Genomic DNA, 54333 nt, shown 5'->3' with positions numbered 1-54333 from the left:
AGCGCTGAGCTTGGCGACTAGCCCCGGCAACTCGGCAAGGCTGTGCACGCGGAAGGTCGGCATCTCGACCGCGTGCGGATCATCCCATTGGATGGTGGCCCACGGCCCGCGCCGGATCAGCGCCGTCTTCATGCCCACCTTGGCCGCCGGGCGGATGTCGTTGTCCATCCGGTCGCCCACGTAAAGGATCTCCTCGGCCTCGCAGGGGGCCGCGTCCGCCACATGGGAGAAGAACGCCGGGTCGGGCTTGGACACGCCCCAGTCGTCGGACGTGCAGATGAAGTCCGCCGGAAGGTCAAGGGAGCGCAGAATGCCCCCGGCCCGCACCGTCTGGTTGCCCGCGATGCCCACCCACAGACCGGCATCCCGCAGCGCCGCCAACGTCGGACGGACATCCGAGTACAGATCGCTGTCATCAAAGTGCTCGGGCTGGCCGGCCTGGGCCCGCTTCTCCCGCTCCTCGGACAGATCGAACCCGGGGCGGAAGACCTGGAACGTTTCGCGGTAGTCCCGACCCTGAGCGATCACGGCGCCGAACGCCGCCGCGAACGTGTGTCGGGGCACGCCCAGCCAATCCGCCCACGTGCCATACTCGCGCGTCTCGTCGACCAGGCACTCACCGACATCGAACACCACAGCTCGGATCATGAAGTGCAGGGTAAGACAATCGGAGCGCGCTTTGCGGACGCTGTCCAGAGGCTCGCTCCGATCACTGTGGATGAGGGCCGTCAGGGACGTGCCAGTCGCCTGCCAGGGCAATGGCACGACAGCATTATCGGGCGTGCCTGGTGTGAGCCTTGCCTGCCTAGCTCCTGATCGCTGTGATGAGAGCCGCGAGGGACCCAAGCAGTGTTGCCGTTGGCAGAAGCCAGGCCAGCACACGTGAGCTCTGCGCCGCGCTCGGGGTGGCCTGACACCCGGTGACATGCGCACAGTTCTGGGGGTGATCATCATGTGCTTCTAACTGCCGTCGGTTCATACGGGCTCCGCTCATCGAGTGGTCATGGTCTGGATCAGTGAGGCGTCTCATGAGCGATGGGAGTCATGCGCGAGAGGCGGTCATTACTAGACCAGTGATAGCAGGCATCGACTTTTGGCCGCGCCCAGACGGATGGGGTTCGGACGCCCCCAATGACCCTCTGACCTGCGATTATTCACTGCACGCGCAATGAATTATGGGTGGTCTAGACCGGGGTGAGCTGCTCGAATGGCGCGCGAAGGAGCCCAGGAACTGGGAGAACACAGCCCGACGGGGTGAGTGTTCGAGTCTCTAGATTGGCTTAAATCAACCTGTCTGCCGAAGTGGCAGCCCACGGCTGGGCGGTTTCGCTCGGCGACCTACGGATGAGAAGTCTTCTGACGGCAACAACGACACATGGCTCCCACCAGTGGCCCGCAGTGAGTACCAGGCCGGGCAGCTGTCAGAGCCCGCACCAGGCCCCTGGCCGAACATACGGATCAAGAGGTCTGGAGTCGGGGCGATTGCCCGCTGAGCTGGTGGCCTGACGGCAGTCGTTGACGGCAACAGGAGTGCACATCGCCGTATCGCGAGACTCGTCCGCGCACCGCGCAGGCTGGGGCGAGGTGTCGACGCACTGATCACCGCGTCAGCGTGACGAACTCCTAAGGCCGAATCCAACCGATCGAGGCAAGAACGGATCGAAGATCCACTTCATCACCGACCGGAACGGGCTGCCGCTGGCCCTGGGCGTCTCGGGCGCCAACCTGCACGACAGTCAAGCCTTGAAACCGCTGGTACGCGCCACCCCTCGGCCATTGCCGTCTTGCAGCGCGCTGACGCAGGTCAGCGCGCGCCTAGTCCGCAGCGATTACGGCCTGGATCAGGCCCGGGAATCGGCGGTCCAGGTCCTCCTTCCGGAGACGCATGTACAGACCGTTCCCGGCGTCGCGCTGATACACCAAGCCTGCCTCGCGCAGTACTCGCCAGTGACGGGTGCGACTGGACTTGCCTACCGGCAGGTCGAAGGAAGCGCACAACCGCTCTTCATCTGGTCGTTCGGCCAGTTCGGCGATGACCCGACGCCGGTTCGCGTCAGCCAGTGCCAAAAGGATCGGCCCCACTTCCAGTTCCTCAGCGCGGGGGTGCACCAACTCGCCTGCCGTCATCACTTCACCCCTCGACAAGGTACGCCTAGGCGCGTACCTTGCAAGAGGTACGCCACTACGCGTACCTTACCGCTGCTGGGGGAGTCATGTCTGTACCTACATCGCCGCATCGCCGAGTTCTGTCGCGGATCCTCTTGTCACTGCGCAAGCTCCTGCTCATCGAACACTCGCCCTTCATGACCCTCTGACCCCGGGCAGGACCCTGTTTCTCGCCTGGGGAGACATGAAGACGGCGGACCAAATTCCCATACGAAACGTCGTCCAAGGTGGTGGTCAGCGAGTGCTGTACAGCAGGGAAGTACAGCAACCACCGCAACCACAGCCGACCGCCACCAGCCCCAGCCGACCGGCTGACCAGCCCAGCAGACCTCAGCGACCGCCCTGCCCGTAGTTCGCATCGAGGGGGTCAGGGGTTCAAATCCCTTCAGCTCCGCAGCAGTGCCAGCCGGCGGTGAGCTCCAGGGATGCGAGTTGGCGTCGTTCGCTGGGCGGATGATGCCAGGCGGGGACCGGGGTGGTGTCGACACCGATATCGCCTCGCCAGCCCTTGAACAGGCCACGGCGGTGGGCGAGACGCACGGTGACCAGCACCAGACGGTCGCTGATCTCCTGCAAAACTGTCCGGGGTACACGTTCGGCGTCCGCGTCCTCCCAGGCTGCCGCCACGTCTATGGCTTCGTCGGCGGGCAGCCGACGGCGCCGGTCACAGCGGTAGGGGTCGAGGGCGCTGGTGAGGCGGTCGAAGGCACGGTAGACGCGGCGGGCGAACGCGTGCCGGGCTCCACGGACGGTGCCGGACTGCTACCTCACTCCAATCGAGTTCGAACAGCAGCTGATCACATCAACTACGCTGTCACTCACCGCGTGAAACCCGGTGTCCACTCCCGGGGATCAACCTCATTGCGGCTCCTCGCCCGGCTGTCGCTTCACGGCCACGATCGATATTGCATTGCCGTCATGCCGACGTTTTTTGGGCGACAGCAGGTCGGTCGCGAGTGGTAGCGGAGCGTGGGCTGTCTCGGGGAACTCGCTGCGGACTTCGGTGAGCAGATCATGCCATCTCGTGCCATGGGCGCCGGCGGCGGCGTGAAGTGCGAGGAGCACGGCTTTGAGCGGGTCGGGGTCCGCCCCGATGACCAGGGCGACAAGCGCCACTTCCTGTTGGGAGGCGTTGGTGCCGTCCGGCAGTGTGATGACCGTGCTGGGAATCTGCGGGTCGGAGGAGAGGAACCTCCGCGCTGTCCTCGGGTCATCCAGCGGTGGGGAGAAGGGCAGGCCCCGGTCCAGTTCGGCCAGGCCGCGAGCGATCCAATCCACGCTGCTGAGACCGGCCACGTCGCAAGAACGGTGCGCGGCCCAACGAGTGATCGCGCGCTGGATCTTTGGCCCGGCCTCGTCGACCGCGTGCACGAGGGCGACATCGAGTCTCCGCATCTCTGCCGCAACCTTGCCAACGCTGCGCAGCCGGTCGCTGGGCAGCCGCCCGCCCCATTCCTTCTTCTCTGCGCGCTCCCGCCGCTCCCGCAGCTCTCGTTCTTCCTGCTCTGCCTTTTCGCGGGTGATGCGTTCGGCCTCGGCCCGTTCATCGGGGGTGGGCAGCGCAGGCAGTTCGCTCACGACCTGGTGCCAGTACGCGGCGGATTTGCTGGTCTGCTTGACGATGCGGTCGTGTTCATACGGGGCCGGCCAGAACTGGAGCAGATACTCATCCAGCACCGGCTCGTCCTCCCGCCGTGTGCCGACGGCCTTGTCCATGCCACGGCAGTGGTAGCGGGCGCGGTACGTGCCTGCGGGCAGACCGAGGTCCCGCTGTTCACCGCTCCATTCGATCAGTGCTGTGTCATTGGAGGCCGCCCGGAAAGGCGTCTCCACGATGTCCTCCCAGTCGTCGTAGTCCAAAGACGGCTCCTCCTCGTGCAGTTCGACGGTGAGGGGGACAGCGCCGCTGCTGATGCCGGTCAGCAGGAACAGGTGTCCAGGCACGGCCGCCCCGCACAGTCCCGCCCGCTGCCCCATGAAGCACTCGTCGAGGCCGTCCTCCGGGCCTTCGTGGATGTCGGCCTCGGTGCGGCCGTCGATGTACATTTGGCCGTAGTCCACGCTGAACTCGCCATTGAAGAGTGTCCGCATGGCCACGAGCTTGCCCCAGGGATCTGACAACACCTGCGACGCCGCCCCGTCCTCATCAACAAGCGGGTCGACCGGCTGACTACCGCCCAGCGCATCCCCTGAGCTGGGGTGTTGCGACGACCACTAGAACTCAAGAAATCCGGCGGGGGCTCTTTTGTGCCATTACAGCGATGCCGTACGTGGCGAAGTTCGTCCTCGAAGCCCACCTGGTGCCGCCGTCACGGGATGGCCCAAGCTGTCCCGCATGGATTGGTTGCCACTGCTCTCCACCCTGGCCGGGGCCGCGATCGGCATCGTCGCTACTCTCATCGCCGATCGGAATCGGTGGAAGCACGAGGATGTCAAAGAAGCTCTTCGGCTGCGGCTCGACATCTACACGCAGTACACCACCGCCGTGAAGGTCCTCGGCGAGAGGCTGCGGGCCTTGGCCGAGCGAGAGCACCCTTCCGACGACGAGCGGGCGCTTGCGCTGCGCGAAGCCTTTCGGGATTCAGGCATAGCCGTCGCATCAGAACGGATGTGGCTCATCGCGCCCCAACCCGTCGTCAAGGCCTCCAACAGCGTGTTCCACTGCCTGCGACGCATCTGCGACGGCTATATCGACGGCACTGCTGTCAGCAGTCCAGAGGACCGCGCCCGCTGGGAGGCACGCGGCAAAGCAGCCGCCAAGATGCGCAAGCTCATGCGTGAAGATCTCGGCGTTGGCCCACTCACCGAACGCCACAGCCCCCTTCTCGACGACTACAACAACCCCGCTGCGCAGTGATCGTGAATCTGGAGCATGCGCAGGTAGACGGCCTCCGACCAGAACGTTTGGTCGGAGGCCGTTGCACCTACGGTCGTGTGAACCCGTGGCTCCGCTCCACCTTCGCCACATGCAGCGTGTAGCTCTGGTACCACTCGGCTTGCCCGCGCTTCTGCGCCGCGCGGTGCTCGGCGTTGCTCCGCCACTCCGTGAGGGCGTCGGCGTCGCGGAAGTACCCGACGGTGATGGACAGCCCACCAGGAGTATGTGCTTGGTCCATCCCCAGGTACCCAGGGACGTCCTTCACCAGGTCTTCCATCCGTGCGGCGGTCTCGCTGTAGCCGCTCTGGTCCTCGGTTCGCACCGCAGTGAAGACAGCGACGTAGTAGGGCAGTTCAAAGGCCTCGACGGGCGCGACAGGTGCTTCGGAGTGATTGCTCATGGCGCCACTGTGAGGCGGGACGCGCTCAACGATCAAGCGTCTTTCCTGAACGGGATACATAAGGGATCCGGCTCTTGACCAAAGCTCTCTGAGCTGACGTTCTCCGGCCACGGGGGGTTGGTCAGCGGGCGCGTGGGTGTGGTGGGCGCTCGGCCCCGGCCAGCTGGTGAGCGGCGTGGGTAGGACGGGCCGAGGCGAACGCAGCGGCGAGCTGATCGTGAAGAGACCCTGCACAGGGGTGGGGGTCGCGGCGTGGTGTGACCGTGTAGATGCCCCGGGTCGGGGGATCGACGAGACCCACTGTGGTGACGTCGGTCCGCAGCGCGCACGTCAGCACCCCGGGCACCAACGCGATGGCATGACCGGTTGCGACCAGGGCCAGCTTGCCGTACAGATCGGCCGCGGTGAGGTCGATACGGGCGCTGACTCCGGCGCGGGCGGCGTGCTGGCGCAGGAGTGCCGCCGAGCCGTCATTGTCCTCGACCCAGGTCTGGTCGGCCAGCGTCCGTATGTGCACCGGGCCGGCCCCGGCCTGCGGATGGCCGACGGGCAGGACGACGACCATGTCGTCCAGGCCGAGGAACCGCCGATCGACCCGCGGGTCATGGGGCAGCCCCGGCGGTGCATCGGTGACGACGGCGATGTCGAGATCGCCGTCGATCACGCGCTGGTGCAGCTGCGCGCTCAGGCCGGGGACCAGGCTCCACCGAATGGATCCGGCCTGCTTCAGCAAGCCCCGGATGGCCTCGGGGACGACCCCGGAGGCCAGGGAGGGGGCGGCGCCGACAGCCAGCGGCCGACCGCACGACCCGTCGTGAACGTCTCGCGCGGCGCGTACGGCGCGGTCGGCCTCGTTGAGCGTGGCCAGGGCGTGGCGCCGGAACACCTCGCCCGCGGCAGTCGGACGCACACCGCGCGCATGGCGATCCACCAGCGGTACACCGATCTGCCGCTCCAGCCCGGCGATCTGCCGGGAGACGGCCGATTGCGTGTGGTTGAGCTCGGTAGCCGCCGCCGACAGCGACCCGAGGCGGCATACGGTCACGAAGGTCCGCCATACGGTCAGGTCCATGGGTGCCAGTATGCCGAGTTGGTATGCCTGTCTCGCAGGGCTGACTTGCTAAATCTGCGCTTGTCGCAGCCCTCGCGGTGCACCACTGTGGCGCGCATGACCGCACCACACACGCCACACACCCTCGCTGTCCTCGGCTTGGGGCGCATGGGCGCCGCGCTCGCGACACGACTCGCCGCCCAGGGCTGGGACGTCGTCGGCTGGACACGCTCCGGGCGCACATCAGGCATCGTCAAGGTGACCGGCGATCCGAGCGCCGCCGTGGCGAAGGCCGACCTCGTGCTCCTGTCACTGTTCGACGGACCTGCCTGCCAGCAGGTCCTCGACGACGTCCGCGATTCGCTGCGTACGGACGCGATCGTGCTGAACACGAGCACGATCGCCTCCGCCGAGGCGTCGAAACTGGCCCGACAACTCGGCCCGTCCTATGTCCACGCGCCCGTGCTCGGCTCCGTACCGGCCGCTGCTGCCGGCACCCTGCAGATCCTTGCCGCCGCCGACCAGGACACGCTCGGTCGAGCCCGACCGGTTCTGGAAACCCTGGGTACCGTCCGGCGCGTGGACGACGCCTCCACCGCCGCCGCGCTCAAACTGATCGCCAACAACAGCCTCGCCGGCGCCGTCCTCGCGCTGCGTGACTCACTGCGGCAGGCCGACGCCCTCGGCCTGCCCCGTACCCAGGTGCTGGATGTCCTCGAACTCGGCCAGCTCGGCGGGCTCGTGGGCCGCAAGCGACACTTCCTCCTCGGCGAGCCGTCCGCTGCGACGGCCGAGTTCACGATCGGTGCGCTGGTCAAGGACATGGCTCTGCTGGCCGCCGCGTCGGGCACCCCCTTGCGCAGTGCGGCCGGCCTGGCCGGTACGCCTGCTGACTCGGAGGCCGACATCGCCGTCGCCGCCACGGTCCCCGCCGTCGAGGACGCCGTGCGCGAACCGCTGCGCGCGTACATCCGCGGACACGCCACTGGCGACCCCGCCCACTTCCGTGACGCGTTCCTGCCCACCGCCCACATCGAGGGAATCCGGGACGGCGCATTCGTCTCGTGGCCCCTGGACGAGTACTGCGCTCTCTTCCAGGGACGGCCGGCCCCGGACGAACCGACCCGCTCCCGCCGCATCGACTCCACCGATGTCCACGGCACCGTCGCGACCGCCACGATGACGCTCTCGCATGGCGCGGACACGTTCACCGATGTCTTCCTGCTGGTCCGCGTCGGCGACAGCTGGCGCATCGCCAACAAGGCGTATCACCGGCACTCCTGAGGGAGTGGAGCCGTTAGCTGGCGGTTTCGTCTTCGTCGGGCGTGTCGGCAGGTGGCGGCTCCATAACGAACGAGCCCTTGCCGCGTACGGTGATGATCAGCCCTCGCTCGCGGAGTTCCTGCGCGGCGCGCCGTGCGGTGAGGCGTGCCACTCCGTACTCGTCGGCGAGGTGGTTCTCGGAGGGGATCGGCCTGTCCGGCGCCAGCTCCCCGGACTTGATCTTCCCGGCGATGATGTCGGCCAGCTGGACGTAGAGCGGCCTCGCGCTCATCGGGTCCAAGGGCGACTTCGTCTCCTCTGCATCGCTCATTTGTCCAACATAGGCATCCGTTGACCTACACAATCGAGTGGATCCCTCTGCACTTGTATGCAGAGGGCTATACCCCGATGTAGCCTCGGGCCGATAAAGACCCCGGCGAGGTGAGCTAGACCTCCCGGGGCATGGCCAACGCTTACAAGGAGCGTCGACATGCGGAACCTTATCCGCCACACCGCCCAGTGGTTGAACCTTCTGCTCACCCCCGGCACGGGAACCCATCGCGCAGGCACCCGTCCGACCCGCAGGTTGAAGGCGGCCGCCTGATGGAGCCGACGGAGTCGACAAAGTCGATGCAGCAGGCCGCCGCGCTCCGGCTGCTGCCCTGGCTGTCCCCGGAGGGGAGGCCGTGCTACCTCTCGGCAGGCAGTGAGGGCGGGCACCTCTCGCGCCTCGCCGACGTGACAGAGGCCCGGCTGCTGGCCACGGGTGCGGAGGTGCTCGGCTTCGCGCGCAAGGTGCTGGGTGATCCCATGTCGCCCTACACCGAGGTGCGGTACTCCGGAATCCGGCTCGCCGAGTGCCTCAGCGATGCCCTGCGCGTCGCCGAGTCGCGCGGGCTCCGCCTTCCCGTACCGGATACGGACGCCGGGGACGCCGGGGGCGACGGGATCGGCGACGAGTAACCTACCCGCCCCTTCGGGCTGGCTCCCGTCCGGCCGCGGCCGCGCCGACCGGCCGGACGGGAAGCGGGGTTCGGGTCGTACCAGTGGTGTTCAAGTGGTCGGCGGGTACTGGTCGTAGTCGTGCCAGCTCGGCTCTTGGGTCATCAGCTGTTGCCAGGTGGGCCAGGGTGCCGGTTTTCTGGCGGAGGAGTTCGCCGGGCATGGTGAACGGCGGGGCTTTGTGGGGTTTGGCGAGTGCCTGGTCGACGATCGTGTCGTAGAGCACTGCGGCGGCGTGCAGACGGGGGAGTACGGCGTGGACCTGGTCGGCGTAGCCGGGGGCAGTGGGTGTTCGGGGTCCGGGCCGAGATCGTAGCCGGCGCCCGCGGTGACCAGAGCGATCTCCGGGCGTTTGCGGGCGGCCAGGTCGGCGTGCAGATGGAGGGCGATGGCGTCCCAGACGACCTCGACGCGGTCGGCGGCCATGCCTTGGTCGGTGAGGAAGCGGGCGGCCAGGTCGGCGCCGTCGAGGTCGAAGGTCTGGTCGCCGTCGCCTTCGCGGCTCAGTCCGGCGTCGTGCAGCGCGCAGCCGACGAACAGTAACTCGTCGTCGTAGTCGTGGCCGGGCTGCAGTCCCTGACGCTCGCCGAGGGAACGCCCGTAGAGATAGGTGCGCAGGCTGTGGTTGAAGATCGCTGGGGATTCGAGGTCGCGGGCCCGGCGCAGGGCTTTTAAGGCCAGGTCGGTGCGGGGGAACGGCAGCCCGGCGTACGGGTCGGTCGTCTCATGCTCCTTGTCGGGCATCTCAGGCTCCTTGGGGCTGGATTCGGCGGAGGACGAGCAGGCCGCCGATGCCTGGGATGGCGGCGAGCCAGCGGACGGTGGAGGTGGCGGTGGGGGTGGGGGTAGGGGTCATCCAGGTGCAGACGATGACCGTGAGGTAGCACATACCGTGCACCGGGCCGCCGAGGGCGGTGATGGCCTTGGTGTGGACGGTGACCAGGTTGAGCAACAGGGCCGCGAGGGATATCGCCTCGACGGCGGCCGCGATCCGCAGGGTGCGCACGGCGGTCACGCTCCTGTGGTGGAGCCGGGGCGGACGATCATCAGGACGACCACGATCGCCCACAGCAGATTGAAGATCCCGGTGGTCATGGCCAGCCGGGTCACCGCCGCTGCCCGCGTGTTCCCGGCGGTCTCCGTGCCGTCCGGTGCGGCCAGCAGGCGTTGTTGGGCGGGGAGGATGGCCAGCGCCAGGAGGGCGGCGGCGATGGTGGTCAGCACGATCGAGGTGATGAGCCAGGCGTCGCCCAGGACGCCGAGTTGGGCGCCGGTGGCGAGGCCGAAGACCGGGACGGCCAGGCCGACGACGGTGTAGCCGCGACAGACGCGGTGCAGGAACGCGGCTATCGCGGGGCCGCGCCGGTCGTGGGGCTCGCGGTCGTCTGGCTCCCGGGCGTCGCCGGGGTCGCGGGCGAAGCGAGGGAAGACCGAGGCGGCCACGGCGATCGGCCCGATCGCCAGGATCGCGGCCAGGACGTGTACGGACAACAGCAGCTTGGTCACTGTGACTCCGTTTAAGTAAGTAGCCTACATGTTGGCTGCCAATATATAGCGGGTCTACAGGTGGATAGGTAGGCTGCCTACTGTGAAGGGAGATGCGGTACGCGGGCACCTGGACGCACTGCTGCTGTCCGTGCTGGAGCAGGGGCCGTTGCACGGCTACGCGATCATCACGGCGGTTCAGCAGCGCAGCGGCGGCGCCCTGGAACTGCGGACGGGCACGATGTATCCGGCGCTCAACCGGCTGGAGCGGCTCGGGCTGCTGCGCAGCGACTGGCAGTCGGTCGGCGAGCGCCGCCGCCGCTGTTACGAGCTGACCGACGCCGGGCGGCGCAGCCTGGCCGAGGAGCGTACGGCCTGGCGCGAGCTCACCGCCGCGATCGGTGCTGTTTTGGAACCCGCTCCGGCACCGAGGCCGGCCACGTGACGGCGCTCGACCGCGGCGCCGCGCCCGGCCTCGACCCGATTGACGAGCATGTCGCCGCGCTGGCGGGCGCCCTGCACGGGCCGGTGCGGGTCAAGGAGCGGATGCTGACCGAGGCGCGTGACGCGCTCAACGACGCCGCGGCGGACATCGCCGGAGGGGGAAGCGCCGACGGCCGCGCCGCGCGTCAGGCGGTCGACGGCTTCGGGAGCGTCAAGGACATCGCGCCCGCCTTTCAGCGGGAGCTCACCATCGCCCAGGCCCGCCACACCGCGCGCCGCGTCGCGCTCATCGTGCCGTTCCTGATCCTCTGCTGGTATGTGCTGGCGATCGTCGACCGCGGCCGGGGCATGCCGCACTCCGTTGAGGTCCTGGCCGTCCATGTGGGTGGCGTAGCGACCGCAGCCGCGCTGCTGGCGGCGGCGTCGCTGGCCGCCACCGGCGCGCTGGCCCGCTGGCTGCCCACCCCGCGGCGGCTTCCACTGATGGTCGCTTGGACCGGCACCGCCGCCTGTGTGGCCATGGCGATCAGCGCCGTGACGTTCACCACCGCATCGGCCCTGGCTGGGAACTGGCTGGTCAGCGTGGGCGTCGGCCTCGTCACCATCGCCTCGCACGTACGGATCGCGGCCTCCGCCCGCGCCTGCCGCGAATGCGCCCGACTGCCCGTCGTCGCCCCGTACGGGATCTCTCCCCAGCGCGGCTGAGGCAGGGGATCGGGGTATGGGCACCTCCGCGGCGCGTGTCGGCAGCGACCGCGCGGCCTTCGGAATCGCGGTGGCCGCGGCCCTCCTCGCCGCCGTGTGGTGGGGGATCGCCGCGGTCGGCACCGAGAACTTCGGCAGCGACTGCCTCTTCTACTTCGGCGAAGCCGGACCGCGTGCCGAGCACTGCTACCAGGTGAACGACCGGGCGGAGGCATGGCTTCCGCGGCTGGTGGCCCTCGCGTGGGTCGGCGCGGCGCTGAGTCTCGTCCTGCCGCGCCGGTTGCTTCCCGGGAAGGTGCCGCTGCGGCGGGCAGCCGCCGGGGTCGCCGTCGGCTGCCTCGTCGTCGCCGTGGTGCTCGGGGCCCATGCCATGGACGTCTCCGCGCCATGACGCGCCATGACGGGCCATAACGGGCCATGGCGGCCCATAATGGGCCTTGATCGGCGGGCGGTCAGCCCACGCGCTCGATGACGGCTCGGCGGATGAGGAACTTCCCGGGCTCGCGTACCTGCTCGAACGCGGCGTTGTTGAGCAGCGCGCAGCTGCCCGAGGTCGAGGTCACACTGACCGTGGTGGACTTGTTGTTGTCCAGATTGGTGACCTTGAGCCGGGTGCCGATCGGGAACTGGTTGCTGGAGGCGGCGGGCGCGCCCTCCTCGCCGGAGAGGGTGACCGTGGAGCCGGCGCAGACCACCTCGCCGGAGGCCCCGCCGGTGTCACCGCCTGCGTCGCCGCCCGGCTGCTGGCCGCCGCCGGTCGCTGGGGAGGTGGCCGGGGCGGTGGTCTCGGGGTCAGCCGCCGTCGGGGCGGAGGTCGGGGCGGTGGTGGGGGTGGAGGGCGTGACGGTCTCGGTGCAGCCTGCCACCTGGCGGCGCTGCTGGATCTGCTTCACCACCTCCTGGCGGTTGGCGATCCTCGCCTCCGACTGGGCGTCGGGGTTGGCCTGTTGGCCGGCGATGAAGTTCAGATTGTTCCGCAGCGCGGTGTCGAGCCCGGCGCAGTTCTCCGTGGGCGCCTTGGCCTGAGTGGTCTCCGATGCCTGGCTGACCCCGACGCCGACGGCGAGGCCGCCGCCCACGAGACCTACGGCGCCGATGGTCAGGGCGATCTTCTGGGGCCGGGTCACACGACGCTTCCGGGACATGCGGAACTCCTCGTTGGATCGGTCCGTGCTGTGCGGTGCCTTTCGCAGCCGAGATACGGCCGTGCGCGGCGAACCGTTCAACGAGGTCCAGACCTTTGTTATCAGACCTGGTCAGAGCCTTGGCACACATCCTCCATGACGAGGGCCGGGAGCACGGCCACGGCCACCTGCCGGGCAGCGGCGTGGGGCGAGGCGGTCCGCTCCGCGAGGGTGGGGCGCCAGGAGGCCAGGCGGTGCAGGGCGGTGCCGAGGCCCCTGTCGTCGTCGCCCAGGAGCGCGGCGATCAGGGCGACCGTGTCGGCGCGGGGTGAGCCGGCCGGGGCGGGGAGATCCTTCAGACGGGGGACGAGGCGGGTGCCGACGCCCTCCGGTGCCGCGGTGGCGGCCAGCGCGGCGAGTACGAACCGGGCCGCGTCGGTCTCCTCGCCCCAGCGGTCCAGGAGGCCCGGCAGCGCGCGGCCGATCGCCCGCCGCGTCATCTGTATGCCGGCCGGCTCCTGCCATACGTCGCCGAGCGCGGCGACGCGGTCGGCCGTGAAGACGGCGAGCGAGGCGCCGGCGGACGCGAGTTGGAGCAGGTCGCCGAGCACGCTCACCCGGACCGCGGGCGGAATCGCGCCGTCGCGCGCCAACTCGGCCAGGAAGGGGACGGCATCGACGGTTTCGTCGGTGCAGTCGCCCTGGTGGGCCACGGCATCGGCCAGGTCGCCCAGGAACGCGCCCGTGGTCTCGTACGGCTCCCCGAAGGCGAAGTCCTCCGCCAACAGCCACGCGACGGCTCCGGGCGCCCCGTCCGCGCTGCCGTACATCCGCTCCGCCACCGCCACCACAGCCCGGACGACATCCTCCGGCCGGTGCGGTTCGGCGGATGCCGGACCGGTCCACCGCGGCCCCGGGGCGGGCGGGGCCGGATCGGTGGGCAGCGGGACGGGCGGGGCGACCTCGGCCGTGGTGCGCTCGTGCACCAGGCCGTCCCGGGTGAAGACCTGCTGCAGGGTGGCCGCGTGCCCCTCGGCGCAGCCCTGATGGAACCCGCCGCGGGACCGGGCGACCCCGGCGATCCGTATGTGCTCATGGCGGAGGAACGGCCCCAGCGCCCGGCGGTCGTGGCCGGAGTGGACCGCGAGCGAGAACACCTGCCACCAGCCGGCCAGTTCGGGGTCGAGCGACGGCTTGCCGTACCAGAAGCTCGACGGATCCGACCGGAAGTGGTCATGGGCCCGTATCGCGACCAGCCGATGCCCGCCCGCGGCCAGCTCCGCGGCGGCCTGCCGCGCCGCGTCCTCGGTGGGCAGACACAGGGTGTGCTGGACGCCCCACGCGGGTGGGGCGGTGGCGGTCGGGTCGGTACGTGCCATGTCGCCCATGGTGCATCCGGCCACTGACAGCGCCGGCCACTGACAGCGTCGGCCACTGACAGCGCCGGCCACTGACAGTGCCGATGGCCGAGGGTGCCGATGGCCGACAGCGCCCCCGCGGAAATCCTGTTGAGGCACTGGGCGCGGGGCCACAGACTGCGGGCATGGCCGGTCAGCGTTTTGTCTTCCTCGACCCCGACGGGGCGTCGGAGGAATGGATCTATGTGGTGGTCGAGGCGGCCACCGGGGTGTCCTACCAGCAGCAGTACGGCGGAACGGCCTGCCGGCAGGGGCGGGTCGAGGGATATTTGGTGCCGGTGTACGCGCCCGATGAGCTCGACGGGCTGTGCGAGATGTTCGAGGGGCATTTCCGAGGGGCCGGGACCTGGAATCACCAGTGGACGGCCGACGAGTTGGCCAAGCTGCGGGAGATCGTCGCGGGTGTGACCTTCTGGGTCTGCGACGGTACGAACGAGGAGCCGCGTTCGCTGCGGCTCGACGAGGGCCGGCTCGCCGAGGCCGACGAGGCGTGGGTCCCCGTCACGACGCCGGACGGGCCGGGCGTGCTGCTGTGGTGCAACTCCGACTGAGCCGCCTCACCTGATCCCGTCGTGATCCTCGCCGGGGCGATCAGCGCGCCGCTGCGCGGGTGATGGCCTCGGCGGTCTGCCAGAGGCGGGGGAGGAAACGGGTGACCTCCTCGGCGCGGTGGAGGAGGTCGGGCGTCGAGGCGATGCCGAGGTCGGCGAGGGCGGCGCGGAAGGGCGGGGTGAGCGCCTGGTGGGTGTCGGGGGCGTCGGCGGCCAGGATGGTGTGGCAGCGGGCGAAGGTCGCGATGATCCAGAAGACCGCCTCGTGGTGGCGGCCGCGGTCGATGAGGGCCTGGCTGCCGTCGATCGCGATGGGCCGCGCCGCCGGGGTGATGTCGCTGCTGAAGAAGAACGGCGTTTTCGCGAGGGCGGCCGTGGCGTCGAACGTCTCGGCCAGCTCCCGCAGATGGCGCCGGACGCGCTCGGCGGGCAGCTGGGCGCAGCCGAGGAGGTCGAGGAGTTCGGGGTAGAAGTCGAGCCGGCCGTGGTCGGCGAGGGCTTCGCGTGCGGCCAGGTAGCGCAGCCGTACGGTGGGGTTGCGCAGGGCGGCGACGAGCAGCACATGGGTGGTCACACCGGTGGGGAACAGCCAGGACGTCACCTGTTCGTGGAACGGCGCCGACGCGTCGATCGCCGCCAGCCCGCGCTCGATCCGGCGGCGGGCGTCCTCGCATCTGCGGCGCACCCAGGGCGTGGCGGCGAAGTCGCGCGAGACGTGGGCGTGCAGGGCGCGCAGCCGGCCGGTGGGGTCGTCGATGACCGTGTCGGTGCGGAAGCTGCCGGCCAGGTGGTACGAGGCGAGCACGGCGTCGGGCGGGGCGAGCTGTGCCCAGGGCAGATAGCTGATCTCCAGCAGGGTGCCGTCGTGGCGGAGTTTGCCTGGTTTGGCCGGGGGATCGTCCTCGGCGGTGACGACCACGACGTCGACGTCGGAGGTCGGCGGCAGCTCGGCGGCGTCCGGCAGGCCGACCGTCGAGCCGCTGAAGTACGCCCCGCGGAAACCGGGTTCGGGGCGGGCGTACCGGTCCACCCACCGGGCCGCGGTGGCACGTGCCGAGCCGATCTTCACCGTGCGTCTCCTCCCTGCGTTGTCAGACCCCCGTGGCACAGTCGACCACATGGACACGGATCGCTTCTGGACCGTCATCGAACCCGCGCGGGCGGCCGGCCCGGACGGGAAGCCTGGCGACAAGCCTTTCGACGAGGTGCTGGTCGACCTGCTCGCCGCGCTTTCGAAGGAAGAAATCATCGAATTCCAGACGCGGTTCGACGAGATACACGGCGCCGTCTATCGGTGGGACGTCTGGGCCGCCGCCTATCTCATCGGCGGCGGCTGCTCCGACGACAGCTTCATCGACTTCCGCGCCGGGCTGATCGCGCTGGGCCGCGAGTGGTACGAGCGCGCGGCCGCCGACCCGGACAGCCTCGCGCAGCACCCGGCCGTGATCGAGGCCGTGGCTGGCGGCGTCGATGAGGCCCTGTTCTACGAGGAAGTCAACTATGCGGCGAGCAGGGCGTTCGAGCGGGTCGCTGGGGACGCGGAGGACTTCTACGAGGAGCGGAAGCGTCACCGGTCCCTGCGGGGTGTGAGCGGCGGTTCCGAGGCGGACATGGGTGAGGACTTCGACTTCGACGACGACGAGGAGATGAGTCGCCGTCTGCCGCGCCTCGCGGCGCTGTATCTGGATGAGGTCGTGGCCTGAGACGACGCTGCCGTATGGCGGGCCTCGTGCCCGTCAGCCTGTCAAACCGTCACGCCGGGGACATCACCTCGTACAGGTTTCCCGTCTCGTCCTGGAAGAACAGGCCCCGGGGGCACAGGGGATGGTCGATCCGGCTGTTGTCGGGCTGGGTGGGGTCGTTGCCGTACGGGATGCCTGCCGTGCGGATCCGGGACAGGATCGCGTCGAAGGTGGCCGGGTCCACGTCGAAGGCCAGGTGGTGCCCTTCGGGGGCGGTCACGGTCATGAAGTCCAGGGTGAGCGTGTTGTTCACCCGTACGGGGGCGAAGTGGCCGTTGCGGCCCGCGGGGGGCAGTTCCTCCAGGCCCATGACGGAGGCGAAGAAGCGGGCCGCCTCGCGGTGGTCGGCGGCGGGGACGATGGTGTGGTTCAGCGTGACGGTCATGTGCCGCTCCCGGGTCGGTTGAGGGTGCCGTGCAGGAGGACGTCGACGAACTCCACCGGATCGACGTCGGCGCCCTCGGCGCCGAAGTGCAGCTGGGTGAAGAGCATGCCGAGGAAGATCGAAGCGATTCGTTCGGGGGGCAGGCGCAGGGTCGCCCGGTCGGGCTCGACGAGTTCGGTCAGGGCGTCGCGGGTCGCCCGCATCGATGTCTCCCGGCTGTCCGCCGGCCGGTCGGGGCCGTCGTGCGGGTTGTCGGAGGTCGAGGTCCGGCCGCTGGTTGGTCGGGCGCCGGTCGGTGGGGCGGCGGTTGGCCGGGCGGCGGTCGGTCGGTCGCCGGTTGGCCGGGCGGCGGGGGTGCGTTCGCGGCGGTGGCCCGAGGCGTGCAGGGCCCCGGCCACCGCGCCCATCCGCGTCAGATGGGCCCGCATCGCCTCGGCCGCCTCGGTCAGCCGGTCGGCGAGCGGCTGGTCGAGGGAGATGGAGGCCAGCTCGCGCAGCACATGGCTGGGGTTCATCGCCTCGGCCGTGCAGGCGGCCAGCACCTCCTCCTTGTCCTTGAAGGCGCGGAAGATCGTCGCCTCGCCGATACCGGCGGCGCGGGCGATCTGCGCCGTGGTCACCGCGGCGCCGTACTCGGCGACCAGCGGGAGCGCGGCCGCGACGATCATCGCCCGGCGCTGCTCGGTGCTCATGCCCGGTGCGCGCCGCCGGGCCGGTGGTTCTGCCATGCCGTCCACGGTACGGAGTGAGTACTCACTCCGTCAATGCGCATCGAAGCGATGTCATGGAATCGTGCCGACCCGGTTTGTGTTGTGTGCGGGCTGTGAACCAGGTGACGGCTGTGGCCTGAGGTGCGGGCATAGTGGGGGGTCTGTCCCAGAAGGGGCAGTTGGAAGACGGCTTCACGCGCAACCAACATGCGCGGCACAGCAGCACACAGGGGGACGACGCTCCAATGCCATCCATACGCCGCTCCGCCGCGGCCGTCGCGGCCATGGCCGCGCTGCTCGCGGTCACCGCCACGGCCTGTGGGCCGAGCGACGACAACGCCGGGTCCGAGCCGAGCGCTTCGGCCACCACCGGGGACAAGGGCAAGGAGAAGGAAGGCCTGAAGATTCCGGACGGGGTGCCGACCAGTCTGGACGACCTGAAGAAGTGGAAGGACGGCGGCTGGAAGAACTGGGACGACTGGGCCCGCAAGGCTTCCGATTTCGCCAACCCCGTCATCAAGAACTTCTGGCAGCCGTCCCGGATGGCCAAGGCCAAGGACTCGCCGAGCACCGTCGCCACGCAGAGCGCCGGTGCGGGCCAGGCGGCCACCGACCCCGAGCCGTCCGCTATTCAGGCCAAGCAGGTCTCGCGGCCGTACCACCAGAACATGGCGCCGGTCGGCAGGGTCTTCTTCGACAGCCCCGACGGGCCGATGGTCTGCTCGGGAACGGTCGTCGAGGACCCGGCCCACCCGGGCAAGTCCAACCTGGTGTGGACGGCGGGCCACTGTGTGCACTCCGGCAAGCAGGGCGGCTGGATGCGGAACATCGTCTTCGTGCCGTCGTACAACGACAACGGGCTGCCCGCCAACCGGACCGAGACCGCCGCGAGCCAGGAGGTCGCCCCGTACGGCGTGTGGTGGGCGGACTGGTCGCAGACCTCCTCGCAGTGGATCGACGGGGGCGCCCACACCGGCAACGTCGCCTCGTCGTACGACTTCGCGGTGCTCCATCTGAAGCCGGAGAACGGCGGCGGCAAGTCGCTGCAGGAGACGGTCGGGGCCGCGGTCCCGGTGTGGTTCGACGCGCCGTCGGCGAACCAGGTCAGCTCGATCGGCGCGTACGGCTACCCGGCCGCGCCGCCGTACGACGGCGCGCTGATGTTCAACTGCCTGGACCGGCCCAACCGGCTGTCGTTCTCGCCGAGCGCGCCGACGATGTACCGGATCGGCTGCACGATGACCGGCGGCTCGTCCGGTGGCGGATGGCTGGTGAACCGCGGTGGCAAGACGACGCTGGTGTCCAACACCTCCATCAGCTCCAATGCGCACACCTGGCTCGCCGGGCCGCATCTGGGCAGTGAGGCCAAGGGCGTGTTCGACGCGATCAGCCAGAAGTTCGCGGCCAACGGCTGACCGGCAGCGCCCCCGCGTACGGCTGATCGGCGTCCCCTGCGCACCTCGTGTGCCCTGCTTATGCGGTGGTCACGAGGTGCGTGAGGGCCGGTCTGCGGCAAGAGTGGGGGTATGGCCGAGAACATCTTGTTTATGGATCTTCCGGGGCCGGAAGCGGCCCCTCGGGCGCTCGACGCACTGCTCCGCGCGGATGACGAGGGCACGCTGGTGCTGTGCGAGGGCGCGGTGATCGCGCGGGCCGTGGACGGGACGCTTGATCTGCCGGACTGCGTGAACAGCGCCGGCGCCCGCTGCTTCACCATGGACGACCTGATGGGCGGGCTCGTGGGCCTTCTGGGCGGGCCGCTCGGCATCATGATCGGCTTCGGGGAGGGTGGGTTCGTCGGCGCGGCGCGGGACACGCGCGAGGGTATGGGCGCGGGGCGGGGCGGCGGTGAGGGTGCGGATGCGGGCGTGAGCGCCGCCCTGGAGATGCTGGCCGCCGAGGTCCCGCCGGGCACCACCGTGCTGGTCGCCGACGTACGCGAGCCGTCTCCTGACGCGGCCGACCGGGCCTTGGCGCCGTACGGTCATCCGGTCGCCCGGTATCCGGCCGGCCGGGTGCGCAGGGAGATCGAGTCGGCCAAGGCCGAACGCTCCTAGGCGCCTGCCGAGCACCCGGCCGCGAGCCCGCTGCCGCGGCCTACACCAGCGGCTTGCCGTAGCAGCGGCTCAACTCGTCGAAGCGGTACAGCCCGAACTTGGTGATCGGCACATAGCCGGACGAGGTGTAGAGCGCCATGGCCTCCGGCTGCTCGGTCCCCGTCTCCAGCACCATCCGCTGCCGCCCCGCCTCCCGGGCGCTGTCCTCCAGCGCCGCCAGGATCCGGCGGGCCAGCCCCTGCCCCCGCGCCTCCCGGATCACGAACATCCGCTTGATCTCGGCGTCGCCGTCCACGTGGCCCTCCTCGCTGTGCTCCTGGCTGCGCCAGCCGCCGCTGGCCACCGGGCGGCCCTGTGCGTCGTAGGCGAGCAGGTAGCGCCCCCGGGGCGGTTCGAAGTGCGCCGGGTCCATGACGGTCAGGTCGGGGTCGCCGTAGCGCTCGACGTATTCGGCCTGCACCTCGTCGTTGAGCTTGACGGCGTCGGGGTGGTCGTAGGGGACGGACTGAATATTCATGCGAGGGATCGTACTTCCATGCGAATCGGCGGTGCGCTCGGTTTTTTCTGGCGTATCGTGCCGGAATGCTCACCGTGACCACCGTGAATGTAAACGGGCTGCGCGCCGCAGCCAAGAAGGGCTTCCTGCCATGGCTCGCGGGCACCGCCGCGGACGTGGTGTGCCTGCAAGAGGTGCGCGCCGAGCCCGGTGAGCTGACCGCGCCGGTCCGCGAGCCCGACGGCTGGCACACCGTGCACGCCCCGGCAGACACCAAGGGCCGGGCCGGGGTCGCCGTCTACACGCGGCGCGAGCCGGAGGGCGTACGGGTCGGCTTCGGGTCCGCGGAGTTCGACGGCAGCGGCCGCTATCTGGAAGTGGATCTGCCCGGGGTGACGGTCGCCAGCCTGTATCTGCCGTCGGGGGAGGTCGGTACGGAGCGGCAGGAGGAGAAGGAACGCTTCATGGGCGAGTTCCTGCCGTATCTGAAGGAGCTGCGGGAGCGCGCCGCGGCCGGCGGGCGCGAGGTGCTGGTGTGCGGCGACTGGAACATCGCGCACCAGGAGCCGGACCTCAAGAACTGGAAGGCCAACCGGAAGAAGTCCGGGTTCCTCCCGGAGGAGCGCGCATGGCTGAGCCGGGTGTACGACGAGGCGGCGTACGTGGACGTGGTGCGCAAGCTGCACCCGGACGTCGAGGGGCCGTACTCGTGGTGGTCGTACCGCGGGAGGGCCTTCGACAACGACGCCGGGTGGCGCATCGACCTGCTCGTCGGCACGCCGGGGCTGGCCGAGCGGGCCGTGAAGGCACAGGTGGAGCGGGCGGCGAGCTACGACAAGCGGTGGAGCGACCACGCTCCGGTGACGGCGGTCTTCGGCGGCTGACACGGGTGGCCCCGGGCGGTGACCTTGGGCGCGGCCCGGGGTGAGATGCTGCGCCGGTGAACACTGCGGCATCGGATTGGGAACGGCGGGTCGCGGACCTGTGGACCGCCTTCGACGACCACGGCCCCGCCGACTTCCTGGCGGCCATGACGGCACTGGCGGCCGAACTCCCCGCCGGCGACCCCGTCGCGTCCTTCGAGCTGGCCTCGGCGTACGACGCCACCGACCGCGAGGCGGAGGCCGCCCCGCGCTACCGCGAGGCCCTGGCCGCCGGACTCGGCGGGTCGCGGCGCCGCCAGGCGGTGATCCAGCTGGCCAGCACGGTGCGCAACCTCGGCCGGCCGGAGGAGGGCGTCGCGCTGCTCACCGCGGAACGGGAAGCGGAATCCGACGAACTCGACGACGCCGTCGCCGCGTTCCTCGCGCTGGCGCTCGTCGACGCCGGGCGGGAACGGGAGGCGGTGGGCCTCGCCCTGTCGGCTCTGTCCCGTCATCTGCCCATGTACAACCGCTCGCTGGCGCGCTACGCCGACGAACTGGCGGGCGGAGCGGACGGAGCGGACGGAGCGGGCGGAGCAGGACGCTGAGCGCCGCGCCGAGCGGCGCGCGTGTGCACCGTTCACTCAGGGCCTGTGGGATCCGCCGCCCCCGCGGGCCCGCCCCTTCTGGCAGCGGTGGTACGACGGTCCGCCGACGGCCCCGAACCAGTGGGCCGGGTACGGGACCCGCGACCGTGAGCTCTGGCTCGACTGCGTGCGCGAGCGAGGGTGTGCCCCGTCCGTTCCGGCCGCGCCGCCCGGGCGCGTGTACGAGCTGGACGGGCGGCACATCACGGATGTGCCCGGCCTCTATCTCGCGCTCGGCGAGGCCATGCGCGGCCCCGGCGGCTACTACGGCTGCAACGCCGACGCCCTGGACGACTGCCTCGGCGGAGGCTTCGGGGTCACCACGCCGTTCACGCTGGTCTGGCACGACGCGCGGATCGCGCGGCGGAGCCTGGGGCGGGTCCTCGACTCGCAGGGGGATCCGTACAGCTACTTCGACGTGGTGCTCGAGGTCCTGAAGGACGGCCGGGTCGAGGTGCGGCTGAGGGACTGAGCCTGAGGGGCTGAGCCTGAGGGGCTGAGCGACTGAGCCTGAGCTGCCTCACGTGCAGTCGTTGGTGGCGTCCCAGCAGGTCTCCTCCGGGAAGGGGTCGCCACCGTCGGACGTCGGCGAGGTGTCCGTCGTGGGCGGCGGGTCGTCGGGGAGCGAGGGCGGGTCGTACGGGGTCCACTGCGACGTCGGCGAACTCCGCGAGGGCTTCGGCTTCTTGGGGGCCGTCGTCTTCGTGGGTGTGGGCGTGGGCGCCGACGAGGCCTCCCGCGGTTCGGTGGCCGACGGTTCGTCCTTGGCGGGTTTGGCGTCGGCGGCGTTTGAAGTGGCACCGTCCGAGGGGCGGCTCGGTGTGCCCGAGGGGGTCGCGGCCGCCGGCGCTTCCGTACGGCTGCCCTCGCGCGGCTCGTCGGGGCGGTCGCCGGGGCGCAGAATCGCCGTGGCCGCGGCGGTCAGGAGCACGATCGCGACCGTGGCGGCGATGATCACGCCCGGTCGCCGGAGGCGGCGCCCGGCCGCCTTCAGCCCCTTCGGCCGCTTTGGTCCCTCTGACCCCGCTGGCCCCTCTGGCGTCTCGGGGTGCGGTGTGCGGGGGGAGCTTTGCGGCTCCCGGTCCGGCTCCGGCTCCCGGTCCGGTGCTGTGTCCGGTACGGGCTCCGGGTTCTCGGCCACGGGTTCGGGATCCTCGGCCAGCGGCTCGGGATCTTGGGGTACGGGCTCGTGATGCTCGGCCACCGGCTCGGGATGCTCGGCCACCGACTCCGCCTCCACCGTCGGTGACGGCTCCTCGGCGTCGGTGGGCTCCTGCTCGACCTCGACGGCCAGGCGCTTGCGGACCCCCACCCACGCCTCGACTGTGGCCTCGTCACCGCCGCAGGCCCGGACGAAGGCCGCCACCAACTCCTCGCGGGGCAGCTCCTGTCTGTTCAGCGCCCCGGCGAGGGTGGCGCGCGGCAGCACGTCCCCCGCCGCCCCGGCCCGGCGTTCCAAGTCGCGATAGCTCAGATCCGCCCACTGGCGCAGCTGGCGCATCACCGCCACGAACTCCGTGGAGTCCTTGACGTCGTGTGGCAGTGGAATCCTTCCGTCCACCTCGGCCCCCCGTGTGTTCTGTTGTGTTGGAGCTCGGTCCTCCCCGGGAGCTTAAAGGGCTCGCCATGAAAACTCGTCAAGAATCAGGGGCACTTGCCCCGCATATGCCGTTCGACGACCTCGCGCACCCGAGGCCGCAGCCACCCGTCTTCGCCGCCCGGGTCCAGCCCTTCCGCCTTGAAGACGGCGTCGGTGAACTTGTCCACGTCCGCGGGCGGCGCTTCGCGCAGCCGCCGTATGTCGTGCGGTGGAAGGCAGAAACCGAGGTCGACGCACAGCTCGTAGAGGAGCGCGTGGACCTCCTCCGATGACAGTCGTTTTGTCATGCCCCGGTACGGTACCGGCGACGCCCGGCCCGGGCACGTGAGTTATGCGTGCCGCCGCGCCTCGAACCGGTCCTGTGCGGTCAGCACATCGTCCGCATGACGCTTCGCCCACGCGCCCATCGCCCGCATGGGGACGAGCAGGGCGGTTCCGGCCCCGGTCAGCGCGTAGTCGACGCGCGGCGGCGCCTCCGCGTACGTACGGCGCTCGATCAGGCCGTTGTACTCCAGGCGCCGCAGCGCGTCGTTGAGGACCTTGGGGCTGATGCCGCCGATCCGGGCGACCAGTGCCCGGGGCCGCATCGGGCCGCATGCGCCGAGCGTGTAGACCACGACGCTGTCCCAGCGGTTCGCGAGCACCTCGAACGCGATGCGCGCATGGCAGTCCGCGGTGTAGGCCCCACCCTCCCCGGCGTCGGCGGGGTGTTCGGCGTCCCGCGGGCAGCTCGGCTTCTCCATACGCGCATCCTGCCCGATCCGATGCACACCGCGCGGTGTGCATCGGCCGCTGCGTCAGGCCGAGGCAGTGACCACCTCCAGCCCCTCCGGCGCCGTCACGCTCACCGCACCGTCCGCCGCCAGCGTGACGTCCAGCCGCCCGCCGCCGACCTGGAGCCCGGTCACCGTCAGCGGGCCGTACGCCCGGGCGAAGGTGGGGGCCACCGTGACCGTGCCGCCCGGGACGTCCGCGTCCAGGCCGAGGGCCGAGGCGAGGACCTGGACCGAGGCGGCGGCCGCCCATGCCTGGGGGCGGCAGGACGCCGGGTAGGGGGCGGGGCGCGGGCCGGCGTCGGCGCCGTGGCCGGCGAAGAGCTCCGGCAGCCGGGCGTCGAAGGCCGCCGAGGCCGTCAGCAGACCCGCCGCCAGCGACGCCGCGGCGTCCGGGAAACCGGCCCTGACCAGGCCGTGCACGGCGATCGCGGTGTCGTGCGGCCAGATCGAACCGATGTGGTAGCCGTACGGGTTGAAGCCCACCGAGTCGCTGCTCAGCGTGCGCAGGCCGTGGCCCGAGTCGAGGTCAGGGCCCGCCAGCCGGGCGGCCAGCGCCGCGCTCTCCTCCTGGTTCAGCAGGCCGGTGCCGAGGAGGTGGCCGAAGCCCGAGGTGACCGAGTCCACCGGCCGGCCGTCGCGGTCCAGCGCGACCGCCGGGTACGGGCCCCGCGCGTCCTCCACCCAGAAGCGCTTACGGAACCGGTCGGCGAGCCCTTCCGCCCACTCCTCCCAGGCGTCCGCGCCCGGCCGCCCGAACGCGCGCAGCAGCGCCGCCCCGCCCCGCGCGGCCTCGTACGCGTACGCCTGCACCTCGCACAGCGCGATCGGCGGCTCGGCGAGCCGGCCGTCGCGGTGGCGGATGGCGTCGCCGGAGTCCTTCCAGCCCTGGTTGGCCAGGCCACGGCCGGTCAGGTCGACGTACTTGAGGAAGCCGTCGCCGCCCGCCTCCGCCTGGTCGCGCAGCCAGCCGAGCGCCGACTCGGCGTGCGGCAGCAGCTGTTCCACCTCGGCCGGGGCCAGGCCCCAGCGCCAGGCGTCGTGGAGCAGGGTGATCCACAGGGGGGTCGCGTCCACCGTGCCGTAGTACACCGGCGGGAGCGAGAAGGTGTCCGTGAAGTCCTGGCCGGCGCGCCGCACCTCGTGCAGGATCTTGCCCGGCTGTTCCTCCGTCGCCGGGTCGACGGCCGCGCCCTGGCGGCGGGCGAGGGTGCGCAGCGTGCCGGCCGCGAGGTCGGTGCCGAGCGGCAGCAGCATCCGGGCGGCCCACAGCGAGTCGCGGCCGAAGAGGGTCAGGAACCACGGGGCGCCGGCGGCCAGGAACTGATCCACACCGTCCGTACGCTCCTTCTCGGACCGCGGGTCCATCAGGCGCAGCCGGTCCGCGTCGGCGACCGACTGGTCCAGCCACTGGTCGAAGCGGTGGTCCGCGCTGCGCAGGGCCGGGGTGCGCCACGGCACGGCGTCCGCCGGGGGCGCCGGGAACTGGTCGCCGTCCGCGTACGCCGCCGTGCAGCGCAGCGTCGCGGTCCACGAGGTGCCGGGGGCCAGCTCGATGTCGTACGCGAACCGGCCCTCCGCCGTTTCTGAGACCTCCAGCGCGTCCGGCGCCGGCTCGCTGGTCAGGCGTACGGAGAACCCGTCGCGGGACCATGCCAGACCGTGACTGTCCCGCTCGGCCCGTACCGGCTCCAGGACGTGGCCCGACTTGACCCGTTCCATCAGGGCGAGGTCCGTGGCCGCCGTGACCGTCAGCCGGAAGCGGACCCGCTGGGTGCCCGCGTTGGTGACCTCGAAGTTCTCCTCCAACCGCCCGGAAGCGACGGTCCGGCTCCGGAGGAGGGTGACCGCCGGGTCGGGCGTCACCTCGCCGAGCCCCCGCAGGATCGACCGGAAGTCCGCCCGGTCGGCCCCCCTGAGCCCGCCGCCGACCGGGGCCAGGGCGATGGACCCGGCCGTGACGGTCAGCTGGGACAGCGCCCTGCTGTCCCCGTGGTAGAAGCCGTCCGCATCCCCGCCGAGCTGCCCGTCCGCGCGCGAGATCACAAAGCTCGGCGCGTACAGCGTGACGACCGCGTCGTGCAGGAACGGCTGCAGGTCGGCGGCCACCGAAGTGGTTGCCGTGACCGAGTCGTTGGTTTCCTGGGGCTTGACAGTGGTGTCCAAAAGAGTAGAACCTCTCAGCGTTGGATCGTTCAAAAGACATTAACGGCCTCTTCAGAGCGATGACAATGCCTTTGGAACGCTCAAATCAAGCCCTTCAGGTTGGGCTTGCAACTCGTAGGCCGGAGACCCGTATGCCCCGCTCCACCAGCAGTTCCTCGCCCAAGGGCAGCACCAAGGGCGGCGCCAAGGGCAGCACCAAGGGCGGCCCGGTGACCCTCGCGATGGTCGCCCGCCGGGCCGGTGTCTCCACACAGACCGTGTCCAACGCGATCAACTCGCCGGAGCTGCTGCGCCCCGAGACCCTGGAGCGGGTCCGCCAGGCGATCGACGAGATGGGCTACCGCCCGAGCCGCGCCGCGCAGACGCTGCGCACCCGCTCCAGCAAGCTGATCGGCTACGGCATCCAGCCCGCCCCGGGCGGCAACACCGCCCCGGTCATGGACCGCTTTCTGCACGCCCTCTCCCAGGCGGCCGACGAGGCCGGCTACCGGATCCTGCTGTTCTCCTGCCCGCCCGGCGGCCCGAGCCTGGAGGGGCACGACGAACTGCTCGCCCAGCACGACGTCGACGGCTTCGTGCTCAGCAACACCGCCCGCCAGGACCCGCGCCAGGCGTGGCTGGCCAAGCGGGGCGTGCCGTTCGTCGGCTTCGGCCGGATGTGGTCGGGGCGGCAGATCGGCGACTGGGTCGACGTCGACGGCGCCTCGGGCACGGACGCCGCCGTGGAGCACCTGGTCGCCCTCGGACACCGCAAAATCGCCTTCCTGGGCTGGCCGCGCGGCTCCGGCGTCGGTGACGACCGAGCCGAGGGCTGGCAGCGGGCCATGCGCCGGCACGAGCTGCCGACGCGCGGACGGCGCGCGGAGAGCGCGGGCGACGTCGAGGCGGCCCGTATCGCCGTGAAGCCCTTACTGGACGCGGGTGCCACGGCCGTCGTCGCGGCCAGCGACACGCTGGCGCTCGGCTGCTACCACGCGCTGCGCGAGCGGGGCGCCGCCCCGGGCCGGGACGTCGCGGTGGTCGGCTTCGACGACTCGCCGACCGCCGGGATCCTCTCGCCCTCCCTGTCCTCCGTCGCCCAGCCGCTGGAGGCGGTCGGCCGGGAGTGCGTACGGCTGCTGCTGGCCCGGATGGCCAACCAGGACGCGGCACCGGAGCGCGTCCTGCTGGAGCCGTCCCTCGTCGTCCGCGACAGCGCGCCGGCGCCGACCCCCTGACACACCGACGCACCGCGACACGCCAACGCCCTGACACGTCGGCGCGCACCAACGCGCCGCGCCCCCGACATCACCTCTCCTCCACCCCCCTCGAGCCGCACGTACCACCCCGAATCCACGGAGGAATCATGGTCCCCCGCACGGCCGCCGCCGCCCTTCTCACCTGCGCGGCGCTTCTGACCGCCACCGCCACCGGATGCTCGTCGAGTTTCGGCGGCGACAAGGACAAGAAGCAGGACACCAGCGCCAAACAGCACCTGAAGGTGCTCATAGCCACCTCGGGCGACGCCGAGACCAAGGCGGTCAAGGAGGCGGCGGCAGCGTACGAGAAGAAGTCCGGCAACAAGGTGACCGTCGAGGCCGCCAAGGACATGAACCAGCAGCTCGCGCAGTCCTTCGCCGGGCACAAGCCGCCGGACGTCTTCTATGTCAACTCCGACATGTTCGCCAACTACGCCAAGGGCGGCTCCCTCTACGCGTACGGCGACAAGATCAAGGACGCGGACGACTTCGCCGAGCAGCTGCGCTCCTCCTTCACCTACGACGACAAGCTGGTGTGTCTGCCCAAGGACACCTCCACCCTCGCCCTCGCCATCAATACCGACCTGTGGAAGAAGGCCGGGCTGACCGAGAAGGACTACCCGACCTCCTGGGAGCAACTGCGCAAGGTCGCGGGCAAGCTGACCGGGAACGGGGTCACCGGCCTGGTCACCAGCGACGAGTACCAGCGGCTCGGCGTCTTCATGAAGCAGTCGGGCGGGTGGATCACCGACCCCGGGCAGACGAAGATGACCGCCGACAGCGCGAAGAACGCCGAAGGGCTCGGCTTTGTGAAGTCCCTGCTGAAGTCCGGCTCGATGAAGTACGCCAAGCAGGTCGACACCAGCTGGGGCGGCGAGGCCTTCGGCAAGGGCAAGGCCGCCATGACCATCGAGGGCAACTGGCTGACCGGTGCCATGAAGCTCGACTACCCGGACGTCAAGTACAAGGTGGTCGAGCTGCCCGCAGGACCGGCCGGGAAGGGCACGCTCGCCTTCAGCAACTGCTGGGGCGTGGCCGCCGAGAGCGCCCACCAGTCGGCGGCGGTGGACCTGGTGAAGTACCTGAGCTCCGGTGAGCAGCAGCTGAAGTTCGCCGAGGGCTTCGGCGTGATGCCCTCGCGCACCAGCGCTCTCGCCGAGTACGCGAAGCAGGAGCCGGACGCCAAGGCCTGGGTCGACGCGAACGCCTACGCACAGGGCCCGGTGACCATCGCCGGATTCGACAAGGTGCTCAGCCAGTTCAACACCGAACTGCAGTCGCTGCCCACCACCGACCCGAAGAAGATCCTCGCCGACCTCCAGCGCAACGGCGAACAGGCCCTCGCGAAGGGCAACTGAGCCGTTATGCCCTTCCGCACCACCCCGCGTACGGCGCGCCGCACCCCTCGCGGCGCGTCGTCCGGCCCCCGCCCGGCCCCTGAGGCCATCGGCGAGGGCCCCCGTACGGCCGGCTCGCCGGGCGCACCTGACGCGCCCGGCGGGTCCGGCCCCAAGGCGGCGCCCCGCACCCCAAACACCCCGTCCGCGGGGCGCCGCCGCGGAGAAGGCGCCTGGGGATGGCTGTTCGTCAGCCCCATGGTGCTGATCCTCGGCCTGTTCCTGGTGCTGCCGATCCTGATGGCCGCGTGGGTCTCCCTGCTGGACTGGGACGGTCAGTCCAACCCGTTCAGCGGGCAGGCGAAGTTCGTCGGCCTGGACAACTACCGGGGGCTGCTCACCGAGGACGGCCTCGACCGCACCCTCTTCGCGGCCTCGCTGCGCAACAACGCCTACTACGTACTGCTGACCGTGCCGCTGCAGACCGGGCTCGCGCTCGTACTGGCGCTGATCGTCAACCAGCGGCTGCTGCGCGCGCGGGGCGCCCTGCGCACCACGTTCTTCTTCCCGTCCGTCACCAGCTCGATCGCGGTCTCCACCGTCTTTCTCTTCCTCTTCCAGGGCAGCGGGGCCGTCAACACGCTGCTGTCCTGGATCGGGATGAAGGGACCGAACTGGTTCGCCGATTCGCGCGGGGTGCTCTCGCTGCTGCTCGGCGGCCTGGGGATCGTCGACCCCGACCACCCCACGGGTGCGCTGGCCGACCACTCCTTCATGGGTCTTTCCTGGTACGAGTGGCTGTCCGGGCCGTCCGTCGCGATGTGCACGATCATCCTGCTCGCCGTGTGGACGACCTCGGGCACCTTCATGCTGATCTTCCTCGCGGCGCTCCAGGACATCCCGCGTGAGCTGGAGGAGGCGGCCGCCATCGAGGGCGTGAACCGCCGCCAGATGCTGCGGTACGTCACGCTGCCCGCGCTGCGGCCGGTGTTCTTCCTCGTCCTCACCCTGGGCACGATCTCCACCTGGCAGGTCTTCGACCAGGTGTATGTGATGGGCCAGGGCGCCCCGGGCAACACCACGCTGACGCCGGCCTTCCTGTCGTACTCGTCGGCCTTCGACGGCTCCGACTTCGGGCAGGGCGCGGCCATCGCCTTCATCCTGCTCGCGCTGATCCTGTGCATCACCGCGCTGCAGCGCTGGGCGCTGCGGGAGCGTGGCCCGCGCGCTGGGAGGAACCGATGAACGCCGAAGCCAGGGTCAAGACGGAGGCCAACGCCAAGGCCAGGGTCAAGGCCAACGCCAAGGCCGCCGCCCGGGCGCAGGGGCGCCCGGTGCTCGGCCGGTTCCCGCTGCCGCTGCGGGTGCTGGGGTACGGGCTGGTGGTGGGGCTCGGGCTGCTGTATCTGCTGCCGTTCGCGCTCCAGTTGATCACCGGGTTCAAGACGGACCCGGACGCGGCGGCGCACCCCCTCGGGCTGGTGCCCACCACCCCGACGACCGCCGCCTACCAGCGGCTGTTCGGGCTGAGCCAGGCCGGGGACGGGGTGCCGTTCCTGCGCTGGCTGGGCAACTCGGCGTTTATCGCGGTCGTGGTCACGGCCGGGCGGGTGCTGTTCGACTCGATGGCGGGGTACGCGCTGGCGCGGCTGCGCTTCCGGGGCCGCTCGCTGCTGTTCGGCTTCGTCATCGCGGTGATGGCGGTGCCCGGGGTGGCGCTGCTGATCCCCAAGTTCCTGGTGCTGAACACCTTCGGGCTGTTCGACACCTACACCGGCATGATCGTTCCGCTGCTGGTGGACGCGGCGGGCATCTTCATCATGAAGCAGTTCTTCGAGTCGATCCCCCGGGAGGTCGAGGAGGCCGCGCGGGTGGACGGCGCCGGGGTGTTCCGGACCTTCTGGTCGGTGGTGCTGCCGATGGCCCGGCCCTCGCTGCTCACCCTGACGATCCTGTCCTTCCAGAGCTCGTGGAACGAGTTCACGCACTTCCTGGTGTCCACCCAGTCCGGCGAGTACGAGACGCTGACGACCGGGCTCGCGCGGTTCATCTCGGGCGGCCTCGGCGGCGGTACGCAGTACCCGCTCAAGCTGGCGGCGGCCCTGCTGGCGACGGTGCCGGTGGCGGCGCTGTTCTTTTGCTTCCAGCGCTACTTCGTGCAGGGGGCGAACTCGGGGGCGGTCAAGGAGTAGCGGCCCGACGCACACCGTGCGGTGTGCGTCGGCCTGCCTAAAGTCCCCGTCGTCACCACGGTTTCTTGAGACGGGAGCACCATGCGCATCGGCATTCTGGGCACGGGCGGGATGGCCACCACACTCGGCGGCGCGTGGGTCCGCGCCGGGCACGACGTCCTCGTCGGCGGGCGCGACCACGTGGCGGCCGAGGCCACGGCGGGGCGCATCGGCGCCACCGGCCACGGCACGCTCGCCGACGCGGCGGCGTACGGCGAGGTCGTCCTAGCGGCGGTCCCGGCGGAGGCGGCGGCCGAGTTGGTCAAGGGGTTCGCGGACGTCCTCGACGGCCGTACGGTGATCGACTGCACGAACCCCCTCGTGCCGACCGACGACGGGCTGACGCTGTCCACCGGCGGCACGACCTCCATCGCCCGGCGGATGGCGGAGGCCGCGCCGGGCGCCCATGTGGTCAAGGCGTTCAACCTCTGCCACGACTCCATCTGGACCCTGCCGCATCCGACGTTCGAGGGCGCCCCACTGGCCGTCCCGTACTGCGGCGACGACCCGGGCGCCCTCGACCGGACCGCGGCGCTCATCACCTCAATGGGCTGCACACCCATCCCCTGCGGCGGGCTGGCCCGCGCGGTGTACGTGGAGGCCACGGCGGCCCTCGCCATCGGAATGTGGATGAACGGCGCGGAACCCCGGTTCGCGTTCCCGGTACCCATGGCGGCGCCTAACTCAGGCCCAGTGACCTGACCAAGTCGAGCATTTCGGCGCGGTGCAGGGCGGCCGGGTTGCCCGCGACAGGGTGGATGTGGCCGTCGATCTCCAGGGCCACCAGGCCATGCATCCTGCCCCAGACACGCAGCGCGAGCGCTGCCGCGGCGGGTGGCACGTCCGGGAGATCTTCCTGGATCTTCGCGACGTAGTCCGGGTGAAGGTCGGACCAGGAGGTGTCCTCAGGCTGCTGGTGCCGAGCCTGGGGCCATGCGGCGGCCACAAGGCGGGTGAGCTCGCGGCACACGCGACGTGCCGTCTGGTCCACCGGTCCGCCCTCAGGGGGCTGGTAGCCGGGGACGGGGTGGCCGTAGAAGAGCCGGAAGCTCTCCGGATGAGCCAGCGCCCACTCCCTCAGGGCCCGGCCCCATGCCAGCAGCCTGCCACCGGGGTCGGTGTCGGGCACGGCATTGCTGGCCGTTTCCAGCGCCTCCGCGAGCGAGGCGGCGATTCCGCTGATCAATGCCGTGATCAGGTCGTCCCTGGTGGGGAAGTAACTGTAGATCGCGCGAGCGGTCATCCCCATCTCGCGGGCGATGCCGCGCAGCGAGATCGCTCCGGGCCCTCCTTCCGCCATCTGCCGCAGTGCGATGGCCTTGATCTCCCGGGTCGTCTCGGTCCGCAGCCGCTCCCGGCGGCTCATCACGCCCGGAACGGGTTCGCCCTTGTCGATGCTCACTTGGGGAGGTTACAGGGTTGCGATAGTCTCCGCCGAGTCATTAGTACACGCCGTGTCCAAAGAGACGGGGAGTCTCATGCCCGCTTACGTCATCGTCAACGCCGATGTGCTCGACGAGGAGGCCGGCTTGGCCTACGCACCCGTGGCCCAGCAGTCCATCCTCAGCCACGGTGGCCGCTACCTGGTCGCGGGACCCACGCCCCAGGCTGTCGAAGGCACCTGGGGCTCTTCCCGGTTCGTGGTCATCGAGTTCCCCGACATGGCCCGAGTCCACGAGTGGTACGACTCCCCGGAGTACCGGCGGGCCCGGGAGATACGAGCGGACAAGGTCCGGGTGGCCATGCTGTTCGCCGAGGGCACGCCGCCCGAGGGCTTCTCTCTCCGGGCCTAGCCGGGCCGCCGATGCGGTGACGGTGGCCCCAGGCCCCACCCGGTGCGCGGTGGGGGCTCGGCGTTGCGGTGGTGCCACCGGGCTCCCCTACCCCACCCTTCGTAAAAACGCTTGATCTGGAGCAAGCGCTTTTACGAAGGGTGGGGTGTCCGGAGGGTCCGCCGGCTCAGTCGGCGGCGAGCCGGTCGAACTCACCTGTCTTGACAGTGCGTATGAAGGCGCGGAATGCGGCGGGGCTGGCCACGAGTGTGGCGTTAGGCCCATCGCTCTCCCGTATTTTGGGCCTACCGCCGCTGTCGAGGGCTACGTGGACGCAGTTCGCCGTGTTGCCGCTGTACGACGACTTCCGCCAGGTGTCTGTGGACATACGTGCTCCTTAGTTCAGATGTCCCGCGAGATGCGGTGAATCATGTCGCGTGACTTTGCGGGCTCAAGGGCGCAGGCTTCCATCCTGACCAGTACGTTCCGGTACCTGGCGAGTTGCGGCTGGGTGTCCAGGAACTCAGACCCATGGTCCGAATCGAGCTGGACAGTGTCGAGCCGCAGGACTTCTCCGCCGTAGTAGACGATGCCCTGCCCGGACATGGGGAAGATCCCCACGCCGAACGGGACCACCTTCAGCGTGACGTTCGCCAGCTCGCTCATCTTGATCAGGTACTCGAGCTGGGCGCGGGCTACCTCCGGCCCGCCGAAGCCCATGCGCAGAGCGGCCTCATGGACGATCGCTGTCAGCGGGGTCGGCCGGTCTCCGTACAGCACCGCCTGGCGTTTGACGCGGAACGAGACGTGGTGCTCCACCTCGTGCAGCGCCAGCGCGGGATCCCCAGACCTGATAAGTCCTTCCCCGCGCTGCGTGCGGCACTCGCGCAGGTCGCACCCTCCCGCCTGGCGGAGATGATGTCGGAGCGGGACACCGTCTTCACGATGGCCACCCAGTCCAACAGCTTCGGGCCGATCGCCATGTTCCAGCTCAAGTGGGCCACTGTGATCGAGGTCGAGCGGTTTCCCGATGCAGCGCGGCGTCTGCACGCTGCCGAGCGCGCCGCCCAGACGCTCAATAAAGAGGACCCGGAGTGGCAGGCGGCCATGGATGAGATCAGGGAGATCATGCAGGCTGCGCGCGCAGGATCGCACTGACTGGGTCGCTCGTTCGCGCGTCCGCGTAGGGTGAGCCCGGACATGTGAGCGGGGAGCGGGGCAGCCGTGCGGATAGAGCGACACCAGATAGGCGAGGCCGCGGTTTCGGCGGCTCTTGAGGACTTCGCCAACCGGATCGGTTCGATGGTCCATTCCATGTCGAGGGCCGGCCGGATCTCCACCTACGAGTGGGAGCTGATCGCGGAGGAATTCCTCGACTACCTGGGCGCTCTGTCCGTCGGGACCCCCGACCTCGACACCCCGGAGGCCAAGGCCGTCCTCGACAACGCCGCCGAGGCCGCCGCCGGTGCCGTGGCGTATGCCGCGTACTACCCGACCAACCACTTCCAGGTCTTCCTCGACTATGTGAACTTCGGGATGACCTACGACCCCGGTTCCGAGGGCGATCCGGAAGCCATCTCCGCGCACCGCTGGCTCGACGCGTTCTGCCTGGCGGTCCTCGCCGACAGGGCCTCATGGCACGGCGAGGCGTTCCACTTCGCCCGTGAGCCGTTCGAGAAGGACGGGGCCGGGCGGCCCGCCGTCGAGCTCATCAAGGGCTTCATGGCGTATGTCATCGGGGATACGGGAGACGACGCCGAATACCCGCCGACCAAGGAACAGAAGCTCGCCGCGCTGGATGCCGCGCTGGCCCGGATACGGGACCTCGACGCCGCGCCCGGCGAGGGCGGCCTGCTCGACCAGCCGCAGTCCATCGGGCTGGCCGCGCTGCGCGCCCTGACCACCGGCGACCGGGACGCCTTCCGCACCGCGCTGGCCAAGCTGCTGCTTCCGCACAGCGCCATCCCCGGCCCCGGCGCCAGGCCCCGTACCCTGCTGCCGCTCCTGCCGCTGGCCCTGGCCGCGCTCGCCTACCGCCGCGAGGGCTGGCAGCCGCCCATCGACACCGGGTATCTCCCGCGGGCGCTGGTGACCGGGTTCGAGACGGCGGGGCCACGGGTCCAGGCGTACGGCCGCGTACGGCGGCCGGACGCGGTCGCCGCGCTGGCCGCCGGGCCGGTGGCGGTCGAACGGCCCGAAGCCCCGCAGGAGATGCACCCGGAGAGCGAGGCCCTGTTCGAGCAGTACACCAGGGAGGCCCTGACGTCGGAGGACGGAAAGCCGCTCTCCGCCTGGAACCTGTCGGATGCCGTGCGCTACCAGGACCTCCTGTTCAAGGCCCGTGCCTCGCTCACCGCCGACGTCACGGACCAGCAGCTGGAAAACCTGCGCCTCGCCGCGGAGCTGGGCGCGGCCCTGTTCCGCGCCACGCTCGCCGAGCCCGGTACGGACGTCGAGGTGACGATCGGCGGCAGCACGCTCAGCTACCCCGCCTACCACGGGGATCAGGCCGGGCCCGGCGCCTGGCACACCGCCATGAACTTCGCCCTGATCGGCGGGCGGCGCGAGGACATCGCCGCGCTCGTCCTCAGCGGCTCCGCCCGTCTGGAGGGCGACGGCTCCGCCTTCGCCTCGTACCGCCGGGCGCTCCACGACTACTTCCGGGGCGTGGACCCCGAACCCGCCACGGACCGTGCGCTTGAGGACTGCGAGAAGGCCAGGACCTGGGGCTTCTTCCCGCCGCCCGGCGTTCTCTTCTCCCAGCTCGTCGAGGGCGACGAGGAGAGCTTCAACCTCGCCCTCATCGACGCCCTCGAAGCGCACCGCGACCACTACCGGGTCGCCGACCGTGCGGGCGACTCCGACGCCGCCGTCGACCTCGACATCCTGGCCCTGGTCTGCCACGCCCGCCGCCGGGGCTGGAACATCCGGGTCGTCTCGCCGTACCTGCCACCGCGACTGCTGATCAGGTGAAGTCGGTGGCGTGGTCGGACACCCAGGCGCGGTAGGTGCGGGCCGGTGCGCCCGTGACCGCCTCGATCGTCGAGGTGACGGCCGGGGGAGGGGCGTCGAGCATCGCGGCGTAGCCGTCGAGGAGCGGGTCCACGAAGGAGTCGGGGAAGGCGTCATCGGCCAGCAGCCGCTGACGTGCTTCTGCCCGGGACAGCTCCTGCCACCGGAGGGGGCGGCCCAGCACCTCGCCGATGGTGCGCACCTGCTCGGCCTGGGTGAGGACTTCGGGTCCGGTGAGGGCGTAGGCGGTGCGGCCGTGGCCGTCCTCGGTGAGGGCCCGCACCGCCACGGCGGCGATGTCGGCCTCGTGGAGGAGGGCCATGGGCACGGCCCCGTACGCGCCGCGCACGACGTCCCCGGCGCGGATCTGGCCGGCCCACCACAGGGTGTTCACGGCGAAGGTGCTCGGGCGTAGGTGGGTCCAGACGAGCCCGGACCGCTCGATGAGCTGTTCCACGCGCCCATGGGACCGGCCCACGGGGTGCACCTGCTGCTCCGGCGCCACGCCCGACTGGACGGCGCCCGACGACAGGAACACCACCCGGCCGGTATGCCACTTGAGTGCGTCCACGACGGCGGGGGCCGGATCGGCGCCGTGGAAGGGCCACATCAGGAACACCGCGTCCACCCCCTTCAACGCCGCCTCCAGCGCGGCCGGGTCGGCCAGGTCGCCCTGGCGTACGTCGACCCCGCCGGGCAGGGCGGCGGCGTGGGGATCGCGGGTCAGCGCCCGTACGCCGCCGGTGTGTCCGGCCAGGAGCTGGGACACCACCTGCCGCCCCACATTCCCGCTCGCCCCGGTGACGAGGATCGTCCTCTCGGCAGTCATTCGCGCTCTCCTTGCCTGTACGTCCGTTCCGAGGGCTTCACGATCGGTGAGCCAGGGGAGCGGTGCCACTCAGCAGGCGGTAGCTGCCGGAAACCGTCATGGGTAAGCACAGATTGACGAATGCCGTCACTGCTCTCGTTCGGCGGGGTCCTTGCAAGCGCGATTGCAGAAGGGTAGACGGACCTATGTGGCCGGCGATGTACTGTCTGCCGTGACGCGTGTACAGCAGCAGGCGGTGTCGCCGCACGAAGACTTCTATCGCACCTACTCGGCGGCACAGGTGGATGCCATCGTCGATTCCCTCAACCATCGTGCCGAGTTCCCGTACGAACTGACCTATCTCGGCGACGGGAGCGAGATGTGGCGCGCGGGCGAAGTACCGTCCAACCCCGAACTCGCGCCTATGTTCAGCGACTTCGACACGATCTTGACTTCCCGCGCCGAGCAGCTGCTCGCCCTTGCGCCGTCATCGTCGCCGGTGCAGATCGTCGATCTCGGGCCGGGAACGACGCGTCCCGTGCGCGGGCTGATCCGCCACCTGCTGGACAGGTCCCGCCTGACCGGCTATCGCGCGATCGACATCAGCGCAGAGATTCTTGAGCTGGCCAGGGAGAACCTCCGAGTTGACTTCCCCGCTCAGGTGGAGCGCTTCGCGCTGCGCCGCGGCGACTTCACCGGCCCCGATCTCGCCCGCGTCCTCACCGCTGAGCGCACTCCCGGCCACGATGGTGCCGATCCGGTCCGTTTCGTCATCCTGGCCGGCGCGACGTTGTACAACTTCGGCGAGCCGACCCAGGTCCTGCGCCACGTTTGCCACGTCATGAGCGAGCATGACGTGCTGCTGCTGACGCTGCGCATCGACACCGGCGTCGACAGGCCGCCGTTCATGGATCAGGTCAGCGTCGGCGGCCCGTACAAGCCCCAGCAACTGGCCGGACTGGACCTGCTCGCTGTCGACCGCTCCTGGTACGTCACCGAAACCGGGTTCGACCCCGTTCGCAGCGAAGTCTTCGTCCGGGCGCGGTTCCTCGAGCCGGTCACCGTGACCTTCGACGTCGGAGATGACCAGAAGACGGTGTCGTTCGAGCCGGGCGACACAGTGCTCGTCTGGCGCTACCTCTACCACGACAGCGCGGCGGTGGTCGACCAGCTCACCCGCTGCGGGCTCCAGGTGCGCCTGTTCGAACACGGCCAGGACAGACAGGTGGTCCTCGTCGCCGCGACGAGGGCGCAGTGAACGCCGAGGCACGCGCCCGAACGTCTGACGGAACGAGATCTTCTCCTGAAGATCAGAGTTGGCTACGCTCGGCGGGATCGCTTTTGCGACACCGGCCTGTGACACCGGCCGATGACAGAAGGGTTGGCAGATGACTCTCAACTTCCCCACCGCAGCCGAACTCCGCGACGAGCAGCACCTCAAGGACCCCGGCGCGACCCAGATGACGGACAAGGACTCCCACTGGTGCGTCAAGCTGAAGGACAACAACGGCCTCGAGCCTGCCGACGTCCACGGCGCGTGACGGTCCCGATTGAGCCGTCCATTGAGCCGCCCCACCGCTGTTGACCACACCGACAGCGGCATGGCGGACGACCTGTCGGGCGGGGACGGAGTGCTCGCACCCCCCGTTCCCGTCCCCGACGACACCCGCAAAGCCTGTGTGTCCGGCACCCATCGTGTCCTGCCCCCCACGGAAACGCTGCGCCGGATCCAGCCGCTCTTCCCTATCGTCGGTATCACCCGGCTCGCCGACATCACCTGGCTCGACGAGATCGGCATACCGGTCCACCAGGCCGTCCGCCCGAACTCCCGGACAGTGTCGGTAAGCCAGGGCAAAGGCCTCACTCACGACCTCGCCAAGGTCTCCGCTGCCATGGAATCGATCGAGTCCTGGCACGCTGAGCGCCTGGATCCCGGCGAGACGACCGCGACCGTTGCCGACATGGAACGCGCGTGCGGCTACCGCGTCCACGAACTGGCCCTGGAACCCCGCCACCATCTCCGGCCGGGCCTGGAGCTCGAATGGACCAGAGCAAGCCGCCTGGAGGACGGTACGGACACCTTCCTGCCGACCGACCTGCTGCGCCTTGACGGTCGTGTGCGCGACACCTGGATGCCACCCCTGTTCGCCCAGAACAGCGATGGACTGGCCAGCGGCAACACCTTCGCCGAAGCGGCACTCCACGGCATCTACGAGGTCATCGAACGCGACAGTCTGGCCCGCGCCGAGACGGACCCGTCACCGGCCCTGGACCTGGCCACCGTGGACGGCCCAGCCCGGGAGCTGCTGGACCTTATGGACGCGGCCGCGGTCGAGGTCCGAGTTGAAGTACTCCCATCGCCCACCGGGGTCGCCTGCTTCCTGGCCACCATCCAGAGCGAAGCGTTCCCGGTGCTCTTCGCCGGCGCCGGTGCCCACCTCGACCGTGACGTCGCCCTGTGCCGCGCCCTGACCGAAGCCGCGCAGTCGCGCGCCACCCAGATCGCCGGAGACCGGGACGACCTCACCACGGGCGCCTACCGGCGCGCCGTCTCGAGCCGGTCCGCGCGTCCCGCACCCCTCGCGAAAGCCGACCGGGTCACCTACGACGAGATCGCCTCCGTCCGCAATGAGACGCTCGCGGACGACTTGCGCACCACTGTCACCAGCGTCCTCTCCCTGACCGGGCGATCTCCGCTGATTGCCGACCACACCAGGCCCCACCTGGGCATCCCCGTCGTACGAGTGGTCTGCCCCGGCCTTCGCCGCGAACAGGCCTTCATGTAATGGCCCGATACCTCTTCGTCGGCCCCAGCCTGCCGGACGCCGCCGACCTGCTCGCGGCGGACGACATCACCGTCCTCCCGCCAATAGCGGCAGGAGACCTGCTGAAACTCGCACCCCAGCAGGGAGACCTCGTCGGCATCATCGACGGTTACTTCCGTCAGACCCGCGCCGTCCGGCACAAAGAGATCCTCGCCCTCCTCCAGACCGGCGTGACAGTCCTCGGCGCTGCTGGTATGGGCGCCCTTCGCGCAGCCGAACTCGACACCTTCGGCATGCACGGCGTGGGACGCGTTTACCGCGACTACCAGGAAGGCCGACTGACGGCCGACGACGAGGTGGCTCTCCTGCACGGGCCGGCGGACGAACGCTACAGGCCGGTCTCCGAAGCCCTCGTCAACATCCGAGCGACCCTGCGCCTGTGCATACAGGAAGGGATCCTCGACGAGCCCACCGCCGGTCACCTCGTTGCCGCGCTGGCTCGGCGCCCGTACCACATGCGCTCCTACCCGGAACTCATCCAGCTCGCCCGCGAGACCGCCACACCAGCTGCAAGTGTCAAAGCGCTACGGCATCTCTGCGCCAACCGGGCCGTCAACGTTCAGCGCGACGACGCATTGCAACTGGTCCACAAACTACGCACGCTCGAGGAAAGCCGCGCGAACGGCACCACGCCCCACTCGCCCAACTTCACCATCGCACCCACCATCTACTTGCACCGCTGGCAGCTGGGAGCACGCAGCGTCGAAACCGAGGACGGCCGGACCGCCGAGATGAGCGTTCTGCGGATGTGCCAGCTCTTCGCCCGCGACTACCCGGACTTCTACCGGGACCTGGTCTTCGACCATCTGGTCCAGGAGTGTGCCTCCAGCTGCCGGACCCAGCACACGGAGGCGACCCTCGACAGAGCGCTGGAGCACGCACGGCATCGCAACGTCATCCCGGACCCCCGATCGAACAAGCCCGAAGACCTGAGCTTCCTCGACCTGTGGCTGACACCGGCAGAGCGAACCTCACGCCCACTGAAGCACCAGCTCGGGACCTTCCTGGTGCGCAGCTTCCAGCTGACGCCCGGAGCTCCCGCGGACGGCCTGGCGCTGGACGCGCTTCGCCGACGGCCGATCGTCCCGACCGCAGCGAAGCTCGTCAATGCCGCGAAGACGGTGAACGAGCAGGCACAGCGGACTCAGTCCACCTTCGACATCCACACGTTGTCGGCCGACCGGATCCTGACCCACATCGGCGAACGATGGGGCGTCGAACCCGGAACCCTGGAACTGCACGCGCTGGACCGGGGGATGGGCTCCCGCGACGTCCTGGTCGCTGCGGCCCGACCGTACTATCTCCTGGCCAGGTACAACCCGGACCTGGTGGACCTGGCGTTCGGCTGTGCCGGAGACTAGCGGCGGGCCGCGGCGGCAGCTGTGCCCGTACGGATCGACGAACGGGTTCAGTGGCACTGCCAGGTGAAGCGGGCCTGGTCGAAGCGGCCGGCGGCGAGGTCTTCGGGGTCGATCAGCCAGTAGAGGGCGCCCCCGTCGCCCCACAACATGTCGGCGTCGTCGTCGGAGGCGATCTGGAGCAGCAGCCGCCACCGTGCCGCCTCGGCGAGGATGTCGTCGTAGTGGGGGTTGTCGGGATCGAATTCGTTCAGGTTCCAGTCGTCGGGGAAGTCGGCGACCTCGTACTCGACCTCGCCCTGGATGTTGTCGGGTTCGCCGCCCACCCGGTGGTGGACGCGGCGCAGATTCCATACGGCGTCCTGGAAGTCGACGTACACCGGATCGGCGGACACCGTCTCGTAGTCGAGGCCGAGCGGTATGTGGATCTCGGCGTCGCGGAGTTGGGGCAGGTCCACGGTCGGGTCGGTGCGCAGCGGCACGCGGCGGTACGGCTTGAGCGGGGCCGGTGCCGGGCGCGGCAGAACGGGCGTGCCGGCGGGGACGTACAGGATGCGGGACCCCGGACGGGACTCGGGGTTCGAGGGACTCACCCACGACGCGTATTCGTCGGCCTGTCCGTCGAAGTAGAAGAACAGCAGGGTGCCGTCGGCCGGCAGGGCCAGTCCGGTGGCGACGGCCGACAGCCGGTCACAGTCGAGCGAGGCGACGAACGACAGGGGGCCGTGCCCCTCCCACACCGGCCACTCGACGGCCTCGGGAAACAGCGGCTCACCGCCGAGCACGCCGACGTGTTCGTCTCCGGGGCGGGCGGCCGAGAGGACCTGACCTCTCGGCTCCAGCAGGGAGCAGAACCGGTCCGCGAGACCGGAGGGAAGCCGTTCGTGCGCCAACTCGCTGAGGAGGGGAAGACTGAGCATGGGCCGATGATGGCAGGGGCCACTGTCACCCCCGGTCCTGATCTCCCTCCGCCCACGCCGCCAGCTCCGCGCGGATGCGGCGGTCCATGGCCATCGACAGCTCGGCGTCCACGACACCCTTGGCCATCGGCCGCAGTTCCTCCAGCGTCGCGCCGATCCGGGAGGCGGGCTCGGCCAGGACCGTGGTGCGCAGGAGGGCGGCGAAGACCTCGGCGATCGCGTCCAGATGGTGGCGTACATCGCGGGCCGCCCCCAGCACGGCGGCGAGCGGGAGGCCACGGTCGACCAGATCGCGGGATACGTCCAGCAGGCGTCGGCTGACATGCACCAACTGGTCGCCGTCGACCGCGAGATAGCCGAGGTCGAGGGAGGCCGCGAGGTTTTCCGGCGTCGCCTGCCCCTGGAAGTAGTCGGCCAGCGCCTCCGGGGTGAGCCGGACCGGGGTCTCCTGCGACCAGGCGGGGACGGGGATGGGGATGGGGGTGGAGCGCAGACCGAGGAGATCGGCGACGTCGCGGGCGCCGCTGTCGAAGGCGGCGAGGAGTTCGGCGATGCCACCGAGGGTGTGGCCGCGCTCCAGCAGGGCGGCGATCGTATGGAGCCGGGTCAGGTGGTGGTCGTTGTACCAGGCGACGCGGCCCTCGCGGCGCGGCGGCGGGATGAGCTTGCGCTCCCGGTAGAAGCGCAGGGTGCGCACGGTGATCCCGGCCTCTTCGGCCAGCTCCGCTATGCGGTATTCACGGTATTCGCCAGATTTCTCCGCACCGCCCAAGTCAGGGCCGTCCGCGCCCTCGCGTTCTTCGCTCGTCGCCACGTCAGCAGCCTATGCCCGCACCACAGAGCGGTGAACCGCCGGTAACTTCCCTCCACCCGGCCCCTACCGCTCGGTAGCACCCTGTCCTACGCTCAAACCGTGCCAGTAATTGCTGGCAACGTTCCGAGTGTTGCGGGAGGCGGCCGTATGACTGGCGCTGAGGTGACGCGAGAGCGCGTACGGGTGGCGGTGATCGGAGCCGGATTCGGCGGGCTGGGGGCGGCCGTACGGCTGCGCCGGGCGGGCATCACCGACTTCGTGGTCCTGGAGCGGGCCGGGGCGGTCGGGGGCACCTGGCGGGACAACACCTATCCGGGCTGCGCCTGTGATGTGCCGTCCCATCTGTACTCCTTCTCCTTCGCGCCCAACCCCGAGTGGCCGCGCAACTTCTCCGGGCAGCCTCATATCCGCGCGTATCTGGAGCGGGTCACCGATACGTTCGGGCTGCGGCCGCATCTGCGCTTCGACTCCGAGGTGCGGGCCATGCGCTGGGACTCGCGCGCGCTGCACTGGGAGATCGACACCGTGTCAGGCGCGCTGACCGCCGATGTCGTGGTCAGCGCCACCGGGCCGCTCTCCGACCCCAGGATCCCGGACATCCCGGGCCTGGCGGACTTCCCCGGCCGGGTCTTCCACTCCTCGCGCTGGGACCACGGCTACGATCTGCGCGGCAAGCGCGTCGCGGTGATCGGCACCGGTGCCTCGGCCATCCAGATCGTGCCCGCCATCCACCGGGAAGTGGACCGGCTCACCCTCTTCCAGCGCACCCCGGCCTGGGTGCTGCCGCGCATGGACCGCCGTATCTCCGCCGCCGAACACTGGCTGCACACCAAGGTTCCGGCGACCCGCGCGCTGCGGCGGGCGGTGCTGTGGGGGGTGCGGGAGCTGCAGACCGGCTCGTTCACCAAACGCCCCGATTCACTGCGGCTGGTGGAGCGGATGGCCGTCCGCCATATGCGGCGGGCCATCGAGGACCCGGCCCTGCGGGCCAGGCTGACGCCGGATTACCGCATCGGCTGCAAGCGCATCCTGCTGTCCGGCGACTACTACCCGGCGCTCGCCCAGCCGCATGTCGACGTCGTCGCGGCGGGGCTGAAGGAGGTGCGCGGCTCCACGCTCGTCGCCGCCGACGGTACGGAGGCGGAGGCGGACGCGATCATCTTCGGGACCGGCTTCCATGTGACCGATATGCCGATCGCGCGGCGGGTGACCGGGGCGTACGGGACGACGCTCGCGGAGGAGTGGCGGGACGGAATGGAGGCGCTGCGCGGCACCAGCGCGGCGGGTTTCCCCAACCTGCTGACGATCATCGGGCCGAACACCGGGCTCGGGACCAGCTCGATGATCCTCATCATCGAGGCGCAGCTGGCGTATCTCGTCGACTTCATGCGGCAGTTGGACGTGCTGGGCGGGAAGGTGGCGCTGGACGCCCGGCCGTCGGCGGTGCGGGCGTGGACAGAGCGGATGCAGGAGCGGCTGAGCCGTACGGTGTGGAACGTGGGCGGCTGCGACAGCTGGTACCTGCAAGGCGGGCGCAATACGACGGTGTGGCCGGGGACGACGGCGGAGTTCCGCAGGGTGACGCGGAGGGTGGACGTCACGGAGTACCGGGTGCTGCGGCCGGAGCGCGAAGCGCCGCCCGGGGCCGGGCGGGACGTTGCGGGTGTGGGCGCGGGGCGGGAGGCCCGGTGAGCCGCCGTCCGGCGCGGCAGGCCGCTGGTCCGTACGCGCCGCCCGTCGCCGTGAGCGAACTGACCGTCATCTCCTCCGACGGCACCCGCCTGCACGCCGAACTGCACGGGCCCGAAGGCGCCCCGGCCGTCGTGCTGGTGCACGGCTGGACCTGCTCGACCGCCTTCTGGGCGCCGATCGTCCGCGAACTGGCCACCGACCACCGGGTCGTCCTGTACGACCAGCGCGGCCACGGCCGCAGCCCGGCCGCGGACCCCGGCGGCTACAGCACACACACGCTCGCCGACGACCTGGCGGCGGTGCTCGACCAGACGCTCGCGCCCGGGGAGCGGGCCGTCGTCGTGGGCCACTCCATGGGCGGTATGACGCTGATGGCCGCCGCCGACCGGCCGCAGCTGCGCGAGCGCGCGACGGCCCTGCTGCTGTGCAACACCGGCGCCTCGCGGCTGCCCGCGCGGGGCCGCGTCATACCGCTGCGCGGTGAACGCCTGCGGACGCGGGTGCAGCGCGTGCTGCTGTGCTCGCGGGCGCCGCTCGGGCCGGTGACACCGGTCTCCAGACGGCTGCTCAAGTACGTGACGATGGGCCCGGCATCGGGGCCCGCCGTGGTGGAGGCGTGCGCGCGCATCGTGTACGCCTGCCCGCGGGTGGTACGGGCCGCGTGGGGGCGGGTCATGAGCGACCTCGATCTCGACGCGGAAGTCGGCCGGCTGGTCCTGCCCACCGCCGTGCTCGCCGGCACGGCCGACCGGCTGACCCCGCTGGACCACGCCCGAGCGCTGTCGGCTTCGCTGCCACGGTGTGTCGGCCTCACGGAGCTGGACGGGCTCGGGCATATGGCGCCCGTGGAGGATCCGGCGGCGGTGAGCGGGGTGATCCGCGGGCTGGTGGCGGAGTACGGGCAGGCGTATGGGCACGAGGGCACGGCGCAGGGCACGAGGCAGAGGGCGCGGGGCGCCACGGACGACGACACCGTCGAGGAGCCGACGACATGAGTGCGCGCAGGAGTCTGGAAGGCCGGGTCGCCGTCGTAACGGGCGGGGCGAGGGGCGTGGGGGAGTCGCTGGCCCGGAAGCTGTCCGCGCGGGGGGCCAAGGTGGCGTTGGTGGGGCTGGAGCCCGACGGGCTGCGGCGGGTGGCGGAGGGGCTGCATACCGAGTCCGCCCACTGGCACGCCGATGTCACCGACCAGGAGGCGATGACCCGCGTGGCCGGGGAGGTCGTCGAGCGCTTCGGCGGCGTGGACATCGTCGTCGCCAACGCCGGCGTGGCCCAGGCCGGTCCGTTCGCCGACACCGACGAGACGGCCTGGCGGCGGGTCATCGAGGTCAATCTGCTGGGCAGCGCCGCCACGGCCCGCGCGTTTCTGCCCGCGCTCATCGCGCGCCGCGGCTATCTGCTGCAGATCGCCTCGCTCGCCGCGCTCACGCCCGGGCCGATGATGTCCGCGTACTGCGCGTCCAAGTCCGGTGTCGAGGCGTTCGCGCACTGTCTGCGCGCCGAGGTGGGCCACCGCGGCGTACGGGTCGGCGTGGCCTACCTCAGCTTCACCGATACGGATATGGTGCGCGGCTTCGAGCGGGACGATGTGCTGTGGGAGTTCCGGCGGCGGCTGCCCTGGCCGGTGAACCGCACCTGTCCGCTCGGCCCGGCGGCCGACCGGCTGGTGGCGGGGATCGAGCGTCGGTCGGCGCATGTGTACGGGCAGTGGTGGCTGCGCGGTATGCAGCCCGTACGGGGGGTTCTGCCCGCGCTGATCGGCACCTTCGCGCAGCGCGATGTGCGCCGCTTCGAGCCCAGGCTCGCGGCGACGCGCGAGCGGCGGGCCGGGCTGGTGGGGGCCGGTGGCGAGGCGGACGACAGGGCGCGGGGGGATTGATTGACTTCTGGGTCGAAATGCGCAGTATGCCAGTACATGTCACGCTGATCGGGCCCATCCTCCGCCACCTCACGAGGAGCGACACGATGGCCAGCAAGGACCAGTTCAACGAGAAGGCCCGTCAGTCGAGGCGCAAGGCGCAGGACGACCAGGGCCAGAAGGCGCAGCCCGGCCGGCAGCCGCAGCAGCCGCAGCAGTCGCAGCAGCCGCGGCGCGAGCAGCCGCCGCGCGAGAGCCGTGAGCAGCGCCCGATGCGGGACCGGGAGGAAGGGATCGAGGACCAGGAGCCCAACGAGGAGAAGTGACCTCGGTGGGGCGCGCCCATGCGCGAGGGGCGCGCCCCACTTGCTCAGCAGTCCCACTCGCTCCGCTCAGCCGCTCCTCGGCGGCAGCTTCGGGCGCCGCAGGTCCGGTACGTCCGAGTAGTCGGGCGGTGTCGCCGCCGGATGGCGTTCCAGCAGGTCGAGCGCCGTACGCACCGCGACGCCCAGCTGCGGATGGCGGCCCTCCGCCCAGTCGAGCGGCGAGCGCAGCGCCTCGATGTCCGGCTCCACGCCGTAGTTCTCGACCCCCCACCGATACGCGTCGAACCACGCGGCGTTCATCGGCACCGTGATCGACGTACCGTCGCCGAGCCGGTGCCGGCCGGTCATGCCGACCACCCCGCCCCAGGTGCGCAGCCCCACCACCGGGCCGATGCCCTGGATCTTGAAGGCGGCAGTGATCATGTCGCCGTCGGAGGACGTCGCCTCGTCCGCGACCGCGACGATCGGGCCGCGCGGCGCGTTGCTGGTGTACGAGACGGGTTCGGCGTGGCGGGTCAGGTCCCAGCCCATGATGGTGCGGGTGAGCTTTTCGACGACGAGCTCGCTGATGTTGCCGCCCGCGTTGCCCCGTACGTCCACGATCAGCGCGGGCAGTGACATCTCGCTGCGCACATCGCGGTTGAACTGGGCCCAGCCGGAGCCGCCCATATCGGGGATGTGCAGATAGCCGCACCGCCCGTCGCTCAACTCGCGCACCACCGCGCGCCGCTTGGCCACCCAGTCCTGGTAGCGCAGCGGCCGGTCGTCGATGAGCGGCTTGACGGCGACGCGGCGCGGCGGACCCGCCGCGCTGTCGCCGTCGCTGTCGCCGTCGGTGGAGCTGTCCCCGGCCTTGCTGTCACCGGCCTCCCCGGCCTTCCCGGCCTCATCGGCGGGCTGGAAGGTGAGCTCGACCGTCGTCCCGCCCGCGGCGGTGAGCAGCGGGAAGGGGCCGGCCACCGGGTCCACGGGGCGGCCGTCGACATGCGTGAGCGTGGCGCCCTCGCGGATACCGGTGCCGGCCAGCGGTGAACGCGCCCGGGAGTCGGAGGACTCGCCGGGCAGGATGCGGGAGATGATCCAGCGCCCGTCCTTCGTACGCGCGAAGTTGGCGCCGAGCAGCCCGATGGGGCGCTGGTAGTGGGCCGGGCCCTCGTTGCGGCGGGCCGACATGACGTACGCATGCGAGGTGCCGAGCTCGCCCTGCACCTCGCGCAGCAGATCGGCGAACTCGTCGGGTGACGCGACCCGTTCGACCAGCGGACGGTACTGCTCGAGCGCCCCGTCCCAGTCGACGCCGCACATGCCCGGGTCCCAGTAGTAGGCGCGGGTGATCCGCCCCGCCTCGTCGTAGGCCTGCCGCCACTCGGCGGCCGGGTCGACGGTGTGCTGGATGCGCCGCATATCGATATGGACGGTGGCGTCGCTGTCGCCGGTCTCGGTGGCGGGCACCGCCCGCAGATCGCCCTCGTCGTTGATCACCAGCCGGGTGCCGTCGCCGCTGACCCCGAACCAGTCCAGGTCGTCGGTGAGTTCGGTGCGCTTGGCCTTGACCAGGTCGAAGTGTTCGAGGGTGGGGCGCGAGGAGGTCTCGTCCGGATTGGCGAAGGTCTCGCCGAGCGCGCCGGAGATCGGCCAGCGCAGCCACACCAGCCCGCCGCCGCTGACCGGGTACAGCGTCGAGTACTTCGAGGCGGCCACCGGGAAGGCGGTGACCCGGCTCGGCAGGCCCTCCACCTCGATGGTGACCGTGCCCTCGGCGGCCTCGCCGTCACCGTCTCCGCTGCCGCCCGTGTACGCGCTGTCCAGATCGAGGCCGCCCGCTGCCGGGCGGCCCTCGGGGGAGAGCGCGAAGGGGGATGGGGTCGCGGATGACAGCGGTACGAGGTAGGGGCGGCAGCCGAGCGGGAAGGACAGGTCGCCGGTGTGCACGTCGTAGACCGGGTCGAAGCCGCGCCAGGACAGAAACGCCAGATAGCGGCCGTCGCGGGTGAAGACCGGCTCCTCGTCCTCGAACCGGCCGCTGGTCACGTCCACGACCGTACGGTCCGCGAGGCGCGCGATCTTTATCTGGCGCAGCGAGCGGCCGATACCGGGGTGCGACCACGCCAGCCAGCCGGAGTCGGGGGAGAACGCGAGATCGCGCACCGGCCCGTTCGTCGACCGGATCAACTCGCTGACCTCGTCGACGTCCGGTATTTCGGCCGAGGTTGAGGGGTCGGGTGCGGGGTCGGTGTCTGGGGTGGGGTCGGTCGCGGTGTCCGGCGCCGCGTCCGGGGAGGTGTCTGCGGCTGCGTCCGGTGAGTTGCCCTCCGCCTCGGCCGCGCTGCCCGGTGAGTTGCCCTCCGCCTCGGGCGCGCCGTCCGGTGAGTTGCCCTCCGCCTCGGGCGCGCCGTCCGCCGATGTGTCTTCCGCCGCGTCCGCCGACGTGTCCTCCTCCGACACGTCCTCCGCCGCGTCCTCCTCCACCGACGTGTCCACCAGCAGCAGCCGCCCGTCGTGCGCCGCCACCGCCAGCCGCTTGCCGTCCGGCGACGCGACCATCTCGTGCACCCGCCCGAGCCGGCCCACCGCCAGCCGCCGCCGCTCCCGCGGACCGCTCGCGCGCGGCAGGTACGCGATCTCGATCGCGTCCTCGCCCTCGGCGTCCGTCACATACGCCACGCGCCCGGTGTCGCCCAGCATCTCCGGCAGCCGGACCCGTACGCCCGGGGTGTCGACGAGGGTGCGGGCGGGGCCGTCGCGGTGGGTCAGCCAGTACAGGCTGCCCCGTACGCACACCGCGCTCGCCCGGCCCGTGGTGTCCACGGACAGCGAGTTGACGTGCGAGGAGGCGGGGACCTGGTACGGGCGGCGCCCGGTGCGCGCCCCGCCGAGCCGTACGTCAAGACGGCGCGGCTCGGCGCGCGGGCTCAGGTCGTCGATCAGCCACAGGTCGCCGGCGCACTGGTAGACGATGCGCGAGCCGTCGGTCGAGGCGTGGCGGGCGTAGAAGTCGGTGTGGTCGGTGTGGCGCCGCAGGTCGGAGCCGTCGGGCAGAACGGAGTAGAGATTGCCGATGCCCTCGTGGTCGGAGAGGAACGCGATCCGGCCCGCGACGAACATCGCCGAGGCCAGGTGTCCGTTCAACTCCGGTACCAGGCGCGTGCCGTGCAGCCAAAGCCGCCCCGTCGCGCCGCCGCGGTAGCGCTTCCAGGAGGCGGGCTCGTGCGGGGGCGTGCCGGTCAGCAGGAGGGTGCGGCGCTCGCCGTCGGCCTCGGTGACCGCGATATCGGAGACCGGGCCCCAGGGCAGCCGCCCGCCGGGGCTGCCGTCGGTGGGCAGGCTGTAGGCCCAGGAGAAGTGGGAGAGCGGCTGATCGTGGGAGGAGACGGCCAGGATGTGCGAGGTGCCGTCCTGGTCGGGCGGCGTCCAGCCGCACACGCGGGCGTCGACGCCGCCCCAGTACGTCAGGCGCCGCGCCGCGCCGCCGTCGACCGGGACGAGATGGATCTCCGGGTCGAGGCTGCGCCAGGTCGTGAACGCGATCTGCGAGCCGTCGGGGGAGAAGCGGGGATGGCCGACGCGGGTGCGGTCGACCGTCAGCCGCCAGGCCCGCCCGGGTGGCTCCCCCAGCCCGGCCAGCGGCGCCACCCAGAGGTCGTCCTCGGCGGCGAAGCAGAGCAAGTCGTCGTGCAGGTGCGGAAACCGGAGATACGCGCCGTCGCCTTGGCCCGACGCGTTCGACAAAGCATCCTTCACCTGACCATCCTTCCGGGGCGGCCCCTTCAGGGCAACTCGGTCTTGTGACGCATCCCACGAGCGAAACGGGCTCGTTTCGTACAGTGCCACTCAGAACTGCGCTTACGCTATTGGTGTACGAAACCGTTTCGTTCGTGACGCTCCCATGTTCGGGAAGGAGGGCACGATGCAGGCACTCGACCGACGCCGCAGCAGGCTGTCCCCCGAGCGGGAGAGCGAGCTGTACGAAGCCGTCATGGGCCTCCTCACCGAGGTCGGCTACGACGCGCTCACCATGGACGCCGTCGCGGCCCGTACCCACTCCAGCAAGGCCACGCTCTACCGGCAGTGGAAGAGCAAGCCGCAGCTGGTGGCCACCGCGCTGCGGCACACCAAGCCCGTCTCGCTCGAAGACATCGACACCGGCTCGCTGCGCGGCGATCTGCGCGAGATGGTGCGATGCGGGGACCAGGCCCGGGAGCGGGACGCGGCCCTGATGCGAGGGCTGGCCCTGGCCGCCCACCAGAACCCGGATCTGCTCGAGGCGCTGCGCGAACTCTTGGTCAAGCACGAGCTCGCCGCCTTCGAGGCGGTGCTCGGGCGGGCCGTCGACCGCGGTGAGGTCGCCCCGGGCCGCCCCGCCCTCCAGTACACCGTGCACATGCTGGTCGGCGCCTTCACCACCCGGGCCCTCGTCGAGGCCCAGGAGCCCGACACCGCCTATCTCTTCGACTACATCGATGCCGTCGTCCTCCCCGCCCTCGGCGTCCGGTCCCCGGCCTCCCCCTGAGGCGCCCCTCCCCACTCTCCCCGCACCACGGCCCCACCACACAACCCCATAGAGCTCCAGCCGGCGCGCCGCTCTCGTCGCCGTCTGGATCCCCACCCCTGCCAGTAACGCCTACTCGACGGGAGCACCTCTCCTCGTGGCCACGTTCCTCTATAAACTCGGCCGATTCGCCTTCAGGCGACGTCGGTTCGTCGCCCTGATATGGGTGGCGCTCCTCGCGGTCGCCGGTGTCGGGGCCGCCACCGCCTCACCACCCTCCAACGACACCTTCTCCATCCCTGGTACGGAGGCCCAGAAGGCCTTCGACGTGCTGGAACAGCGCTTCCCTGGCGGTAACGCGCAGGGTGCCACCGCGCGCGTGGTCTTCCGCGCACCGGCCGGCGAGAAGATGACCGACGCGGCCAACAAGGCCACGGTCCAAAAGACCGTCCGTGAGCTCCAGTCGGGCTCGGACGAGGTCGCCTCGGTCGCCGACCCGTACAAGGCGGGCGGGGTCAGCAAGGACAAGACCACGGCGTACGTTCTGACCTCCTACAAGGTCAGCGCCATGGAGCTGGAGGACAAGACGCGGGACGCGCTGAAGGAGGCGGGCCAGGACGCCCGCGCCTCGGGGCTGACGGTCGAGATCGGCGGTGACGCGCTGGAGCAGATGCCCGAGACCGGCGCCACCGAGGTCATCGGCATCGCGATCTCGGCGGTCGTCCTCCTGATCACCTTCGGCTCGCTGGTCGCCGCCGGACTGCCGCTGCTCACCGCGATCATCGGCGTCGGCATCGGTATCTCCGGGATCACGGCCCTCGCCACCACCCTGGGTCTTTCCAGTACGACCTCGACGCTGGCGATGATGATCGGCCTCGCGGTCGGCATCGACTACGCGCTGTTCATCGTCTCCCGTTACCGGGCGGAACTGGCCGAGGGGCAGGAGCGGGAGGAGGCCGCCGGGCGTGCGGTGGGCACCGCGGGATCCGCGGTGGTCTTCGCCGGGCTCACCGTCGTCATCGCCCTCGCCGGTCTCGCGGTCGTCAACATCCCGATGCTGTCCAAGATGGGCTTCGCCGCGGCGGGCACGGTGGTCATCGCCGTCCTCATCGCGATCAGCCTCATCCCGGCCCTGCTCGGCTTCGCGGGCAGCAAGGTGCTGCCCCGTAAGGTCCGCAAGGCCGCCAAGAAGGGCGCGGAGGGCGAGACCGCGGGCGAGGAGAAGCCCAACGCGGGTACCCGCTGGGCCCGTTTCGTGCTGCGCCGCCCGGTGATGGTGCTGGTGGTGGCCGTGCTCGGCCTGGGCGCCGCCGCGCTCCCCGCGGCCAGCCTGGAGCTCGGCCTGCCCGACGACGGCTCGCAGCCGACCGACACCACCAAGCGCAAGGCGTACGACCTGATGTCCGAGGGCTTCGGCCCGGGCTTCAACGGACCGCTGATGGTGGTCGTCGACGCCAAGGGCAGCGACGATCCCAAGGGCGCAGTGGAGCAGGCCCGTACGGCCATCCACGACGTCGACGGCGTCGCGAGTGTCAGCCCGGCCCGGTTCAACAAGGACAAGGACACCGCGACGCTGACGGTCATCTCCAAGTACAAGCCGAGCAGCGTCGACACCGAGAATGTGGTGCACCACATCCGGGACGAGGCCGGGTCCCTCAAGTCCGGGACCGGCGCCGAGATGCTGGTGACCGGCCAGACGGCGATGAACATCGACATCTCGCAGAAGCTGAACGACGCGCTGCTGCCCTATCTGGGGCTGGTCGTCGGCCTGGCCTTCCTGCTGCTGATGGTGGTCTTCCGGTCGCTGCTGGTGCCGCTCAAGGCGGCCCTCGGCTTCCTGCTGTCCGTGGTGGCGGCGCTGGGTGCGGTCGTCGCGGTCTTCCAGTGGGGCTGGGGCGGGAGCCTGTTCAACGTCGAGGAGCCCGGCCCGATCATGAGCATGATGCCGATCTTCATGATCGGTGTGGTGTTCGGTCTGGCGATGGACTACGAGGTGTTCCTCGTGACCCGGATGCGCGAGGCGTACGTCCACGGCGAGCGGCCGGGCCAGGCCGTGGTCACGGGCTTCAAGCACGGGGCCCGGGTGGTCACCGCCGCCGCGGTCATCATGATGAGCGTCTTCGCCGGGTTCATCGGCTCGTCCGAGTCGATGGTGAAGATGATCGGCTTCGGCCTCGCCATCGCGGTGTTCTTCGACGCGTTCATCGTCCGTATGACCATCGTTCCGGCGGTGCTCGCACTGCTCGGGAAGGCCGCGTGGTGGCTGCCGCGCTGGCTGGACAAGGCGCTGCCGAACGTGGACGTGGAGGGCGAGGGGCTGCGCAAGCAGCTCGCCCCGGACTCCGTGGTGCGTGTGGAGCGGGATGAGCGGGATCCTGATGCGGATCTGACCCGGGTGTAAGCCCGTGTGAGTCCGTTTCTGGTGTTGCGGCGGCCCTTCGCGAATGCGCGGAGGGCCGCCGTCGTTGTATGCGGTTGATGTGTACGGCACGTGTGTGCGCCGGCTTTCGCGGGTAGAGCGCTCTTGCGAATAGGTCGCAATAACGGGTTACCATCATCGGGCGGATAACCGGATTGGCGGATTCCGTGGATGTAGCGGACACCCCCGGCGCAGAAGCGGAGCCCCGTCATGCATGTCCCCGACGGATTTATCGACGCCCCGGTGTCCGTGGCGACGGGCGTGGCCGCGGCGGCGGCGGTAGCCGTCAGCCTGCGCGGCGCCCGGCGGGAGTTGGGGGACGCCGGGGGCGCTGGTGGCTCGGGCGGCTCCGTCGGCTCGGGCGGTGAGCGCACCGCGCCGCTCGCCGGTCTCGTCGCCGCGTTCATCTTCGCCGTCCAGATGCTGAACTTCCCGGTCGCGGCCGGGACCAGCGGGCATCTGCTCGGCGGGGCGCTGGCCGCGATACTCGTCGGCCCGTACACGGGCGTGCTGTGCGTCTCCGTGGTGCTGCTCATGCAGGGCGTGCTCTTCGCGGACGGCGGCCTCACCGCGCTCGGCGTCAACATCACGGACATGGCGGTGGTCACCACGGTGGTGGCGTACGCCGTCTTCCGCGCCATCCTGAAGCTCACGCCCCGCCGGCGCCGCTCCGTGACCGTCGCCTCCTTCGTCGCCGCGCTGATCTCCGTACCGGCCGCGGCCGTCGCCTTCACCGCGATCTACGCGCTCGGCGGCACGACACATGTCTCGCTCGGCAAGGTCTTCACCGCGATGGTCGGCGTCCACGTACTGATCGGCATCGGCGAAGCCGTGATCACGGCCCTGACGGTCAGCGCGGTGGTGTCCGTCCGCCCCGACCTGGTGTACGGCGCGCGCGGTCTGACGCGCATGTTGGAGATCCGTACGGCTGCCGTGGCCGTGCCGACGGCGGTGGGGGCGGCAGGCGCCGTGGCGGCGATTCCGGCGACCGTGCCGGGCGTGGCGCCTGAGGCCCTGCCCGGTGGTGTGGCGGCTCGCGCGGTCGAGCTTGTGCCGGGGGCCACGACCGGGCCCGCGCCGAGCGCGGCCCGGCCTGCGGGCGCCGACGCGGGCGAGGCCGCCGGGCGGGCCGTGGGACCCGGCGGCGAGACGGGAACGTCCGCGACCGGCCGGGCCGCAGGCGCCGTGGCGGGGATGGCGCCTGGCGCCGCCGACGCGGTCGTCCCGGCGGCCTCCGGCCTCGCGGCGGCGTCCGGCGCGTCGCTCGGCGCCTCCGCCGCGCAGGCAGGGGGTGCGGCGTCGGGGGGC

At 70.6% G+C, this 54333-nt stretch carries 59 protein-coding genes and 2 pseudogenes (2 of these 61 cut by a window edge); 34 read left to right on the top strand and 27 right to left on the bottom strand.

Features of this window, described 5'->3' with window-relative positions:
- Positions 1-8 (top strand): annotated as a pseudogene (locus ACWDSL_RS19520) (transcriptional regulator) (its annotated part extends 1006 nt beyond the left edge of the window); the annotation flags it as partial.
- Here ACWDSL_RS19520 and ACWDSL_RS19515 read toward each other — a convergent pair.
- Positions 1-648: the 5' portion of an HAD family hydrolase gene (locus tag ACWDSL_RS19515; RefSeq protein WP_450486949.1), read on the bottom strand. It extends 12 nt beyond the left edge of the window; 648 of the gene's 660 nt are visible here — the first part of the coding sequence; it begins with the start codon at positions 646-648; its stop codon lies off the left edge, out of view. The pseudogene ACWDSL_RS19520 and the gene ACWDSL_RS19515 overlap by 20 nt on opposite strands.
- A 972-nt stretch (positions 649-1620) precedes the next feature.
- Between ACWDSL_RS19515 and ACWDSL_RS19510 the strand changes: the two are divergent.
- Positions 1621-1770: pseudogene (locus ACWDSL_RS19510) on the top strand (transposase); the annotation flags it as partial.
- 45 nt (positions 1771-1815) lie between these two features.
- Here the strand turns inward: ACWDSL_RS19510 and ACWDSL_RS19505 are convergent.
- From ACWDSL_RS19505 to ACWDSL_RS19495, 3 genes are all read right to left on the bottom strand, one after another.
- Positions 1816-2127 carry an ArsR/SmtB family transcription factor gene (locus ACWDSL_RS19505; protein ID WP_450486941.1) on the bottom strand — a complete coding sequence of 104 codons (312 nt, stop codon included), beginning with the start codon at positions 2125-2127 and terminating at the stop codon, positions 1816-1818.
- Positions 2128-2541: 414 nt separating this feature from the next.
- On the bottom strand, positions 2542-2793 hold the full coding sequence (locus ACWDSL_RS19500; protein WP_450486939.1) for a hypothetical protein: 252 nt from the start codon (positions 2791-2793) through the stop codon (positions 2542-2544).
- 231 nt (positions 2794-3024) lie between these two features.
- Positions 3025-4257 carry a hypothetical protein gene (locus tag ACWDSL_RS19495; RefSeq protein WP_450486937.1) on the bottom strand — a complete coding sequence of 411 codons (1233 nt, stop codon included), beginning with the start codon at positions 4255-4257 and terminating at the stop codon, positions 3025-3027.
- A gap of 244 nt (positions 4258-4501) precedes the next feature.
- Here ACWDSL_RS19495 and ACWDSL_RS19490 point away from each other — a divergent pair, with 244 nt between their 5' ends.
- The gene (locus ACWDSL_RS19490; protein WP_450486935.1) at positions 4502-5023 is read left to right on the top strand and encodes a hypothetical protein; all 522 of its coding nucleotides are present in this window, start codon (positions 4502-4504) and stop codon (positions 5021-5023) included.
- Between the two features lie 67 nt (positions 5024-5090).
- Here the strand turns inward: ACWDSL_RS19490 and ACWDSL_RS19485 are convergent, their stop codons facing one another.
- Positions 5091-5444 carry an antibiotic biosynthesis monooxygenase family protein gene (locus ACWDSL_RS19485; protein ID WP_450486933.1) on the bottom strand — a complete coding sequence of 118 codons (354 nt, stop codon included), beginning with the start codon at positions 5442-5444 and terminating at the stop codon, positions 5091-5093.
- 121 nt (positions 5445-5565) lie between these two features.
- Positions 5566-6516, bottom strand: a complete 951-nt coding sequence (locus ACWDSL_RS19480) for a LysR family transcriptional regulator (protein WP_450486931.1) — start codon at positions 6514-6516, stop codon at positions 5566-5568.
- Positions 6517-6612: 96 nt separating this feature from the next.
- Between ACWDSL_RS19480 and ACWDSL_RS19475 the strand changes: the two genes are divergently transcribed.
- Positions 6613-7779 carry a nuclear transport factor 2 family protein gene (locus ACWDSL_RS19475; protein WP_450486929.1) on the top strand — a complete coding sequence of 389 codons (1167 nt, stop codon included), beginning with the start codon at positions 6613-6615 and terminating at the stop codon, positions 7777-7779.
- Between the two features lie 13 nt (positions 7780-7792).
- On the opposite strand, the gene ACWDSL_RS19470 is transcribed toward ACWDSL_RS19475, so the two are convergent.
- Positions 7793-8089, bottom strand: a complete 297-nt coding sequence (locus ACWDSL_RS19470) for a GntR family transcriptional regulator (protein WP_450486927.1) — start codon at positions 8087-8089, stop codon at positions 7793-7795.
- A gap of 272 nt (positions 8090-8361) precedes the next feature.
- Between ACWDSL_RS19470 and ACWDSL_RS19465 the strand changes: the two genes are divergently transcribed.
- Positions 8362-8721, top strand: a complete 360-nt coding sequence (locus tag ACWDSL_RS19465) for a hypothetical protein (RefSeq protein ID WP_450486925.1) — start codon at positions 8362-8364, stop codon at positions 8719-8721.
- Positions 8722-8811: 90 nt separating this feature from the next.
- Here ACWDSL_RS19465 and ACWDSL_RS19460 read toward each other — a convergent pair whose 3' ends face one another.
- From ACWDSL_RS19460 to ACWDSL_RS19450, 3 genes are read right to left on the bottom strand one after another with little or no spacing between them, the layout of a single operon-like run.
- Positions 8812-9504, bottom strand: a complete 693-nt coding sequence (locus tag ACWDSL_RS19460) for an HD domain-containing protein (RefSeq protein WP_450486923.1) — start codon at positions 9502-9504, stop codon at positions 8812-8814.
- Position 9505: 1 nt separating this feature from the next.
- Positions 9506-9775 (bottom strand): hypothetical protein, encoded by a 270-nt coding sequence (locus ACWDSL_RS19455; RefSeq protein WP_450486921.1) that lies wholly within the window; start codon positions 9773-9775, stop codon positions 9506-9508.
- Positions 9772-10266, bottom strand: a complete 495-nt coding sequence (locus ACWDSL_RS19450) for a hypothetical protein (protein WP_450486920.1) — start codon at positions 10264-10266, stop codon at positions 9772-9774. Before ACWDSL_RS19450 ends, ACWDSL_RS19455 begins: the two co-directional genes overlap by 4 nt.
- 82 nt (positions 10267-10348) lie before the next feature.
- Here ACWDSL_RS19450 and ACWDSL_RS19445 point away from each other — a divergent pair, with 82 nt between their 5' ends.
- The 3 genes from ACWDSL_RS19445 to ACWDSL_RS19435 are packed head-to-tail and all read left to right on the top strand — an operon-like array spanning position 10349 to position 11785.
- Entirely contained in the window at positions 10349-10690 is a 342-nt protein-coding gene (locus tag ACWDSL_RS19445; RefSeq protein ID WP_450486918.1) for a PadR family transcriptional regulator, read from the top strand.
- Complete coding sequence (locus ACWDSL_RS19440) at positions 10687-11394, top strand: hypothetical protein (RefSeq protein ID WP_450486916.1); 708 nt, start codon at positions 10687-10689, stop codon at positions 11392-11394. Before ACWDSL_RS19445 ends, ACWDSL_RS19440 begins: the two co-directional genes overlap by 4 nt.
- A gap of 16 nt (positions 11395-11410) precedes the next feature.
- Positions 11411-11785, top strand: a complete 375-nt coding sequence (locus ACWDSL_RS19435) for a hypothetical protein (protein WP_450486914.1) — start codon at positions 11411-11413, stop codon at positions 11783-11785.
- Positions 11786-11846: 61 nt separating this feature from the next.
- On the opposite strand, the gene ACWDSL_RS19430 is transcribed toward ACWDSL_RS19435, so the two are convergent.
- Together ACWDSL_RS19430 and ACWDSL_RS19425 are read right to left on the bottom strand one after the other, a co-directional pair.
- Positions 11847-12539, bottom strand: coding sequence for a hypothetical protein (locus ACWDSL_RS19430; protein WP_450486912.1), 693 nt, complete (start codon positions 12537-12539; stop codon positions 11847-11849).
- A gap of 101 nt (positions 12540-12640) precedes the next feature.
- Entirely contained in the window at positions 12641-13897 is a 1257-nt protein-coding gene (locus ACWDSL_RS19425) for a hypothetical protein (RefSeq protein WP_450486910.1), read from the bottom strand.
- A gap of 164 nt (positions 13898-14061) precedes the next feature.
- On the opposite strand from ACWDSL_RS19425, the gene ACWDSL_RS19420 reads away from it, so the two are divergent.
- Positions 14062-14487 carry a DUF6210 family protein gene (locus ACWDSL_RS19420; RefSeq protein ID WP_450486908.1) on the top strand — a complete coding sequence of 142 codons (426 nt, stop codon included), beginning with the start codon at positions 14062-14064 and terminating at the stop codon, positions 14485-14487.
- Positions 14488-14527: 40 nt separating this feature from the next.
- On the opposite strand, the gene ACWDSL_RS19415 is transcribed toward ACWDSL_RS19420, so the two are convergent.
- Positions 14528-15556 carry a hypothetical protein gene (locus ACWDSL_RS19415; protein ID WP_450486906.1) on the bottom strand — a complete coding sequence of 343 codons (1029 nt, stop codon included), beginning with the start codon at positions 15554-15556 and terminating at the stop codon, positions 14528-14530.
- Between the two features lie 49 nt (positions 15557-15605).
- Here ACWDSL_RS19415 and ACWDSL_RS19410 point away from each other — a divergent pair, with 49 nt between their 5' ends.
- The gene (locus ACWDSL_RS19410) at positions 15606-16190 is read left to right on the top strand and encodes a DUF4240 domain-containing protein (RefSeq protein WP_450486905.1); all 585 of its coding nucleotides are present in this window, start codon (positions 15606-15608) and stop codon (positions 16188-16190) included.
- Positions 16191-16239: 49 nt separating this feature from the next.
- On the opposite strand, the gene ACWDSL_RS19405 is transcribed toward ACWDSL_RS19410, so the two are convergent.
- Positions 16240-16614 carry a VOC family protein gene (locus ACWDSL_RS19405; RefSeq protein WP_450486903.1) on the bottom strand — a complete coding sequence of 125 codons (375 nt, stop codon included), beginning with the start codon at positions 16612-16614 and terminating at the stop codon, positions 16240-16242.
- A complete protein-coding gene (locus tag ACWDSL_RS19400; protein WP_450486947.1) occupies positions 16611-17282 on the bottom strand; it encodes a TetR family transcriptional regulator in 672 nt (223 codons plus the stop codon). Before ACWDSL_RS19400 ends, ACWDSL_RS19405 begins: the two co-directional genes overlap by 4 nt.
- A 287-nt stretch (positions 17283-17569) precedes the next feature.
- Here ACWDSL_RS19400 and ACWDSL_RS19395 point away from each other — a divergent pair, with 287 nt between their 5' ends.
- Both ACWDSL_RS19395 and ACWDSL_RS19390 read left to right on the top strand, forming a co-directional pair.
- Complete coding sequence (locus ACWDSL_RS19395) at positions 17570-18739, top strand: trypsin-like serine peptidase (RefSeq protein WP_450486901.1); 1170 nt, start codon at positions 17570-17572, stop codon at positions 18737-18739.
- A gap of 111 nt (positions 18740-18850) precedes the next feature.
- Positions 18851-19381, top strand: a complete 531-nt coding sequence (locus ACWDSL_RS19390) for a DUF1269 domain-containing protein (RefSeq protein WP_450486899.1) — start codon at positions 18851-18853, stop codon at positions 19379-19381.
- A 40-nt stretch (positions 19382-19421) separates the two neighbouring features.
- Here ACWDSL_RS19390 and ACWDSL_RS19385 read toward each other — a convergent pair whose 3' ends face one another.
- Positions 19422-19898, bottom strand: coding sequence for a GNAT family N-acetyltransferase (locus ACWDSL_RS19385; protein WP_450486897.1), 477 nt, complete (start codon positions 19896-19898; stop codon positions 19422-19424).
- A gap of 65 nt (positions 19899-19963) precedes the next feature.
- On the opposite strand from ACWDSL_RS19385, the gene ACWDSL_RS19380 reads away from it, so the two are divergent.
- The 3 genes from ACWDSL_RS19380 (at position 19964) to ACWDSL_RS19370 (ending at position 21859) form a co-directional block, all read left to right on the top strand.
- Positions 19964-20761 carry an exodeoxyribonuclease III gene (locus tag ACWDSL_RS19380; protein ID WP_450486895.1) on the top strand — a complete coding sequence of 266 codons (798 nt, stop codon included), beginning with the start codon at positions 19964-19966 and terminating at the stop codon, positions 20759-20761.
- Between the two features lie 56 nt (positions 20762-20817).
- The gene (locus ACWDSL_RS19375; RefSeq protein ID WP_450486893.1) at positions 20818-21348 is read left to right on the top strand and encodes a tetratricopeptide repeat protein; all 531 of its coding nucleotides are present in this window, start codon (positions 20818-20820) and stop codon (positions 21346-21348) included.
- Between the two features lie 166 nt (positions 21349-21514).
- On the top strand, positions 21515-21859 hold the full coding sequence (locus ACWDSL_RS19370; protein WP_450486891.1) for a barstar family protein: 345 nt from the start codon (positions 21515-21517) through the stop codon (positions 21857-21859).
- A gap of 48 nt (positions 21860-21907) precedes the next feature.
- On the opposite strand, the gene ACWDSL_RS19365 is transcribed toward ACWDSL_RS19370, so the two are convergent.
- From ACWDSL_RS19365 to ACWDSL_RS19350, 4 genes are all read right to left on the bottom strand, one after another.
- Positions 21908-22948: a helix-turn-helix domain-containing protein gene (locus ACWDSL_RS19365; RefSeq protein ID WP_450486889.1), complete on the bottom strand. Its 1041-nt coding sequence runs from the start codon at positions 22946-22948 to the stop codon at positions 21908-21910.
- 83 nt (positions 22949-23031) lie between these two features.
- The gene (locus tag ACWDSL_RS19360) at positions 23032-23274 is read right to left on the bottom strand and encodes a hypothetical protein (protein WP_450486887.1); all 243 of its coding nucleotides are present in this window, start codon (positions 23272-23274) and stop codon (positions 23032-23034) included.
- A gap of 42 nt (positions 23275-23316) precedes the next feature.
- Positions 23317-23730 carry a winged helix-turn-helix transcriptional regulator gene (locus ACWDSL_RS19355; RefSeq protein WP_450486885.1) on the bottom strand — a complete coding sequence of 138 codons (414 nt, stop codon included), beginning with the start codon at positions 23728-23730 and terminating at the stop codon, positions 23317-23319.
- 54 nt (positions 23731-23784) lie between these two features.
- Positions 23785-25926: an amylo-alpha-1,6-glucosidase gene (locus ACWDSL_RS19350; protein WP_450486883.1), complete on the bottom strand. Its 2142-nt coding sequence runs from the start codon at positions 25924-25926 to the stop codon at positions 23785-23787.
- Between the two features lie 131 nt (positions 25927-26057).
- Between ACWDSL_RS19350 and ACWDSL_RS19345 the strand changes: the two genes are divergently transcribed.
- The 5 genes from ACWDSL_RS19345 to ACWDSL_RS19325 all read left to right on the top strand — a co-directional run bounded on the left by ACWDSL_RS19345 (position 26058) and on the right by ACWDSL_RS19325 (position 31434).
- Entirely contained in the window at positions 26058-27143 is a 1086-nt protein-coding gene (locus ACWDSL_RS19345) for a LacI family DNA-binding transcriptional regulator (protein WP_450486881.1), read from the top strand.
- Between the two features lie 128 nt (positions 27144-27271).
- Positions 27272-28522, top strand: coding sequence for a sugar ABC transporter substrate-binding protein (locus tag ACWDSL_RS19340; protein ID WP_450486879.1), 1251 nt, complete (start codon positions 27272-27274; stop codon positions 28520-28522).
- 237 nt (positions 28523-28759) lie between these two features.
- Positions 28760-29746: a carbohydrate ABC transporter permease gene (locus tag ACWDSL_RS19335; protein WP_450486945.1), complete on the top strand. Its 987-nt coding sequence runs from the start codon at positions 28760-28762 to the stop codon at positions 29744-29746.
- On the top strand, positions 29743-30693 hold the full coding sequence (locus ACWDSL_RS19330; protein ID WP_450486877.1) for a carbohydrate ABC transporter permease: 951 nt from the start codon (positions 29743-29745) through the stop codon (positions 30691-30693). Before ACWDSL_RS19335 ends, ACWDSL_RS19330 begins: the two co-directional genes overlap by 4 nt.
- A gap of 81 nt (positions 30694-30774) precedes the next feature.
- Entirely contained in the window at positions 30775-31434 is a 660-nt protein-coding gene (locus tag ACWDSL_RS19325; protein WP_450486875.1) for an NADPH-dependent F420 reductase, read from the top strand.
- Here the strand turns inward: ACWDSL_RS19325 and ACWDSL_RS19320 are convergent.
- The gene (locus ACWDSL_RS19320; protein ID WP_450486873.1) at positions 31412-32134 is read right to left on the bottom strand and encodes a TetR/AcrR family transcriptional regulator; all 723 of its coding nucleotides are present in this window, start codon (positions 32132-32134) and stop codon (positions 31412-31414) included. The genes ACWDSL_RS19325 and ACWDSL_RS19320 overlap by 23 nt on opposite strands.
- A 76-nt stretch (positions 32135-32210) precedes the next feature.
- Between ACWDSL_RS19320 and ACWDSL_RS19315 the strand changes: the two genes are divergently transcribed.
- The gene (locus ACWDSL_RS19315) at positions 32211-32525 is read left to right on the top strand and encodes a DUF1330 domain-containing protein (protein WP_450486871.1); all 315 of its coding nucleotides are present in this window, start codon (positions 32211-32213) and stop codon (positions 32523-32525) included.
- 166 nt (positions 32526-32691) lie between these two features.
- On the opposite strand, the gene ACWDSL_RS19310 is transcribed toward ACWDSL_RS19315, so the two are convergent.
- Positions 32692-32892, bottom strand: coding sequence for a DUF397 domain-containing protein (locus ACWDSL_RS19310; protein WP_450486869.1), 201 nt, complete (start codon positions 32890-32892; stop codon positions 32692-32694).
- A 14-nt stretch (positions 32893-32906) separates the two neighbouring features.
- Positions 32907-33323 carry a DUF5753 domain-containing protein gene (locus ACWDSL_RS19305; protein ID WP_450486867.1) on the bottom strand — a complete coding sequence of 139 codons (417 nt, stop codon included), beginning with the start codon at positions 33321-33323 and terminating at the stop codon, positions 32907-32909.
- Between ACWDSL_RS19305 and ACWDSL_RS19300 the strand changes: the two genes are divergently transcribed.
- Both ACWDSL_RS19300 and ACWDSL_RS19295 read left to right on the top strand, forming a co-directional pair.
- Positions 33312-33662 (top strand): hypothetical protein, encoded by a 351-nt coding sequence (locus tag ACWDSL_RS19300; protein ID WP_450486865.1) that lies wholly within the window; start codon positions 33312-33314, stop codon positions 33660-33662. The two genes, ACWDSL_RS19305 and ACWDSL_RS19300, sit on opposite strands and share 12 nt — an antisense overlap.
- 144 nt (positions 33663-33806) lie before the next feature.
- Positions 33807-35477 carry an immunity 49 family protein gene (locus tag ACWDSL_RS19295; RefSeq protein ID WP_450486943.1) on the top strand — a complete coding sequence of 557 codons (1671 nt, stop codon included), beginning with the start codon at positions 33807-33809 and terminating at the stop codon, positions 35475-35477.
- Here the strand turns inward: ACWDSL_RS19295 and ACWDSL_RS19290 are convergent.
- A complete protein-coding gene (locus tag ACWDSL_RS19290) occupies positions 35470-36345 on the bottom strand; it encodes an NAD(P)H-binding protein (protein ID WP_450486863.1) in 876 nt (291 codons plus the stop codon). The two genes, ACWDSL_RS19295 and ACWDSL_RS19290, sit on opposite strands and share 8 nt — an antisense overlap.
- A gap of 211 nt (positions 36346-36556) precedes the next feature.
- Between ACWDSL_RS19290 and ACWDSL_RS19285 the strand changes: the two genes are divergently transcribed.
- The 4 genes from ACWDSL_RS19285 to ACWDSL_RS19270 all read left to right on the top strand — a co-directional run bounded on the left by ACWDSL_RS19285 (position 36557) and on the right by ACWDSL_RS19270 (position 40510).
- A complete protein-coding gene (locus tag ACWDSL_RS19285; protein WP_450486861.1) occupies positions 36557-37582 on the top strand; it encodes an L-histidine N(alpha)-methyltransferase in 1026 nt (341 codons plus the stop codon).
- A gap of 130 nt (positions 37583-37712) precedes the next feature.
- Positions 37713-37865 (top strand): hypothetical protein, encoded by a 153-nt coding sequence (locus ACWDSL_RS19280; RefSeq protein ID WP_450486860.1) that lies wholly within the window; start codon positions 37713-37715, stop codon positions 37863-37865.
- A gap of 21 nt (positions 37866-37886) precedes the next feature.
- A complete protein-coding gene (locus tag ACWDSL_RS19275; RefSeq protein WP_450486858.1) occupies positions 37887-39110 on the top strand; it encodes a YcaO-like family protein in 1224 nt (407 codons plus the stop codon).
- Positions 39110-40510: a TfuA-like protein gene (locus ACWDSL_RS19270; protein ID WP_450486856.1), complete on the top strand. Its 1401-nt coding sequence runs from the start codon at positions 39110-39112 to the stop codon at positions 40508-40510. The genes ACWDSL_RS19275 and ACWDSL_RS19270 overlap by 1 nt, the downstream gene beginning before the upstream one ends.
- Positions 40511-40557: 47 nt before the next feature.
- Here the strand turns inward: ACWDSL_RS19270 and ACWDSL_RS19265 are convergent, their stop codons facing one another.
- The gene (locus ACWDSL_RS19265; RefSeq protein WP_450486854.1) at positions 40558-41427 is read right to left on the bottom strand and encodes a YwqG family protein; all 870 of its coding nucleotides are present in this window, start codon (positions 41425-41427) and stop codon (positions 40558-40560) included.
- A gap of 25 nt (positions 41428-41452) precedes the next feature.
- Positions 41453-42241 (bottom strand): MerR family transcriptional regulator, encoded by a 789-nt coding sequence (locus ACWDSL_RS19260; protein ID WP_450486852.1) that lies wholly within the window; start codon positions 42239-42241, stop codon positions 41453-41455.
- Positions 42242-42388: 147 nt separating this feature from the next.
- Here ACWDSL_RS19260 and ACWDSL_RS19255 point away from each other — a divergent pair, with 147 nt between their 5' ends.
- From ACWDSL_RS19255 to ACWDSL_RS19240, 4 genes are all read left to right on the top strand, one after another.
- Positions 42389-43933: a flavin-containing monooxygenase gene (locus ACWDSL_RS19255; protein WP_450486851.1), complete on the top strand. Its 1545-nt coding sequence runs from the start codon at positions 42389-42391 to the stop codon at positions 43931-43933.
- The gene (locus ACWDSL_RS19250; RefSeq protein WP_450486849.1) at positions 43930-44928 is read left to right on the top strand and encodes an alpha/beta fold hydrolase; all 999 of its coding nucleotides are present in this window, start codon (positions 43930-43932) and stop codon (positions 44926-44928) included. The genes ACWDSL_RS19255 and ACWDSL_RS19250 overlap by 4 nt, the downstream gene beginning before the upstream one ends.
- Positions 44925-45812, top strand: a complete 888-nt coding sequence (locus tag ACWDSL_RS19245; protein ID WP_450486847.1) for an SDR family oxidoreductase — start codon at positions 44925-44927, stop codon at positions 45810-45812. Before ACWDSL_RS19250 ends, ACWDSL_RS19245 begins: the two co-directional genes overlap by 4 nt.
- 86 nt (positions 45813-45898) lie before the next feature.
- Positions 45899-46117: a hypothetical protein gene (locus ACWDSL_RS19240; protein WP_450486846.1), complete on the top strand. Its 219-nt coding sequence runs from the start codon at positions 45899-45901 to the stop codon at positions 46115-46117.
- Positions 46118-46183: 66 nt separating this feature from the next.
- Here ACWDSL_RS19240 and ACWDSL_RS19235 read toward each other — a convergent pair whose 3' ends face one another.
- Entirely contained in the window at positions 46184-49858 is a 3675-nt protein-coding gene (locus ACWDSL_RS19235; protein WP_450486845.1) for a S41 family peptidase, read from the bottom strand.
- A 166-nt stretch (positions 49859-50024) separates the two neighbouring features.
- On the opposite strand from ACWDSL_RS19235, the gene ACWDSL_RS19230 reads away from it, so the two are divergent.
- The 3 genes from ACWDSL_RS19230 to ACWDSL_RS19220 form a co-directional block, all read left to right on the top strand.
- Positions 50025-50627 carry a TetR/AcrR family transcriptional regulator gene (locus ACWDSL_RS19230; RefSeq protein WP_450486843.1) on the top strand — a complete coding sequence of 201 codons (603 nt, stop codon included), beginning with the start codon at positions 50025-50027 and terminating at the stop codon, positions 50625-50627.
- Between the two features lie 136 nt (positions 50628-50763).
- Complete coding sequence (locus tag ACWDSL_RS19225) at positions 50764-53007, top strand: MMPL family transporter (protein WP_450486841.1); 2244 nt, start codon at positions 50764-50766, stop codon at positions 53005-53007.
- Between the two features lie 228 nt (positions 53008-53235).
- Positions 53236-54333: energy-coupling factor ABC transporter permease (locus tag ACWDSL_RS19220; RefSeq protein ID WP_450486839.1), on the top strand; the 1098-nt coding region annotated here is incomplete at its 3' end.

The organism is Streptomyces sp. NPDC000941, from assembly GCF_053599555.1.
The sequence above is the reverse complement of the archived record's forward strand: the minus strand, read 5'-3'. Positions and strand labels throughout refer to the sequence as shown.

Excerpts from the sequence above, each read along its gene's own strand:
- ACWDSL_RS19330 (WP_450486877.1), top strand. The coding sequence starts at position 29,743 with ATGAACGCCGAAGCCAGGGTCAAGACGGAGGCCAACGCCAAGGCCAGG.
- ACWDSL_RS19410 (WP_450486905.1), top strand. The coding sequence starts at position 15,606 with ATGGACACGGATCGCTTCTGGACCGTCATCGAACCCGCGCGGGCGGCC.
- ACWDSL_RS19395 (WP_450486901.1), top strand. The coding sequence starts at position 17,570 with ATGCCATCCATACGCCGCTCCGCCGCGGCCGTCGCGGCCATGGCCGCG.
- ACWDSL_RS19470 (WP_450486927.1), bottom strand. The coding sequence starts at position 8,089 with ATGAGCGATGCAGAGGAGACGAAGTCGCCCTTGGACCCGATGAGCGCG.
- ACWDSL_RS19245 (WP_450486847.1), top strand. The coding sequence starts at position 44,925 with ATGAGTGCGCGCAGGAGTCTGGAAGGCCGGGTCGCCGTCGTAACGGGC.
- ACWDSL_RS19240 (WP_450486846.1), top strand. The coding sequence starts at position 45,899 with ATGGCCAGCAAGGACCAGTTCAACGAGAAGGCCCGTCAGTCGAGGCGC.
- ACWDSL_RS19340 (WP_450486879.1), top strand. The coding sequence starts at position 27,272 with ATGGTCCCCCGCACGGCCGCCGCCGCCCTTCTCACCTGCGCGGCGCTT.
- ACWDSL_RS19315 (WP_450486871.1), top strand. The coding sequence starts at position 32,211 with ATGCCCGCTTACGTCATCGTCAACGCCGATGTGCTCGACGAGGAGGCC.
- ACWDSL_RS19480 (WP_450486931.1), bottom strand. The coding sequence starts at position 6,516 with ATGGACCTGACCGTATGGCGGACCTTCGTGACCGTATGCCGCCTCGGG.
- ACWDSL_RS19335 (WP_450486945.1), top strand. The coding sequence starts at position 28,760 with ATGGTGCTGATCCTCGGCCTGTTCCTGGTGCTGCCGATCCTGATGGCC.
- ACWDSL_RS19255 (WP_450486851.1), top strand. The coding sequence starts at position 42,389 with ATGACTGGCGCTGAGGTGACGCGAGAGCGCGTACGGGTGGCGGTGATC.
- ACWDSL_RS19345 (WP_450486881.1), top strand. The coding sequence starts at position 26,058 with ATGCCCCGCTCCACCAGCAGTTCCTCGCCCAAGGGCAGCACCAAGGGC.
- ACWDSL_RS19385 (WP_450486897.1), bottom strand. The coding sequence starts at position 19,898 with ATGAATATTCAGTCCGTCCCCTACGACCACCCCGACGCCGTCAAGCTC.
- ACWDSL_RS19495 (WP_450486937.1), bottom strand. The coding sequence starts at position 4,257 with ATGCGGACACTCTTCAATGGCGAGTTCAGCGTGGACTACGGCCAAATG.
- ACWDSL_RS19490 (WP_450486935.1), top strand. The coding sequence starts at position 4,502 with ATGGATTGGTTGCCACTGCTCTCCACCCTGGCCGGGGCCGCGATCGGC.
- ACWDSL_RS19295 (WP_450486943.1), top strand. The coding sequence starts at position 33,807 with ATGGTCCATTCCATGTCGAGGGCCGGCCGGATCTCCACCTACGAGTGG.
- ACWDSL_RS19425 (WP_450486910.1), bottom strand. The coding sequence starts at position 13,897 with ATGGCACGTACCGACCCGACCGCCACCGCCCCACCCGCGTGGGGCGTC.
- ACWDSL_RS19460 (WP_450486923.1), bottom strand. The coding sequence starts at position 9,504 with ATGCCCGACAAGGAGCATGAGACGACCGACCCGTACGCCGGGCTGCCG.
- ACWDSL_RS19270 (WP_450486856.1), top strand. The coding sequence starts at position 39,110 with ATGGCCCGATACCTCTTCGTCGGCCCCAGCCTGCCGGACGCCGCCGAC.
- ACWDSL_RS19465 (WP_450486925.1), top strand. The coding sequence starts at position 8,362 with ATGGAGCCGACGGAGTCGACAAAGTCGATGCAGCAGGCCGCCGCGCTC.
- ACWDSL_RS19475 (WP_450486929.1), top strand. The coding sequence starts at position 6,613 with ATGACCGCACCACACACGCCACACACCCTCGCTGTCCTCGGCTTGGGG.
- ACWDSL_RS19390 (WP_450486899.1), top strand. The coding sequence starts at position 18,851 with ATGGCCGAGAACATCTTGTTTATGGATCTTCCGGGGCCGGAAGCGGCC.
- ACWDSL_RS19400 (WP_450486947.1), bottom strand. The coding sequence starts at position 17,282 with ATGATCGTCGCGGCCGCGCTCCCGCTGGTCGCCGAGTACGGCGCCGCG.
- ACWDSL_RS19265 (WP_450486854.1), bottom strand. The coding sequence starts at position 41,427 with ATGCTCAGTCTTCCCCTCCTCAGCGAGTTGGCGCACGAACGGCTTCCC.
- ACWDSL_RS19485 (WP_450486933.1), bottom strand. The coding sequence starts at position 5,444 with ATGAGCAATCACTCCGAAGCACCTGTCGCGCCCGTCGAGGCCTTTGAA.
- ACWDSL_RS19310 (WP_450486869.1), bottom strand. The coding sequence starts at position 32,892 with ATGTCCACAGACACCTGGCGGAAGTCGTCGTACAGCGGCAACACGGCG.
- ACWDSL_RS19230 (WP_450486843.1), top strand. The coding sequence starts at position 50,025 with ATGCAGGCACTCGACCGACGCCGCAGCAGGCTGTCCCCCGAGCGGGAG.
- ACWDSL_RS19430 (WP_450486912.1), bottom strand. The coding sequence starts at position 12,539 with ATGTCCCGGAAGCGTCGTGTGACCCGGCCCCAGAAGATCGCCCTGACC.
- ACWDSL_RS19280 (WP_450486860.1), top strand. The coding sequence starts at position 37,713 with ATGACTCTCAACTTCCCCACCGCAGCCGAACTCCGCGACGAGCAGCAC.
- ACWDSL_RS19360 (WP_450486887.1), bottom strand. The coding sequence starts at position 23,274 with ATGACAAAACGACTGTCATCGGAGGAGGTCCACGCGCTCCTCTACGAG.
- ACWDSL_RS19420 (WP_450486908.1), top strand. The coding sequence starts at position 14,062 with ATGGCCGGTCAGCGTTTTGTCTTCCTCGACCCCGACGGGGCGTCGGAG.
- ACWDSL_RS19380 (WP_450486895.1), top strand. The coding sequence starts at position 19,964 with ATGCTCACCGTGACCACCGTGAATGTAAACGGGCTGCGCGCCGCAGCC.
- ACWDSL_RS19355 (WP_450486885.1), bottom strand. The coding sequence starts at position 23,730 with ATGGAGAAGCCGAGCTGCCCGCGGGACGCCGAACACCCCGCCGACGCC.
- ACWDSL_RS19325 (WP_450486875.1), top strand. The coding sequence starts at position 30,775 with ATGCGCATCGGCATTCTGGGCACGGGCGGGATGGCCACCACACTCGGC.
- ACWDSL_RS19290 (WP_450486863.1), bottom strand. The coding sequence starts at position 36,345 with ATGACTGCCGAGAGGACGATCCTCGTCACCGGGGCGAGCGGGAATGTG.
- ACWDSL_RS19505 (WP_450486941.1), bottom strand. The coding sequence starts at position 2,127 with ATGACGGCAGGCGAGTTGGTGCACCCCCGCGCTGAGGAACTGGAAGTG.
- ACWDSL_RS19405 (WP_450486903.1), bottom strand. The coding sequence starts at position 16,614 with ATGACCGTCACGCTGAACCACACCATCGTCCCCGCCGCCGACCACCGC.
- ACWDSL_RS19435 (WP_450486914.1), top strand. The coding sequence starts at position 11,411 with ATGGGCACCTCCGCGGCGCGTGTCGGCAGCGACCGCGCGGCCTTCGGA.